Source organism: Cylindrospermum stagnale PCC 7417, assembly GCF_000317535.1.
GTDB classification, from domain to species: Bacteria; Cyanobacteriota; Cyanobacteriia; order Cyanobacteriales; family Nostocaceae; genus Cylindrospermum; species Cylindrospermum stagnale.
In genome coordinates this window covers 6166084-6223754 of the sequence record NC_019757.1, presented here as the reverse complement: position 1 = coordinate 6223754, position 57671 = coordinate 6166084, and the positions used below count along the sequence as shown (strand labels likewise).

47 protein-coding genes and 1 pseudogene (1 of these 48 running past the window's edge) are annotated in these 57671 nt (G+C 41.7%); 33 read left to right on the top strand and 15 right to left on the bottom strand.

The annotated features are described in order from the left end of the window. The 6 genes and pseudogenes from CYLST_RS26325 to CYLST_RS26305 all read left to right on the top strand — a co-directional run. Nucleotides 1–1427: the end of an efflux RND transporter permease subunit gene (locus CYLST_RS26325; protein WP_015210780.1), read on the top strand. The gene continues 1744 nt to the left of window position 1, outside the view; the window shows 1427 of its 3171 coding nt (coding positions 1745–3171); its start codon lies beyond the left edge, outside the window; it ends in the stop codon at nucleotides 1425–1427. 46 nt (nucleotides 1428–1473) lie between these two features. Further along, nucleotides 1474–1653 (top strand): annotated as a pseudogene (locus CYLST_RS36145) (SDR family NAD(P)-dependent oxidoreductase); the annotation flags it as partial. After that, on the top strand, nucleotides 1625–2956 hold the full coding sequence (locus CYLST_RS32530) for a WD40 repeat domain-containing protein (protein WP_245587437.1): 1332 nt from the start codon (nucleotides 1625–1627) through the stop codon (nucleotides 2954–2956). The pseudogene CYLST_RS36145 and the gene CYLST_RS32530, both read left to right, overlap by 29 nt. Nucleotides 2957–2981: 25 nt before the next feature. Next, nucleotides 2982–3314 (top strand): oxidoreductase, encoded by a 333-nt coding sequence (locus tag CYLST_RS32525; protein WP_281172835.1) that lies wholly within the window; start codon nucleotides 2982–2984, stop codon nucleotides 3312–3314. 479 nt (nucleotides 3315–3793) lie between these two features. Further along, nucleotides 3794–4507 carry a rubrerythrin family protein gene (locus CYLST_RS26310; RefSeq protein ID WP_015210778.1) on the top strand — a complete coding sequence of 238 codons (714 nt, stop codon included), beginning with the start codon at nucleotides 3794–3796 and terminating at the stop codon, nucleotides 4505–4507. A 241-nt stretch (nucleotides 4508–4748) separates the two neighbouring features. Next, entirely contained in the window at nucleotides 4749–5942 is a 1194-nt protein-coding gene (locus CYLST_RS26305) for an MFS transporter (RefSeq protein ID WP_041233923.1), read from the top strand. Between the two features lie 9 nt (nucleotides 5943–5951). Here the strand turns inward: CYLST_RS26305 and CYLST_RS26300 are convergent, their stop codons facing one another. Both CYLST_RS26300 and CYLST_RS26295 read right to left on the bottom strand, forming a co-directional pair. Beyond that, nucleotides 5952–7706 (bottom strand): KAP family P-loop domain protein, encoded by a 1755-nt coding sequence (locus CYLST_RS26300; RefSeq protein ID WP_015210776.1) that lies wholly within the window; start codon nucleotides 7704–7706, stop codon nucleotides 5952–5954. 2159 nt (nucleotides 7707–9865) lie between these two features. After that, nucleotides 9866–10504, bottom strand: coding sequence for a transaldolase family protein (locus tag CYLST_RS26295; protein WP_015210774.1), 639 nt, complete (start codon nucleotides 10502–10504; stop codon nucleotides 9866–9868). A gap of 114 nt (nucleotides 10505–10618) precedes the next feature. On the opposite strand from CYLST_RS26295, the gene CYLST_RS26290 reads away from it, so the two are divergent. From CYLST_RS26290 to CYLST_RS26265, 6 genes are all read left to right on the top strand, one after another. Beyond that, nucleotides 10619–13189, top strand: coding sequence for a sigma 54-interacting transcriptional regulator (locus CYLST_RS26290; protein ID WP_015210773.1), 2571 nt, complete (start codon nucleotides 10619–10621; stop codon nucleotides 13187–13189). Nucleotides 13190–13642: 453 nt separating this feature from the next. Continuing rightward, complete coding sequence (locus CYLST_RS32835) at nucleotides 13643–15553, top strand: C1 family peptidase (RefSeq protein WP_015210772.1); 1911 nt, start codon at nucleotides 13643–13645, stop codon at nucleotides 15551–15553. A 123-nt stretch (nucleotides 15554–15676) separates the two neighbouring features. Continuing rightward, nucleotides 15677–17260, top strand: coding sequence for a hypothetical protein (locus CYLST_RS26280; protein ID WP_015210771.1), 1584 nt, complete (start codon nucleotides 15677–15679; stop codon nucleotides 17258–17260). A gap of 225 nt (nucleotides 17261–17485) precedes the next feature. Next, entirely contained in the window at nucleotides 17486–18589 is a 1104-nt protein-coding gene (locus tag CYLST_RS26275; protein ID WP_015210770.1) for a phosphotransferase family protein, read from the top strand. Between the two features lie 4 nt (nucleotides 18590–18593). Beyond that, nucleotides 18594–19640 (top strand): T3SS effector HopA1 family protein, encoded by a 1047-nt coding sequence (locus CYLST_RS26270; protein ID WP_041233280.1) that lies wholly within the window; start codon nucleotides 18594–18596, stop codon nucleotides 19638–19640. Between the two features lie 6 nt (nucleotides 19641–19646). Then, nucleotides 19647–20912 carry a lanthionine synthetase LanC family protein gene (locus tag CYLST_RS26265; protein WP_041233279.1) on the top strand — a complete coding sequence of 422 codons (1266 nt, stop codon included), beginning with the start codon at nucleotides 19647–19649 and terminating at the stop codon, nucleotides 20910–20912. A 189-nt stretch (nucleotides 20913–21101) separates the two neighbouring features. On the opposite strand, the gene CYLST_RS26260 is transcribed toward CYLST_RS26265, so the two are convergent. The 6 genes from CYLST_RS26260 to CYLST_RS26235 all read right to left on the bottom strand — a co-directional run bounded on the left by CYLST_RS26260 (nucleotide 21102) and on the right by CYLST_RS26235 (nucleotide 27231). After that, the gene (locus CYLST_RS26260; RefSeq protein ID WP_216595224.1) at nucleotides 21102–22472 is read right to left on the bottom strand and encodes a cytochrome-c peroxidase; all 1371 of its coding nucleotides are present in this window, start codon (nucleotides 22470–22472) and stop codon (nucleotides 21102–21104) included. Between the two features lie 27 nt (nucleotides 22473–22499). Continuing rightward, nucleotides 22500–23063 (bottom strand): hypothetical protein, encoded by a 564-nt coding sequence (locus CYLST_RS26255; protein ID WP_015210768.1) that lies wholly within the window; start codon nucleotides 23061–23063, stop codon nucleotides 22500–22502. Nucleotides 23064–23150: 87 nt separating this feature from the next. Beyond that, a complete protein-coding gene (locus tag CYLST_RS26250; RefSeq protein ID WP_015210767.1) occupies nucleotides 23151–23813 on the bottom strand; it encodes a hypothetical protein in 663 nt (220 codons plus the stop codon). A gap of 192 nt (nucleotides 23814–24005) precedes the next feature. Further along, complete coding sequence (locus CYLST_RS26245; RefSeq protein ID WP_015210766.1) at nucleotides 24006–24401, bottom strand: hypothetical protein; 396 nt, start codon at nucleotides 24399–24401, stop codon at nucleotides 24006–24008. A 538-nt stretch (nucleotides 24402–24939) separates the two neighbouring features. Next, nucleotides 24940–26499, bottom strand: coding sequence for an NB-ARC domain-containing protein (locus CYLST_RS26240; RefSeq protein ID WP_245587436.1), 1560 nt, complete (start codon nucleotides 26497–26499; stop codon nucleotides 24940–24942). Between the two features lie 243 nt (nucleotides 26500–26742). Next, nucleotides 26743–27231 (bottom strand): hypothetical protein, encoded by a 489-nt coding sequence (locus CYLST_RS26235; RefSeq protein WP_015210764.1) that lies wholly within the window; start codon nucleotides 27229–27231, stop codon nucleotides 26743–26745. Nucleotides 27232–27533: 302 nt separating this feature from the next. On the opposite strand from CYLST_RS26235, the gene CYLST_RS26230 reads away from it, so the two are divergent. Next, complete coding sequence (locus tag CYLST_RS26230; RefSeq protein WP_015210763.1) at nucleotides 27534–29222, top strand: potassium channel family protein; 1689 nt, start codon at nucleotides 27534–27536, stop codon at nucleotides 29220–29222. Nucleotides 29223–29382: 160 nt separating this feature from the next. On the opposite strand, the gene CYLST_RS26225 is transcribed toward CYLST_RS26230, so the two are convergent. From CYLST_RS26225 to CYLST_RS26205, 5 genes are all read right to left on the bottom strand, one after another. Continuing rightward, the gene (locus CYLST_RS26225; RefSeq protein WP_015210762.1) at nucleotides 29383–30993 is read right to left on the bottom strand and encodes a histidine kinase N-terminal 7TM domain-containing diguanylate cyclase; all 1611 of its coding nucleotides are present in this window, start codon (nucleotides 30991–30993) and stop codon (nucleotides 29383–29385) included. 223 nt (nucleotides 30994–31216) lie between these two features. After that, nucleotides 31217–32044, bottom strand: a complete 828-nt coding sequence (locus CYLST_RS26220) for a nuclease-related domain-containing protein (RefSeq protein WP_015210761.1) — start codon at nucleotides 32042–32044, stop codon at nucleotides 31217–31219. A gap of 6 nt (nucleotides 32045–32050) precedes the next feature. Next, a complete protein-coding gene (locus tag CYLST_RS26215) occupies nucleotides 32051–33013 on the bottom strand; it encodes a hypothetical protein (protein WP_015210760.1) in 963 nt (320 codons plus the stop codon). A 483-nt stretch (nucleotides 33014–33496) separates the two neighbouring features. After that, the gene (locus CYLST_RS26210) at nucleotides 33497–34465 is read right to left on the bottom strand and encodes an ROK family protein (protein ID WP_041233918.1); all 969 of its coding nucleotides are present in this window, start codon (nucleotides 34463–34465) and stop codon (nucleotides 33497–33499) included. A gap of 86 nt (nucleotides 34466–34551) precedes the next feature. Next, a complete protein-coding gene (locus CYLST_RS26205) occupies nucleotides 34552–35298 on the bottom strand; it encodes a Mut7-C RNAse domain-containing protein (RefSeq protein WP_041233917.1) in 747 nt (248 codons plus the stop codon). A 1016-nt stretch (nucleotides 35299–36314) separates the two neighbouring features. On the opposite strand from CYLST_RS26205, the gene CYLST_RS26195 reads away from it, so the two are divergent. Further along, on the top strand, nucleotides 36315–37292 hold the full coding sequence (locus tag CYLST_RS26195; RefSeq protein WP_015210757.1) for a ferredoxin family protein: 978 nt from the start codon (nucleotides 36315–36317) through the stop codon (nucleotides 37290–37292). 208 nt (nucleotides 37293–37500) lie between these two features. Here the strand turns inward: CYLST_RS26195 and CYLST_RS26190 are convergent, their stop codons facing one another. Beyond that, entirely contained in the window at nucleotides 37501–39096 is a 1596-nt protein-coding gene (locus CYLST_RS26190) for a helix-turn-helix domain-containing protein (RefSeq protein WP_015210756.1), read from the bottom strand. Between the two features lie 661 nt (nucleotides 39097–39757). On the opposite strand from CYLST_RS26190, the gene fdxB reads away from it, so the two are divergent. The 13 genes from fdxB to CYLST_RS26125 all read left to right on the top strand — a co-directional run bounded on the left by fdxB (nucleotide 39758) and on the right by CYLST_RS26125 (nucleotide 51854). After that, nucleotides 39758–40051, top strand: a complete 294-nt coding sequence (gene fdxB, locus CYLST_RS26185) for a ferredoxin III, nif-specific (RefSeq protein ID WP_015210755.1) — start codon at nucleotides 39758–39760, stop codon at nucleotides 40049–40051. A 736-nt stretch (nucleotides 40052–40787) separates the two neighbouring features. Continuing rightward, nucleotides 40788–41765 carry a cytochrome c oxidase subunit II gene (gene coxB / locus CYLST_RS26180; RefSeq protein ID WP_015210754.1) on the top strand — a complete coding sequence of 326 codons (978 nt, stop codon included), beginning with the start codon at nucleotides 40788–40790 and terminating at the stop codon, nucleotides 41763–41765. Nucleotides 41766–41839: 74 nt separating this feature from the next. Beyond that, nucleotides 41840–43507: a cytochrome c oxidase subunit I gene (gene ctaD / locus CYLST_RS26175; RefSeq protein WP_015210753.1), complete on the top strand. Its 1668-nt coding sequence runs from the start codon at nucleotides 41840–41842 to the stop codon at nucleotides 43505–43507. Between the two features lie 212 nt (nucleotides 43508–43719). Beyond that, nucleotides 43720–44307 carry a cytochrome c oxidase subunit 3 gene (locus tag CYLST_RS26170; RefSeq protein WP_015210752.1) on the top strand — a complete coding sequence of 196 codons (588 nt, stop codon included), beginning with the start codon at nucleotides 43720–43722 and terminating at the stop codon, nucleotides 44305–44307. 74 nt (nucleotides 44308–44381) lie between these two features. After that, nucleotides 44382–44867 (top strand): hypothetical protein, encoded by a 486-nt coding sequence (locus CYLST_RS26165; protein WP_015210751.1) that lies wholly within the window; start codon nucleotides 44382–44384, stop codon nucleotides 44865–44867. Nucleotides 44868–45046: 179 nt separating this feature from the next. Beyond that, a complete protein-coding gene (locus CYLST_RS26160) occupies nucleotides 45047–45658 on the top strand; it encodes a cysteine dioxygenase family protein (protein ID WP_015210750.1) in 612 nt (203 codons plus the stop codon). 185 nt (nucleotides 45659–45843) lie between these two features. Then, complete coding sequence (locus CYLST_RS26155) at nucleotides 45844–46305, top strand: ArsC/Spx/MgsR family protein (RefSeq protein ID WP_015210749.1); 462 nt, start codon at nucleotides 45844–45846, stop codon at nucleotides 46303–46305. A 342-nt stretch (nucleotides 46306–46647) separates the two neighbouring features. Next, the gene (locus CYLST_RS26150) at nucleotides 46648–47067 is read left to right on the top strand and encodes a hypothetical protein (RefSeq protein ID WP_015210748.1); all 420 of its coding nucleotides are present in this window, start codon (nucleotides 46648–46650) and stop codon (nucleotides 47065–47067) included. A gap of 3 nt (nucleotides 47068–47070) precedes the next feature. After that, nucleotides 47071–47256: a type II toxin-antitoxin system HicA family toxin gene (locus CYLST_RS26145; protein ID WP_015210747.1), complete on the top strand. Its 186-nt coding sequence runs from the start codon at nucleotides 47071–47073 to the stop codon at nucleotides 47254–47256. Next, nucleotides 47253–47513 (top strand): type II toxin-antitoxin system HicB family antitoxin, encoded by a 261-nt coding sequence (locus CYLST_RS26140; protein WP_041233275.1) that lies wholly within the window; start codon nucleotides 47253–47255, stop codon nucleotides 47511–47513. The genes CYLST_RS26145 and CYLST_RS26140 overlap by 4 nt, the downstream gene beginning before the upstream one ends. A 148-nt stretch (nucleotides 47514–47661) precedes the next feature. Then, the gene (locus CYLST_RS26135) at nucleotides 47662–50313 is read left to right on the top strand and encodes a tetratricopeptide repeat protein (RefSeq protein WP_015210745.1); all 2652 of its coding nucleotides are present in this window, start codon (nucleotides 47662–47664) and stop codon (nucleotides 50311–50313) included. Between the two features lie 359 nt (nucleotides 50314–50672). After that, nucleotides 50673–51038, top strand: coding sequence for a hypothetical protein (locus tag CYLST_RS26130; RefSeq protein WP_015210744.1), 366 nt, complete (start codon nucleotides 50673–50675; stop codon nucleotides 51036–51038). A gap of 411 nt (nucleotides 51039–51449) precedes the next feature. Beyond that, nucleotides 51450–51854 (top strand): endonuclease domain-containing protein, encoded by a 405-nt coding sequence (locus tag CYLST_RS26125; protein ID WP_015210743.1) that lies wholly within the window; start codon nucleotides 51450–51452, stop codon nucleotides 51852–51854. Nucleotides 51855–52047: 193 nt separating this feature from the next. On the opposite strand, the gene cysK is transcribed toward CYLST_RS26125, so the two are convergent. Then, nucleotides 52048–53007 (bottom strand): cysteine synthase A, encoded by a 960-nt coding sequence (cysK, locus tag CYLST_RS26120; protein WP_015210742.1) that lies wholly within the window; start codon nucleotides 53005–53007, stop codon nucleotides 52048–52050. Nucleotides 53008–54075: 1068 nt separating this feature from the next. Between cysK and CYLST_RS26115 the strand changes: the two genes are divergently transcribed. The 6 genes from CYLST_RS26115 to CYLST_RS26085 all read left to right on the top strand — a co-directional run bounded on the left by CYLST_RS26115 (nucleotide 54076) and on the right by CYLST_RS26085 (nucleotide 57201). Next, complete coding sequence (locus CYLST_RS26115) at nucleotides 54076–54504, top strand: hypothetical protein (RefSeq protein WP_015210740.1); 429 nt, start codon at nucleotides 54076–54078, stop codon at nucleotides 54502–54504. Nucleotides 54505–54544: 40 nt separating this feature from the next. Beyond that, on the top strand, nucleotides 54545–54808 hold the full coding sequence (locus tag CYLST_RS26110) for a hypothetical protein (protein ID WP_015210739.1): 264 nt from the start codon (nucleotides 54545–54547) through the stop codon (nucleotides 54806–54808). Between the two features lie 2 nt (nucleotides 54809–54810). After that, the gene (locus tag CYLST_RS26105; protein ID WP_015210738.1) at nucleotides 54811–55122 is read left to right on the top strand and encodes a hypothetical protein; all 312 of its coding nucleotides are present in this window, start codon (nucleotides 54811–54813) and stop codon (nucleotides 55120–55122) included. A gap of 329 nt (nucleotides 55123–55451) precedes the next feature. Then, nucleotides 55452–55814: a hypothetical protein gene (locus CYLST_RS26095; RefSeq protein ID WP_015210737.1), complete on the top strand. Its 363-nt coding sequence runs from the start codon at nucleotides 55452–55454 to the stop codon at nucleotides 55812–55814. An 18-nt stretch (nucleotides 55815–55832) separates the two neighbouring features. Continuing rightward, entirely contained in the window at nucleotides 55833–56837 is a 1005-nt protein-coding gene (locus CYLST_RS26090; RefSeq protein WP_015210736.1) for an LLM class flavin-dependent oxidoreductase, read from the top strand. Beyond that, nucleotides 56827–57201, top strand: coding sequence for a hypothetical protein (locus CYLST_RS26085; RefSeq protein ID WP_015210735.1), 375 nt, complete (start codon nucleotides 56827–56829; stop codon nucleotides 57199–57201). Before CYLST_RS26090 ends, CYLST_RS26085 begins: the two co-directional genes overlap by 11 nt. The last annotated feature ends 470 nt before the right edge of the window (nucleotides 57202–57671 follow it).

The following is a 57671-nucleotide window of genomic DNA, read 5'->3' as shown; positions in this document are numbered from 1 at the left end:
TTTCCCTCAACTACACCAGCAAAGTCATGGCTCAGGTAGAAAAAGAAATCCTGAAATTACCAGAAGTCACAGGTACTTTCGCCATTGGTGGCTTTAGTTTTAGTGGCAATACCGCCAATAGTGGCGTAATTTTTACCACCCTCAAGGGCTGGGACGACCGTCAAGCACCAGGTCAGTCAGCACAAGCAATCATTGGCAAATTGAGAGGATCGCTATCGACAATTACAGAAGCCAGAGTTTTCCCGGTAAATCCGCCAGCAATTCGCGGCTTAGGCAGTTTTAGCGGCTTCCAATTTCAGTTGCAAGACAGATCCGGTACCAGTGGCTTAAACGCCATGCTGGAAGTGATGGGGCAGATTATGCAGCGTGGAAATCAAACACCAGGATTGCAAGCTGTATTTAGCACCTTTACCGCTAATACACCCCAGATGTTGATTGAAGTAGATCGCAATAAAGCCAAAGCACTGCAAGTCCCAATAGATAATATCTTTAGAACCCTACAAAATAATTTGGGTTCGCGATATGTCAACGACTTTAATTTCCTCACTCGGACTTATCGCGTATATGTGCAAGCAGATGCTAAGTTTCGCTCTAACCCTGAAGATATCGGTCAGTTGTATGTCCGTTCTCAGACTAATCAGATGATTCCTCTGAGCAGTCTAGTTAAAGTTACGCCAACGACTGGAGCGCAAACCATCAATCACTACAACTTATTACGCTCGATTGAAGTTAACGGTTCTCCTGCTCCTGGCTTTAGTTCTGGACAAGCAACCGCCGCAATGGAGAAATTGGCAAAAGAGATTTTACCAGTAAGTATGGGTTATGAATGGTCGGGTTTGACTGCTGAAGAACAACAGTCTGGTGGTCAAGCACCGGTGATTTTTGGCTTGGGACTGATTTTCGTTTTTCTGGTGCTGGCTGCACAGTATGAAAACTATGTTGATCCCTTGATTATTATGCTGTCAGTTCCCCTAGCTATTATGGGGGCGCTGTTATCGCAGTCATTGCGGGGACTGACTAATGATGTGTTTTGTCAGGTCGGTCTGGTGATGCTGATTGGTTTAGCGAGCAAAAATGCGATTTTGATTGTCGAATTTGCTAACCAATTGCGAGAACAGCAGGGTTTACCAATTACTAAAGCAGTAGTGCAAGCATCGCAAGAGCGGTTACGACCAATTCTGATGACTGCTTTTGCTACTTTGTTGGGTAGTTTTCCTTTAGTATTTGCCTCAGGTGCTGGGGCTGCAAGTCGCCAATCCCTTGGTACTCCTGTGTTTGGCGGACTGTTGATCGCTACTTTCTTGAGTTTGTTTGTGGTGCCAATTTTGTATATCGTCATTGGCACAATTCGCGATCGCTTGAATCCATCCAAAAAGCCTCACTATTTAGATCATGATGACAAGGTGCCTTACAGCAGCAAACTGTAAATTTAACCTTCGTGTATAGTTCACCCAGACAAAACCAGATCAATCTATGGCAGCTTTAGACCCAAAAGTGGCGATCGTGACTGGTGCCTCCCGTGGTATCGGCCGCGCGATCGCTCTTAAATAAGCCGGTAATGGTGCTTCTGTTGTCGTTAACTATGCAAATAACGCCAACAAAGCACAGGAAGTAGTGGCGGAAATTGCCAATATCGGAGGAAATGCGATCGCCTAAAATCTTAGGTTTGCTCTATGTCAATACCCGTAAATTGGCAAAGGTATTGATCTACTTAGAAAGTAGAAATAATTACTTTTCTTTAAACATAATGACTATGGATTTACGAAGATTTTTTCAGGCAACTAACCCTTGTAAAACTATTGCTGCGGGAGTTGGGTTGGTTGTGCTGGCTGTGACAGCAAATTGTCAAGCACAAGGACTTGCGAAACCAAAACAACTAACAGATGCGATTCCTGCGGATAGCTTCTATACGAAAGGCTCCGCCAACGCTAACGCGGTGTCAGCACAAATAAGTCTCTCCCCAACGCAGAGCACCAGTGATGCTGATCATTCTGCATTCAAAGTAGCAGGAAAACTCAAACCAGGTGAAGGATTAAGAACAAATCATCAAATTATGACGACAGCAGATGCACAGCAACCAGAGCAGAGAACCTTGACAGGACACAGCGATTTAGTTATTAGTGTAGCTGTGAGTGCAGATGGCAAAACTCTCGCTTCTAGTAGTGCAGACGGTACTATCAAACTCTGGGATATAACGACGGGTAAATTAATCAAAACCCTAAATCATCGCTATCAGGTATATGGTGTAGCTTGGAATCGTGATAGCAAAACTCTCGCTTCTGTGAGTGGGAACGAAATAATTATCTGGAATGTAACTACTGGAAAACGACTCAAAACCCTGACTGGTAGCGACGGGTTCTGGAGTGTAACTTGGAGTCCGAACGGCAAAAAACTCGCTTCTGGGAGTTGGGACAAAACCATCAGACTCTGGGATGCAAACACAGGTAAAATAATCAAAACCCTGACTGGGCATACATCAGAGGTTTACAATGTGGTTTGGAGTCCGGACAGCAAAACCCTTGCATCTGGGAGTGGGGATAGCACTATCAAACTATGGAATGGAACCACGGGTAAATTTATCACAACCCTCAATGGACATAGAGGAACCGTTTATGGTTTGGCTTGGAGTCCGGACAGCAAAACCCTCGCTTCTGCAAGTACAGACCGAACCATCAAACTTTGGAATATAACCACAGGTGAATTAATCACAACCCTGACTGGGCATAGCGATGCGGTTGGTAGTGTGGATTGGAGTGCAGATGGTAAAACCCTTGCTTCTAGTAGTGCAGACAATACCATCAAACTCTGGGATGCAAGCACAGGTAAATTTATCAAAACCTTGAATGGACATAAGGATATTGTCTTGAGCGTGGCTTGGAGTGCAGATGGTAAAACTCTCGCTTCTGCAAGTAGAGACAAAACTGTCAAACTCTGGAATGTCGATTTTGATAATTAATTCAAAAGTGGTTGTAGCGTAACCTATCGCATCCCTCAACTCATTTGAACTTGCCTATCTCCACCTGATGGAACCGAATGAAATCGATTTGGCAACCCGCGAGGTCATCAACCCCACCACACCCTTATTCCGCCAAATATTCACAGGTATTTTGATTACTAATGGTGGCTATGATCGCTCAAAAGCAGATAATATCCTCACCAGCAATGATGCAGATTTAGTATCTTTTGGCAAGCTGTTTATTGCTAATCCTGATTTACCAAAACCTCTGCAACTTGACAAGCAATTCAATACCCCAGACCCCAAAGCATTCTACGCTCCAGATACCACAGGATACACCGATTACCCATTTTTATAACTTCAGACAGCTTGAAGCAACTCCGGAAAATAAATTATAGCGATTCTCGTTTCTATGCAATATACTTTGACCTCGCTTCCATTCCTCTCCCCACCTCTCCAAACCTCTCCTGAAAGGAGAGGCTCAGTTGTTGTCCCCCCTGTAGGGGGGACTTTAGGGGGGTGGGGAGAGGCTTTGAGCTTTGCTCCCCTTAAGAGCAACAAAAGTTTTTCCTTTCCCCTCTCCTAAGAGGAGAGGGCTAGGGAGAGGTTGTTGGGGTTGGGGGTTAGGTCTGTATTGGACTTAACTGCAAACCGCTATAGTAACCTTTTAAAGGTTTTAAGTTTTATAATTGTCCCAGACTAGCTGACAAACCAGGCGAATAACTTAGAGCTTAGACACGTTTAATACAGCGTGTCTAAATTATTGAGAAATAAGCTCATTAACCTGGTTGTAAAACCTGTTTCGATCCACCAAATAACAGTTCAAAAACACGAATTATGGATTTGTCCAACTTTACTACACTCCAAAACTTAGAATCAGCCTTCGGTGGTGAATCGATGGCAAATCGCAAATATTTATTTTTTGCAGAAGTAGCGCGTAAACTAGGTTTTAAAGACTTGGCGAAACTTTTTAAAGAAACAGCCGACCAAGAAACCGAACACGCTTTTGCACATTTCAAATTGCTACATCCAGAATTAGCTGTTGAAAATCCAGAAGCTTTAACAGAAGAGCAAAAAAAGGAAATCGTTTCTCGCTGCTTATCTTTAGCAATTGAAGGCGAAACCTACGAATACACTACCATGTATCCAGAGTTTGCCGCCGCTGCTCAAAGCGATCGCGACAATCCCGCAGCCGAAGAATTTCTCAAGCAAGTTCAAGAATCTACCGATCACGCCAACACATTCCGCGAAGCAGCACACCGTTTTGGCTTGCTCAAATTCATCGAAAATTACCACGCAGATCGCTACAGCGAAGCCTTAGAAGAATTAAACGGTAAAGAAGCAGCAACAAGAGTCGCAGGTGTTGATCCCGCAACTCGTAAATGGATTTGCAGACAATGCAGCATGATTTATGATCCTATTGCTGGCGATCCTGATTCCGGAATCGCACCCGGTACAGCTTTTGAAGATATTCCCGAAGATTGGAATTGCCCAATTTGCGGTGCTAGCAAAAAGACTTTTAAACTGCTTGAAGAAAAAGTTGCTGCTTAAAACAGCCATCAATTGACTTCTGGCAATATTCCTGGTTAGTCATTAGACATAGCAGTGGAAAATAATGTAGAGACGTTACATGAAACGTCTCTACAATGGTTTAGTTCTGGATAATGCATACATATTTAAAACCACAGATGAGCACAGATAATTTATCTGTGTATATCTATATTTATCTGTACTGATATGTGGTTTAATGAAATTTTCAGATTATCAGCAATTTATCCAGATAAAAAAACTCATGAATTCAGCAGAAGATAAAAATCAGCTAGAGCGCCGCAAACCAGTTTACCAAGAACTTAATTTTCAAATTATTTGTGTAGTTACACTAATTGCTGTTATGGGAGTCTCTAGTGTAACTCCAGCTTTTCCTAACTTAGCTAAAGCCTTGAATATCAACCCCAAAAATTTGGGTTTATTGATTACAGCCTTTACATTGCCATCTCTGGTTTTAGGGCCTGTTATTGGTGTCTTTGCCGACAGATGGGGAAGAAAAAAAATTATCGTTCCTTCACTATTTTTATTTGGCATTGCGGGGACAGCTTGCGCCTTTGCTCGTGATTTTAACTTATTATTATTTTTGCGCTTGCTGCAAGGAATCGGCGCAGCTTCATTATTGTCGCTAAGTATTACCTTAATTGGCGACTTATATACAGGAGATAGACGCACTACCGCAATGGGTTACAGTTCCAGCGTTAGTAGTGTTGGTACAGCAACTTATCCGTTAATTGGCGGCGCATTGGCTACACTCGGCTGGAATTATCCCTTTATGATGCCTCTAGTAGCGATTCCTGTAGGCTTGCTGGTGTTGTTTGCGCTCAAAAATGAGGAACCAAAAGGCGATCGCAATCTTCAACTATATTTGAGCAACGCGGCAAAAGTTCTCAAAAATCGGCAATTATTTGGGCTGTTTATTGCCAGTACGGCTAACTTCGCTTTGCTGTATGGTGCCCACGTCACATATTTACCACAACTAATTGACGATATCTTCAAAGCGCCACCAGCCACAATTGGCATCATCCTTTCTAGTGTTTCTGTAGCAATTACAATTACATCTTCTCAGTTAGGCAGATTAGCCAGAAGATATCACCCTACAACTTTAATTAGTGCGTCTTATATTTTGTATGCTGTAGCATTATTAATTGTTCCCTTGATGCCAAGTCTCTGGTTTCTATTAATCCCCACAACAATTTTTGGTATAGGTTTAGGAATTGGGTTTCCGAGTATTCAAACACTGTTAGCAGACATAGCCCCCAGAGAATATTTAGCCACGGTAATATCAGTTAATGGCACATTTTTTGGATTAGGGCAAACTTTAGGTCCGTTGTTGATGGGTATTGTCTTCGGTTTTGGCGGCATCAGCGGCGTATTTTATGCAGCAGCCGGTTTTTCAATTTTGACCTTTTTCGTCTTTAGATATTGCACTTGTGGGTGATTTTAATAATCAGCTTTCATCATTAGTATCTTTTATATCTGGATAATCTTCTATATTAATATTGTAGAGGAACTTAGCTCTCATTTTATTGAGATCACTTTTTCTACCAAGTTTAACAATAGCTTCTGTTAACCGTTGAGAGGCAACATTATTTATGTTAAGACACCATCTAACCATCGTATATAAATCAGGATGATCTTCTTGAAGCCATTTAGAATATTCATCAACAGTACAATTATTCAAAAGTTGAATATCTTCAGACGAAGACCAATATTTATTTTCAATAATCTTACACAAGACTGTAGTAATGTCTTGTTCTCCATCAATTTCTGCTATTCTTTTTTCTAACTCATCTGCTAATTCAGGGTAATTTATAATAACTATCTCTCTAAGATTCTTCAACTCCAACAAATTTGGCTCTTCTCTACTTATCAAATTTTTAAGTGATAACTTCTGGTAGTGATAAATATCGACTTCAACAGCTAATGCTAAATTCTCCAGTGATTTAAACTTGTCGATAGGCAAATCAAGGTGATATTGTTCCAGAAATTTAATCATTCTCTCAGAAATTTCTTTCTCAGAAGCCCCAAATGAACTAGAGTATGGTTCAAAAATCTTATCAAATTTTTTAATAATCTGGTTATGTTTTTCTGTTTTATTAAGATTATTACCTTTTTGAATAAAATCCTGTTCACTAAACAATGAGGTTTCAACTACCTGAATTAATTGCTCATTAATCTCCAGTTTATTATAGCCAAACTTTGAATAAATTTGTATTAGCTCTTCATATGTTACATTATCTGTAGATAAAGAGTTTTCTAAATTCTTGATTTTATCAATAGTTACAGGAAATTTAGTATCAAGTTTAGACAAAGAAATAACAATGATATTTTTTATAATTTGCTCACGTAAACTAGGCTCCCAATTTGACATGAAGGGAATAAGTTCATCGATAAACCATTTAGTTTTGCGTAGAACGCGAATATTATTTGTTTCAGCTTTTTTAAATACTGATTTGATGACCTCTATATCAGGATTATCCTTAAATATAAAATCTAAGTTTTCTTCTACTGTTGGATTGAGTTCAACTTCAATATCAATAACTTTTTCTCGATATTGGTTTAAAGCTTTTTTCGATGTACAGTCTAGAGTTTTTTCATTATAAATTATAATAAGTCTGCATTTCATTTCCTGAACTAAATACTCAACAAATCCGAGTATTTCATCTAGTGAAAGGTTAGATTTTCTCTCAAGGTCATCAATGCATATAATTGAATTTTTGACTCCATTAAATAATAGATTTAGTCCCAAGTCTCCAGCTACAGAAATTAATGAGCCTGCTACTTGGATGGAAGTTTGTCCTGGTAGTGCTAAATCTAATCTTGGCGTTCGTTCGATTCTTCCAGAGTTACCATTGAACCATTCAAAAAGATTAGCTATAGGCTTTTTTACATAATTCATAATCCCTTCGGCTCTTATTTGAGAATCTTGATGATTAGTTTTTAGATCATTCTTATAATTTGCTAATATTCGTGATTTCAGTTGTTCAATAGAAGAAATACCAAAAACAGAAGCATAATAATGGAATTCTTTTTCGTATTTAGCTAAAATATTCTGTACTAGATGGGTTTTACCAACACCCCAAGCTCCTTTCAGAGCTAAAACCCTATAGTTTCCATTGTTATTATCCAAGAATTTTTTGAGAATTATTTCTACTTGCTCTCGGCTAACTTGTGAACCTGTTCTGATTGTAGTTTCAGACATAACCGCTGCCAATATCTAATGATGAAGGTGGACGTTTTACTAATACGTCAATTCTCCTATCTTGGAAGTATTAATGTCAAGTATCCTTAATTACACTGATGACACAGTAAAACCGCATCCTAAACCACTTACAAACATCTCGCTTCGTTGTCATCCCACCTAGAAATGAATTTCTAGGCTAATAGCAAAAGTCCACTCAAGTGGACTGAAGAAAACATTTCTCAAATTCTTTAGGTTTTTATATAAACTTATACTCATAAAAAATTGCAGTCTACTTTAGTAGACTTTAACTATTAGCCCTGAACTTCAGTTCTGGGCAAAATAACAACGAAGCTAGGACTTAACGGACAGAAAATAGTAAATATGGGGTATGGTTTGTGTGATTTAAAATTATGATTTGTGCGTTAGGGAACGCAGCATACAGGTAGTTTTCTAATTAAAAAGAGGGTGAATTTCTCCGGTGCATAAGTCTTAGCAAAGTTGAAAGGAAGAAAAACTTTTAGTCTACTTTAGTAGACTTTAACTATTAGCCCTGAACTTCATTTCTGGGCGGAATAACAACGAAGCGCGAAAATTTTCTCCGCTGAAAAAAATAGAGCGGGAGTAGGCATTATCAATCGCCATTTATCTCCCACTCTACCATTTGCTACTGGAGCGCTCAGGAATATGTATAGACACTGCCCGTTACTTAGGGGGGGCTACATCACCAACAAAGTCTATACATAATTATTATTCCTATTGCAGCAAATGTTAAGCCTTATTATTAATAGTTGTTTGCTGAATTAATCTTCCGCAGTTTTAAAAAAAGTGCCTTTCTGTCTTTAATGCTCGCTTGCCAGACAATCTGTACAAGAGATGGTTGCTAATTTGGTAAACCGCTTAAAAACTCTCTTGAATTTGCTTGTCTAATTTAATTTAACTGACTTAATCTGATTGTGGTTGCCAATTTGGCATTTTTTATTAGGCGAAAAATTCACCCTACAAAAAATAGAGTGGGAGTAGGCATTACCAATCGCCTTTAATCTCCCACTCTATGATTTGCTGCTGTAGCGCTCAGGAATATGTATAGACATTGCCTGTTACTTAGGGGGGCTACGTCACTAACAAAGTCTATACATAATTATTCCTATTGCAGCAAATGTGATAGCCTAATTGTTAAGATTTTTTACCGAATAGATAGCTGGTGAACTATTAAAAAAAGTGCTTGACTATCTTTAATGAGAACTTGGAGAACTTGCTAGACAATCTGTACTAGAGACGTTTGCTAATTTGGTAACCCGCTTAACAACTTCCTTTAGTTTGCTTGTCTAATTTAATTTAGCTGAATTAATTTGATCGTGGTTGCCAATTTGGCATTTTTCTAAAATTTTCTCGTTTTTTTTCCTATTCACAGTCTTTTTGAGGATTAGGAACCTGAGAAGATCCCCCCAACCCCCCTTAAAAAGGGGGGCTTTTAAGGGTCTTTTAAGGCTCTTTTACCCCCGGAAGACGGAGGGATCTTATCCGAACCGTGTTGGAAGATACCCAACCCCCTTTTTTTAGGGGGCTGATCCTTCAGGTATTGAAACCACTCCATAAAAAGAGAGTGGGAGTAGGCATTACCAATCGCCATTTCTCTCCCACTCTCTATTTGCTGCTGAAGCGCTCAGGAATATGTACAGACGCTGCCTGTTATTTAGGGGGGGGTTATGTGTAGATTAACGACATTGCCCGTACACCGTTAGTATTCCTATCGCAGCAAATACCAAATTTTATGATTAATATTTGTTTGCTGAACTAATAATCTACAATTTATTAGTAGCTTTGCTTTTTCTCCTGGGTAATCATTTGTTAGACATTGGCAACAAGAGTAAGTTGGTAATTTAGTAACTTTATTCACAACCTGTATTTGCTTGTCTCAATACAATTTAGCTTGCTTAATTAAATGGTGGTTGCCAAATTGGCATTTTTCTAAAATATTTAAATGTTCAACACTAACTTATTAAACCCACTGCATCTGCTATTAGATGATGTGAAAAGCTGCCTTATTTGATTTGTCAAGGACTACGACTGAAAAAGACAGCAGCCAGAACAATCAACCCTAAAAGAGCTAAGGGTACCCACAGATTAGGTAAATCAGCAAAAGCCATCTTTCTGTTCCCTATGCTAGAGTGCATTTCTCAAATATCTAAACCTATCCCACCGACGGCGAAATCTTCGACTGTCTTCTGTGAAAATTCATGAGTGGCGATCGCATATAACATTGCTAAAGGTAAAGTGAGATGATTGGCCCCGGCTTGGAGAGATTCGGCGGCTTCTTGGGCAGATTTGATGCTAGCTGCCAAAATTTCCACATCACTGCCTTTGAGCACACTAGCCATATCCCGCACTAAAGCAATACCATCACCTAAGAGCCGAGAAGCCCGATTTACATAGGCTATGGCAATTTTCGCCCCCGCTTCCCGTGCTACTGCTGCTTGGGCTGCGCTGTAAATCCCTGTCACTGAACAAGTAATTTCTGGTGACAAACTCGCCACCACTTCAAACCCTAGGGGTGTGGCGGGAATCTTTAAAATTGTTTGCGAACCAATCAGCTTAAAAGCTTTTCTGGCTTCCGCCAGCATTCCTTGTTTATCAGTCGCTAGGAGTTGGTAATATACCGGGCCAGAAGTTAAGGAAACCAATTTTTTCAGGATGATTTCGGGTGGAGTGTCGCTTTGAGCTAAAAGCGTGGGATTGGTTGTAATTCCCTTTACCCAACCCCAATGCTTGACAACTTCAGCTTCTGATGCGATCGCTGAATCTAGATAAATTGCCATAAATTCCCCCTGATAAATGCCCCGATATTAATGTACAACAATTGCATACAGTTCTTTTGGCGCGACTTTCAGCGATAATGCCTTTTATCAACCAGGTTGCACGGAGAACTCACAATGACATCTCCAGAAACGGTTATATGGCTACAAGAACGCACGACTTTAGGAATTCTCTCACCTGAGGTGTTGTTGGCGATCGCGCAAATCATAGAATCACAAGTTGTCAGCGCCGAAAAAACCCTAGTTAGCGAAGGTACTTCCCCAGAAGCCCTGTATCTGCTTGTAAAAGGTCAACTCGAAAGCGAAACCACCAATAAAAACAACCCAGCTTTAGCTTGTGGGTTCCTTCCCGGTGCAGTGATTCACCTCCAAGAAATACTGTTAGATGAGTTAACCCCATGCTCAATTACTACAGTTACAGAATGTCACTTATGGGTTGTCCCCGCTGCTAAATTTCGCGCTTTAGTCAGCGAATACCCAGAAATTTCTCAGGCTTTTTCCCGCCGTTTGGCTCAAGAATTAGCGCAAGTCACATCTGCCTTAACCTACGAACAAGAACGTTCTGTAGCCTTGCGTCCTTATGTAGTCACCAAGGCCCAACGGGGAATTGTCGGTACAAGTCGCTATGCTGTGCGTCTGCGGGAGCAAATCCGCGAAGCCGCCAGTGACCGGGAATCTGTGGAGATTTTCGGGGAACCAGGTTTAGAAAAAGACAATATAGCCGCCTTAATCCACTATGGTTCTCCCCGACGGCGAGAACCGATTATTAAAATCAATTGTGGCATTCTCCAAACTAGCGGTGCCGACTTATTTGGTCGTGACGGCGGTAAACCAGGACTGTTGGAATGGCTAGGGGAAGGTACTCTAGTGCTGAACAATATCCAAGAATTACCCTCAGATTTATTACCACTATTGGCGCAGTTGTTACGAAAAAACACTTACACCCCCGTCACTCGTCCAGGAGAACCAGCAGCAGAACCCCGCATCAGTAGAGCACGCATTCTCATGGTTGCAGAGAAAGCGCTGCCAAGTATCGAACGCTGTGTTGGTCATAGTATTAAAGTGCCACCGCTACGGGTGCGGAAAGCTGATATTCAAGCACAGGTGCAATACTATATCAGTCTCTACGTCCGGGCTAGAGGTATTGCTAAACCGCAAGTTACCCCAGAATCCTTGCGCCGCTTACAGTCTTATGATTTCCCCGGCAATTTGAAGGAGTTGAAAAATCTCGTAGAAAGGGCGATTGTCCAAGCGGGAAAAGCGCGTCAACTGACAGAAGAAATTTTCTGGCCAGCCCAATCGAAGAAAAAGCAATTTCGGGTGAATCTGTTAAATGTCTATCCTGATTTGCGGCGGTTTTTGCGGAGTCCTTGGTGGCCTGACCGTTTGAACTATGGTTTTACCGTTGTAGTTTTTGCTTTGATGATTGGGGTGTTGTTTCTCGGACCGCAAACGCGCGATCGCAATTTCGCCTTAAATCTATTTTGGGCTTGGTGGTGGCCTTTCTTCCTGTTCCTCTTTCCCTTTTTGGGTCGGATTTGGTGTTCTGTCTGCCCTTTCATGATTTACGGAGAAATTACCCAAAAGCTTTCTCTGATGCTGTTTCCTCGACAACTCCAGCGCTGGCCAAGGGAACAGGCAGAAAAATGGGGCGGATGGTTTGTATTTGGACTATTTACCTTAATTTTCCTCTGGGAAGAACTTTGGCATTTAGAAAACACGGCTTACCTTTCTGCTTGTTTGCTGCTGTTAATTACCGCTGGGGCGATGATTTTCTCTACCATTTTTGAGCGGCGGTTTTGGTGTCGCTATCTTTGCCCAATTGGTGGCATGAATGGTTTATTTGCCAAACTCTCCATGACTGAACTCCGGGCACAGCAAGGCATTTGTTCTGCCAGTTGCACCACTTACCAATGTTACAAAGGTGGGACGCCAAAGGGTGAGGGAATGGAAACTAACGGCTGTCCATTGTATTCTCACCCAGCACAGTTGGAAGATAATCGAGATTGTGTGCTGTGCATGACTTGTCTTAAAGCCTGTCCCCATCGTTCCGTTGAGTTTAACTTGCGTCCCCCAGGAATTGAATTGTGGACAACTCATGTACCCCGCAGCTATGAAGTGGCTTTGTTATTCTTGCTGTTGGGTGGGGTATATCTGCATCGGTTGCCAGAATTGCAAACTTGGCTAGGTTTAGAAATTGATTTAACTCAGTTTTGGCCGCATTTGGGTTTATCATTGCTGGCGTTAATTATCCCTGTGGCTATTCCTTTTTTAGGATACGGATTAATCCAAGTTTCTTACAGGTTGACTAATTACATTCAAAGTTCCCAAGGGAAAATTCAAAATCGTGTGAAGCCTCGATTATTTGTTGAACTTGCTTATGGCTATTTACCATTAGTGTTAGGCGGGAACTTGGCTCATTATCTGCGTTTGGGTTTGGGGGAAGCTGGGCGAATTATGCCAATTACTTTGGCGACTTTTGGGTTAAATGGGGAGCAGTTACCGATATTAGTGGCGCATCCTGCGGTGATTGCCTTCTTGCAAGGGTTTACGCTGATTTTCTCTGTGCTATTAAGCATAGTTTTAACCCAAAAAATTGCCCGTCAACCGATGCAATCGCTTTTTTGGCAACACTTGGGGGTTATTGGCTTGGGGGCTAGTATGTGGGTGCTGATAATCTCGCGGTAAACAGCCGTTGCGGTTGGCAAATAACAATAATCACTCTAGTACTCTGTCAACATCATCTTGATGGACTTCTCAAATCAATCCCTCTTAATCCATCACCTAAAGCTTGACAAAGTACTATTGATATGATAATTTTACCCTCCAGGTAAATAACTGAAATTTTGGTTAAATTCGATTGCCGAAGATTAAAAAATTATATCTATATATTGTAAAATCTCCAGAGCAAGTTGCTCAATTTTCAAGCGCCTGAAACCCACATTTGATGGTGTTGATGAATTAGGCAATAAATTGAATCAATGTAAATTTATTTGCGAATTAGCATAAATCTCTAATCAACCCTGATAACTATGCAGAATGTACTACTTACATTTCTTTAGCATAGGCAAATTAATCTGCGGTCAGACTCTATTTTTTCACACCCGTAATTAGTCATGCCCACACAAGAGGTAAAAATTAATGCTTAAAAGCGGAACGGGATGGATACCAGACTTCCCTGATGCAAAAGACTACACACCGGATAGTGAAAAAGTTAAGCCACTCCTCACACAAGTAGGTGCGGCACAACCAGACTTAGTATACCTACCAACTAGTGTTGATTTACGGGAATGGTTCCCGCCAATTTATAATCAAGGTCGTTTGCAGTCCTGTACAGCAAATACTACGGTAGCTTTATTAGAGTATTTTCAAAAGCGGTCTTTTGGCACAAGTATAGGAGCTTCCAGACTCTTTCTCTACAAGGTGGCGCGAAACATATTACTCCAAACAGGAGACCGTGGAGCTTTTTTGCGAACAGCAATGGGGACATTAAAAATATTTGGTGTACCACCAGAAGAATACTGGCCCTATGACGAGAGTCGTGTTGATGTAGAACCGCCTGCTTTCTGCTACTCCTTTGCTGAAAACTACAAAGCGGTGAACTACTACCGTTACGATCCGCCAGGAACTTCCAAAGATGAACTGCTGAAGCGAATTAAAACCCATCTTGCCGCCAATCTCCCGTCGATGTTCGGGTTTTATATATATGAATCTATTTCCCAGGCTGATAAAACTGGCAGAATTCCCTACCCAGCCCCCGGCGAAAAACCTACTGGTCTTCATGCCATGACAGCTGTGGGTTACGACGATACGATGCAGATTCAAAATGCCAACTCAAGAGGACAACGAACCCAAGGAGCTTTGTTAATTAGAAACTCTTGGGGACCAGGATGGGGAGACAGCGGTTATGGTTGGCTTCCCTACGATTACGTATTAAACGGATTGGCTGAGGATTGGTGGTCATTAATCCAAGCAGATTGGATTAATACAAAAGAGTTTGCTGTTGGTGACGAAAAAAGCAAGGGAAGTACTCTACCTTTCTTGAGTCAGGTGGGGGTTCCCATAACTGACTCCCTAAAAAACCTCGACACGCAAGTCGGAGATGGGATTCCTCTTTTAGCAGACTTAGGTGAGTATGCAGGCAGTTATAGCATTGGTCCGTTGACGATCCAATACCGCATATCTCTGGCTGCGACCGAAATCAATATTTCGGTGGATCTGTTGGACTACAAAGTGGGTGAGGCTAACTTGAGTCCCTCAAACGCATCCACGACGATATCGCAGAATATTGGTATTGCCAAAGCCGAAGTGACTCTGACAGCAGATTTTGATAATCAAACGCTGAAGTATGACGCCAAAGCCTGCTTTCGTTCAGGTTTTATGGACTGGAAATGCAAACAATATACTGGTGTGTTTGATTCCTGGAAACTGACAAAACAGGCAAAACCAGGTTTAGATTCTTCACCCAGTAGGCCATCGATCAGGCCTATATCCAGAGATGATCTAGGTCAGGCTGTTGACGAAGCTTTTGCTAACACGGCAGCCTTGGCAGAAATCAGCGCCCAAGCTATCCAAGCTACCGTAGCTAAATCCCGTGCTGCTCTTGAAATCACCAAAGAAACTCTTCAAGTGGCTACCGACGCCACCCGCCAGGCTGCGGATGAAGCCTTGAAAGCCAGCGTTGTTGTTAATCAAGACATCTACAACGCGGAACAGCAAATCAACCAAACCCGGGCCTATGCCCAAAAAGCTGTCCGGAACATCAGCCTTAAAGCTGCCGATGTCGTTGTTGAGTCTGCCCAAGCTGCCCTCAAGCTCGCTGCTGAAGCCACCGTTTCAATGGCTGCCGCCTCTCGTGCTAGTTTTGATGCCGAAAAAGCTATGAGATTTGCCAGTGACAACAAAAACAGCGAAATTGCCACCAAGGCTAGGGAGTCTATAACCACAACTCTGGAAAGCCTTCAAGCCGCTCGTGACGCGACTATCCCCGTTGTTGATGCTGCCAAAGCTGCTGCCGAAGCTGTTAGGAAGTCGTTGGAGACTACAACCTAATTTCAAGACATTTTTCACCTAGATAAGCCAAAAGGGAAATCCTTCAGGGAGACGACAAATCCCTGCTATCGACCTTTTGCTAAATACGAAAAATCACAATAATTTAAATAGGAGAAACCTATTATGTCAACCAACGAAATTGCCGCTGCCAATTTTCTCAAAGGTAAAATTCAGCAAGACTTTTTGAACAACGTCGGTGCAGTCTCTAATACACCAGTGAATCCCACATCCCAACAACAAATAGGCAGTTGTATTGGTGTGTTTAGCTGCATTGCTGTCTCTGGAGTAGGAACACCAAATAATCCAGCGAATCAAGAAGAGCAGATTGTCCAAAACATTGTTGCCAATACACAACCACAGGACTTGATTAATGCGATCGCGCAATTGCCAGAAGCATTGCAAGTCCGAGTCGTTACTGACTACCCACGGCAGAGTTTGGCTCAAGCATTAGAACTCTCACAAGCAAATTTTGGCAACCTACCAGAATCAACCCAGTTAGTAATCGTTGGACTGGTGAAAGCTGAGGCGGCGCAAGTGGGTAGCTGTATTGGTGTGTTTAGTTGCATTGCAGTGACAGGGGCAGGACAGGCTTCACCACCGCCTCCAGAACCATCACAGCAGGTAGGTAGCTGTATCGGCATATTCAGCTGTATTGCTGTCTCTGGGGTCGGAACTGGGGTACTGCCGTCACTTCAGGATCTAACCTTAAAGACTATTGTCGATTACTTACCACAACACCCAGAACAGACCGCAGAACTTTTGCATGGTGTTCCAGAGCATCTCCAGATCATGATAGTAAAGAAATTGCCAGTAACATTCTGGCAAAATGTGATTGCAGGCTCCAATCAGCAGGGGTTTGCATCTCTTCCAGAGGCTACAAAAGCAGCTATTCGCCAACATGCGTACATTGGCTCAACACCACCACAGGTAGGTAGCTGTATAGGAATATTCAGCTGCATTGCTGCCTCTGGGGTAGGAACAGGGAACAATATAGCACCCACAGAGGAGCAGACTATCGAAAATATAGTTGCTAATACGCAACCGCAAAACTTTATTAATGCGATCGCTCAATTGCCTGAACATCTACAAGTAGAAGTTGTCAAGGAATATCCACCACAAAGTTTGGCTCAGGCGTTGGAATTTTCACAAGCTGAGTTTGGACAACTGCCAGAAGCCACGCAGTTGGTGATTGCTGGATTGGTTCAAGCTTCGTTGAAGCAAGTTGGTAGTTGCATTGGTCTATTTAGTTGCATTGCGGTGACAGGGGCAGGACAGGCTCCAACACCTCCTCCAGAAACACTACAGCAGGTGGGTAGCTGTTATGGAGTTTTCAGCTGCATTGCTGTCTCTGGAGTCGGGACACCAGTAGCTCCAGTACCTCTGACAACAAATCAAGCACAGCAAGTACTATCTCAAAATAGAGATCTGTGGGAAATGGCTAGTCCTCCAATAAACCATAGTAACGCTCCCCACGCCGCTAGTGTGATCAGCCAAAATACGGCAAACACGCTACGGAATCAGTGGGCACCTAACGCCGGAAACTCATGGTCGCAGTCAGCGAGTACTGGGTTCAAGACTGCGAAGGGTATTACTCGATGGGTAACTCGCAGTCTTAGCGGGGGTAGCGACGTTGTTGATTTCCATGCTCTTTGGTTCGATAGAGACCAAAGAGCATGGAAATTCTTGTGGCATTTTCGGATTGTTTAGTAGTGGCGTGTCAAGCCTAAATTAATGCCTTAGTTAAACTGGCAAATGCTTTTGATAATGCTTGTGTTAAGGCTATTATCATGTGTATCAATTTAGCATAGATATGCTAGTATGGTGCGCTACGCTGCCGCTAACGCACCACACCCCTGGAGGACGAAGCTTCTTTAATTCGGGACTGACAATTCCAGTAAAACCGCCAATCCTTCCAAGATTAGAATCTGTCCTATGGTCAACACCCCCAGCACCATCGTCCATTACCTGCTGGAGCGCGGTTTCTTAACCTTTGATTCTGTTGTCGATGGGGATGTCATCGTCGCCGAAGCTACTAGCCGTCACCGCAATTGTGTCGTCATCCGCCAGCACAACCCTAGCTATTTTGTCAAGCAAATTCAAGATTGGCAGCCAGAAGCCGCTAGCACATTGCGACGAGAGGCGCTAGTTTACCAAATGGCACAACGGGAGCTAACCTTAGCTCCCTTAGTTCCCCTAATGCCCAAGTATCACGCCTTTGATGCCAAACGCGGGATTTTAATTCTGGAACTGTTGCCAGAAGCTGAGAATCTGTCTGTTTATCATCGACGCTTGGGACAATTCCCCACGGAGGTGGCGGCTAAACTGGGCAAAGCTCTTGGCACTTATCACAGTATAGACCGCACATCTTTGCAAGACAGCCCCCACTATTCAGTATTTCCCCAGCAGGTTCCCTGGATTTTCTCGTTCCATCAAGGCGTTTCTCCATTCAGTTCTCTGAGTGGGGCAAATTCCCAATTACTGGCGATTTTGCGGCAATACCCTGAACTTCCCCAAGCACTAGATATTCTCCGTAGTCAGTGGCAAACCGACACCCTGATTCATGGAGATATGAAATGGGACAATTGTATTGTTTATCCCCAAGAAGACGGGAACGGTGAGCTAAATCTCAAGGTGGTGGATTGGGAAATTGCTGACTTGGGTGATGCCTGCTGGGATGTGGGAGCCATCTTTGGGACTTATATCTCCTTCTGGGTGATGTCGATGCCAATAAATGCGGCAGCCCAACCCGCACAAATGGTGGAGGAAGCACCGTATCAGTTGGTAGATATGCAGCCAGCCATGCAAACATTTTGGAAAACCTATGTTGAGACAAGGTTTCTCAAGGATGAAGACGCGGCTCTATTGCTGGAAAGATGCGTAAAGTACAGTGCGGCGAGAATGCTGCAAACAGTGTACGAACAGATGCTTTTTTCTCCCCAAATCACTCCCAATGCTGTTAGCCTGCTTCAGGTGAGTTTGAATATTTTACAAAATCCCCAAGAGGCGATCGCGATCTTACTCTTAATTGGAGCATGAAAACATGGAAGCACAATTGATTTGGGAGTTAACAAAAATTTGCCAAGCAGTCAGCATCGAGTCTCCGAGTGAGTTTTCTTTTGCTGGAAGACCTGCACCTGAGTTGGAACCTGCAATCCAACAACTACAGATGCTGGCCCCTACACAAAACTTATCGATTCCGCGATTGCAATACCTGTTCTATCTCTATTGCTATTGTCAAAGATTTACTGGCACACTTGCCGATGAACCAATTCCTCGCAATTGGTCAGATAGCCTGCTTTCACAAGAATCTCAACGCCTGATCCAAAACCTGTCTGAGTCTAATACTAGTCGAGAACGTTGGGATAGCGGCTGGCAGATATCTCGCATGGAATCCTCTGGTCAAATTCTCGCCCATAAGTACAGTACTAACCGATTGTTCTGGCCTGGTCAGTTTCTCATAGAAGACGGACATGGTATTGCACCACGGGTAGGGGCAAACATCAGGGTTTTCTTGCCAAAAGAATCCCGGACTCTACAACCAGGTTTTTATTATGTCTTTGGTGAAACAGTCACCAGCCAAGAAGATGATGACAACCTAGTGCGATTCTATTGGAATATCAAAGAGGCAGGTATAACCACCTTAATTCGATGCCTCACAAAAGCTCTGAATCGCTTCCAGGTGCCTTTTCGCTTCAAGTGTTTGACTAATTGGGATTTTTTCTCTCGTGCCGATGCCGCAGTCTTATACGTGAACAAGCGGTTCTATCAGATTACGGCCACACTGATGGCAGATATCTATCCACAGATACAGGAATACTTAAAACCGGATACACCCTTGTTTAGCAAGCCTCTAGCCCCTGGACTGGGACTGGCGGAAGATCCTGAGAATGGCGAAAGTTTTGGGTTGAACCGTTGCCGCATTTTGGCTGAAGGAATCTGGAATGCTGATACCCAAGGGTTGCAAACACAGCAGGCTCGATTGTCTGAGGTAATTAAGAATTTTAGCCACTATGAAATTACCTTGGCCCATCCTTATTTGTCTCCGGGGTCAATCGATCAATACGTATTTCCTCAAGTGTGCGGGTAGGAAAAGATGAATACTCAACAAGACAGCTTTCTCGAAACAGCAGACGCCATTGGGGCTAGATTATGTCGGGATGCCATTTGGGATGGTACTCGATGTAACTGGTTGGGGGCGTCGATGGAGCTGATCTTCAAAAATTGGACTTTGACACAGTGCACATTTGGCCCAGACTTATATGGTGGCACTAGTGGCATCGCCTTATTTCTAGCACAGTTGTATCAGGCGACGAACGAGAAACTTTATCGGATGACTGCGGTAGGGGCAATGAATCAGGCACTGTCGCGGTTACAGGATATTAAACCAGCGTTTAGCAGCGGGTTTTACTCAGGTTTTACTGGTGTTGCCTATGTTTTAATCCGTCTTGGAGAAATCTTTGGCAACCAGGATTGGATTGACCAAGGGCTGCAAATGCTTGAAGAACGAATAATTGACGATTTGAGCCTGCAAAAATTGGATGTGGCTACGGGGATAGCTGGTGCTATTCCAGTTTTACTGTCTACTTATCAGCGGTATCGACGAGATTCGCTCAAAAGTCTGATGCTCGTTTTTGGCAAGCATTTACTGGAGACAGCGATTAAAAGTGATATTGGTTGGTCTTGGCCTACTCTAAATGAGCTTGAAAATCAACAACAACCCAATCTCACCGGTTTTTCTCATGGGGTTGCGGGGATTGCCTGGGCGCTTCTAGAATTGCATCGAGAAACGAGTCTTGAGGCGTTTCGGATCGCTGCTGAGGAAGGTTTCCGGTATGAGCAACATTGGTTTAGCCCAGAGCAGGAAAATTGGCCGGATCTGCGGAATTATCAAGCCAAGATAACTGGTACAAAGCAAGCTCTGGGCTATTCGACTGCTTGGTGTCACGGCGCACCGGGAATTGGTTTGTCGCGGTTGCGTGCCTATGAAATCTCTGGCAAAGATAACTACCGCTTGGAAGCAGAAGCTGCTTTGCGGACGACGGTGAAGATGCTACAGCAGTCTGTGATTAGTCAGGAAAATTTTTCGTTGTGTCATGGTATCGCTGGTAATGCAGAATTGCTGATCTATGCCAGTCGGGTGCTGAAAAATGCCGATTACAAATCGATGGCAGCGCAGGTTGGGTTGCGAGGTGATGAACGGTATGAAAAAAATCAGAGTCCCTGGCCTTGTGGTGTGTTGGGAGGAGGAGAAACGCCAAATTTAATGCTGGGATTGGCGGGAATTGGATATTTTTATCTACGTCTATACGACTCTGTGGCCAACCCACCTGTGGTAATTATTTTACCAACAGAAAATTAATTAGCGATCGCCAACCTCACATAAGGACGGGAATCTAGGATTGTGCTAGCGCTAAATCCAGAAGGATTGGAGGGCGTGTCTTTTGGTAGCTGTACTCGGAAATTAACATTCTGAAGATTTTCCGCAAAAACCACTGATGTGGTGACTTGCGAAGCTTTGCGAGTCAGACTAAATTCAGCTTAATCCTTATTAGTGGGATAGGTTCATGTCGCAATTAAGTTGTTTTCGTGATTCCGGGTCGTTGTTGGGGAAACACAGACCACTGGGAATAATTTTTGGTAAGTAACGTGTCAAATTGGGGTCGCGCAGTCCAACTTCTAAAAAACTTGTTATGTCATCAACTTGGTCTACCGTTAGATGCAGAGGTTTAAACCAAACGCTGAGACTACCTGAGTATTTTGCTTCCTGTTTTTGCGGTTCAGCTTGGTTGAAATATTCGACTATTTCACGAATTGTCTTAAATGATGCTCCATGACCATAAGGTGAGCTATCAGCCAAGTTATAAAGTTGGGGTACTTTAAACTTAAAGTCATCACTAGTACGTTTGGTAATTGCTCCGCGACCGAGATTAAGTCCGCCAAAGTCGGCTGGATGGTCTGCAAATCCTACAGCACGAAAATCTGAAACCGCAAGAGATGGTCCAACATGACACTGAACGCAAGTTGAGCTAAAAAATACTTTAGCTCCTCGCACTTCCTTAGCTGACATTGCATTTTCGTCTCCCTTGAGCCATTTTTGGAACGGTGCTTTATTTGCTAGTAGGGTGCGTTCGTAAGCTGCGATCGCAAAAGCTGTCCGTTTGTTGTCTTCCTGTTCAGCACTCACATAGGGTCGGTCGGGAAAGGCTGCTGCAAACATTTTTTGGTATTCGGGAATTTGCGCGATCGCAGCTGTTCCCAGACGGTGGAAAGCAATTCCGTCTATTGGTTGTGTCTCTAACCCTTGCAATTGATGTCGGTTGACATCATTATTTTTGATAATTGCTTCTTTAATGTTTGGGCCTGCAACACCGATACGACCATCCCACATTTGCACAGTTTGATAAGCGCTGTTAAGTACAGAGGGAACGAGAACATTTTGCTTATCGATTTGTACGGGTGATATTTCTGGGTCGCGGTGTCTAAATTGATTCCATCCTAAACCCCCAGTTCCCAAGCCCTGTGCAATGTTGGCTCGAAATCCTGCTTGTGCGATGTGACAAGTTGCACAACTGGATTGTTGCCAATGTTTAGGATTAAGTGGATTAATACTTAAAGCTGTTTCGTGAAATAAGGCTTTTCCTAGCTCAACTTTTGCAGAAGTAATCGGATTTTGTGGTTCACTAGGAATTTTGTCTAACTCTGATGATTCGGGCAGAATAAAATAATCAAGCCCTTTATTTCCCGGTGCAGCAGCCTTGATGATTTGTTTGACTTGATAGTTTAAAAAGCTATTTATTCCGGAAGATTTATCGAAATTTTGTATCTCTAACGCATAGCTGTTACTTCCCAGATTTATTACTATAAATAAAGTAATAATGCTGAGTTTAATTAGATTCAATGCCACCTTGTTAATCATCATAATGCCTAGATCTTTTTATTAGGAAAATTACTCAATTACCAACCGCTTTAATATTTCAGAACATACATCGTTTAATCGAACGCCAATTAAAGGATGATAAACATGATTTTTGGCATCTTTAGCTAAGAGGTCAATTACTGGTTGTTGCTGCTGATTTTGAATTACCGCTATTTCTTCTGTAACCAGCCGTAATGCATGACCGACAGTGAAGGTATTCCAATTACCATCAGGTTTTTTGACATCTGTAATTTGATATAATTCTTTTTGAGAATTACTCTTTGCTGATATATCTACATCAATTGAATAAACAGAGATATTAATAGGTGAATTTGAACTCAGATATCGAGCCATATCTCGTAGATATATGCTAGCTTGCATTAATTGATTTTTCTTAGGGGGATTTTTCTGAATATTATTAATATGTCCAAATTTTACTGCCTCTAAATTAATTGATACTCCAATATTTCGTATAAGCTCGGCTGATTCAACCATCTTGGTATTTTGTGAGGATAAGGCAGAATTAGGACTACTGATAAATATCCATAATATTAAAACAATTGTTCCGAATAATCTTATTCTTTGGATTAACATATCTCTTTTCTCATTGCCAATATTGTATTTTTCCTAGCTATAGCCCCAGGCTAAAAGCCTGAGAGCTATCTATCAAATAAGATACTTTTAAATGCGTCTATAAGTTCGATTTAAAAAAGCATTCAGAACATCTCTACAAAAAGCGTTTGCATTCACTTTTTTTATTACTGACCTTTGACCTGTTCTCCGATCACGTACAATCAAATTAAAAACTGGTAATCTCCTTGCTTGATAAAATCTTCCACTAGCATCGGCTAATCGAATATTTTGTGCTTCAGCAGTAGAAGGTAAATTACCTCCATTTTGAACTTCAGTTTTAGTCATATCTGCTACATCATTTGGTGTGATATTCTTAGCTTGACCTTGTGGATTAATAAATCCAGTTGCTTCATAATTACCAGTTTTAGGTGTGCCAGAATCATTCGGTAACTGTCCATTACCAATAGGGCTGTTAGTACCTAAAGGTATAGCTAAACTTATATCTTCAGGCATTCGGGATGCAGCTTTACATACATTTATAATACTATTCATTAATTGACTAATAGCAATTAATTCAGTTGGCTGATGTGCGAGGTAATCTAAGCCAATTTTTTGCGGTGTTGTAATTTCATCAACTAAACCAAGTGCAAGCATATGTCGGTAAGTAGTAGTGCTTGCTTTTGAAGGTTGAGTAAAAAAAATGCAAGCCATGCATGTTACAAAACCTATGATTACAAGTCCAATTCTTTGAGCAGTCTTGAGATTTATCATTTGATTATTCTCCGGAATTTGAATTGACGATTTTTCCTAATTTATAGTTAAAAATTAGGATATAACCTGCTTATTGTTTACATGGCTAATCTGATGAATTAGCCATGTAGGTAGGTGAAATTATCTAGCGTAAATAGTTAACACTTTGTTATTGAAATAATTTTGTCAGCAAATCGGGTAGTCCGCCCCGACTTATTGATCGGATAGCTGCATATCGGTGATTACAGTTATCTTATTCTCACAGGGTCCGGCGTCTAAGCAATCGGGAGCATCTTCTTCTTCATACATTAAGCTCACTTTGTGGTTCAAAAAAGTTTCTACTTGGGCACAAACGTTTGAATTCGCATCCACAGTGTACTGATTTTGATATTCATCTACTAACGTGACGGAACACCGGCCGCCGCCGATATCTGTCATGCTTGCGACTGTAGCAATTGTTGGGTTTTCTGAATTCTGTGCTTGGGCAGCAGTGGTGCTAGTAAAAAAGCTAACAGGAAAGGCAGCAAAGACTGACATAGACAAGCCTAATAGTGAAAAGTAAAGGGATGTTTTTTTGGCTTTTGTCACTTTTTGTTGTTGAATTAACATGGTTAGACCCTCTTGTAATTGTTTTGGATGTAATCGAGAAATTTAGCTTGACGCTTGCAGAAGGTAGTAAACCAAAAAGTTCTGCAATAGATTGTTGGCATTAGGAACCCGGAAGAAGGAACCTTGATTAAGGTTTACCATTAAAGCAAATATGAGTTCAAACTCAGTTTTGGCTCAGAGAATAATTGAATGGTTCAAAGAAAAGTTCATTTAACGCTCACGCTTTTGTGCTGGACTTTAGACTAGTTCGCGCACAGCTAGAAGGATTGCTAGACAGGTTGCTACAGATAAGTTGAGTCAAGCTACCACTGCACTATTTCGTCAGGCAGACCTTGAAACTTTACCTAACTCCGTGATTCGTCTCCCGCCATAATCTCTGATTTGGCGGCGAGACGGCAGTCGCTACAAGTCGGCAGAGCCGCCCAACGAGCTGCCTCATGAATCACGGGCGAAAAAAGAGGCATCCCCCGACCATAGCTGAGGTCAAGTCAGCAAGTGGGAGGATGTCAAGAATTCGCCAACAGTGTCCTCGCTGATTTCACTCCAAATTGACGCACTGAATCAGGTGTGAGATATTTTGGGATGCGTACCCATCGGACAATCCTTGATTTTGCAATAGGGGCAGAACTTTCTGTAGTTCATCTTCAACTCGCTTCTGACTACGGAATTCAGCTAAGAGCATTTTTTGAATAGGTTTAACAATCCGCCTCATTTGCTCCTGATTGAGTTCTTCATCTTTTGGGTATTCTGTGATGAAACTATGAGTAATAAACAGTTCAGATCCATTAAGATTTTTATTTCTAATTACTTGATTAATATCTTGGTAATTTTCTCTAATAAATCGCTCAGTAGTATACTTTAAAATTACTGGATCTAGTATATAGATTACTGGCGTATCTTCGGTCTTTTTAGCAACTAAAGAATGCCTTACTATTAAATCATTTGATGTTTGAAATAATTGATTATAAGTTAAAAAACTATTACTATCCTGTACTAATTGATTCCATGAGGCTGTATTCCGTCTGAGAGCTACCCAATAAATTAGGTTGGTTTCTACTCTGGAAAGTTTTTCAAATTGCCGATCTAAAAAGTCAGTAGTGACTTTATCAACAAAAATTGATGTACTCATATCCATAAATGGTGATATATCACCATCAAAGACATTATGAATGCTCTGGGCAATTCTTTTAAGTATCCACGGGTTGCTATAACGCCTGCTCAATTTTTCTAGTTCACTATCTGTGCCAGACATACCTTCTGCTATTAAAATTTCTTTTGCTTCTTCAAAAGTTAAAGCTCCTAATCTTTTTGAGCGAACTAATTGTCCTTCTAATATTTCAATATCTGGATATTTTTTTCTACTAAGTAATAATAAACAGCTTTTGTGGGCTTCTTTAGCTACTCTCTCTACAAATACACGATAGTTTCTACTATCTTCTTGATTATTACCGATTATTTCTTCCCAAGCATCCATCACTATTAAACATCTTTGATGATGTAAATACTGCATTATTTGACAAATATCGCCTTCTTGTTTTTCACCTTTAGATAGAAATTGCACCAGTTTAATTAGGATTTGTTGAAATGGAGGTGCTGATTCTAGAGAAAGCCAGATTAAGCAATCGTATTTGTCAGTAATTTTGTCTACTAAAAGGCGAGCTAAGGCGCTTTTTCCAATTCCGCCTATTCCATGAATAAGAACTAACCGACAACGTTCTTGAATCAGCCATTGCTGAAGTTGTGCTAACTCTTGGGTACGACCATAAAAGTTACCAATAGAAGGTGCTTCACTGAAATTTATGCGGCACTCTACATCATTTTCTGCTATTTTTTCCCAGGGTAAGTTTAACACTTGGCAAAAAGCCTGGAAAGTCCACGCATCGATGGGTTGTCTTGCTTCTCGAAATCGTCTCCAAGTCGCTAACGATACATAATAAGATTCTTGAGCGTTATCCCAGTTCTCATCTGGTTCTAGAATCTTACTTACTTCCCTAAGAAATATTTCATCCATATCCCAAGCCTTTTCTATTCTTCCTTGTGTCTTAATTATTTCTTGTCTGGCTTGTTCAATTTTTTTAATCCTGGCTTCCTTGATCAACTGTTTTCCGCTTTCAGAAACTTTGAGAGTTAAGCGTTGTCTTTTTGGCATAAATTTAAAGTTTTTAAATGAATCCTCAACATTTAAAAAACTGGTTTGCTAATTGCTGCTATTGTACCTGATAACACCGAGAACTGCTGTATGCATTATGCATAACCCTTGTAGAGACGTTGCATGCAAAGTCTCTACATTCTTTCCCGCCAGATGTCTAATAATCACTCTAGTACAGCATGGCAGAAAAAATTAATCAGCGATCGCCCACCTCACATAAGGACGGGAAGCTAGGATAGTGCTGGCGCTAATTTCGGAAGGATTAGAGGGTGTGTCTTTTGGTAGCTGGACTCGGAAATAAACATTGCCTTTTTGAAACCTAACGCGATAAGTATTTTCTTCGCTACTAGCGCTACCAACGCAGGTAGCATAAGCTTTTTTCAAGGTTGCTCGGTACTCCGCGAACTTTTTGCTCGATGATACCAACTTGGCTGGAAGGGCGATCGCTAATGTGTCGGCAATTACAGTATGTTCTCCACCACCTTCGTAGTAACGAAAGGTATTCCAAATACCGAATGTTTTGGGACAATTGCCGCTTTGACGTTGTACCTTTAACTGTTCATTAGGTGGAGTTTTTGGGAGTTGTGGCTTTGGTGTGACAGCCAAGGTGCTAGCTGCTGTCGTGGTTAACAATGTTGATAACAAACCAAAGGAGAGGGTAATTTTTGCTAAAGTTTTCATGAGCTGATATGTTGTTAAGTTTCGTTTCAGAAATTTGCCAAAAAACTTCTACTATCTCAATACATTGACTCCGAGAATCTTGTCAAAGTGCCATCGCATTTAAACTCATCAGGATATGAGGATCACGCTACCCATTCGTCTATAGGTAAAAAAGTGTTTCAGTCTTCTATTTTTAATTTTTAATTGTTAATTTTTAATTGTTTAACGTGTTTTCAGCTACAGTTATCTCTCAGGCAAGTAAGCCACAATCTTGATGTAGAACTAATAAATGCAGCCATTCCTGTAAATCATGCTGCTGTTTCATGAAACCTCGAATCATTGTTTGTGGCTTAGGACGTACCGGTTATAAAATTTTTCGTTTGCTGAGACAACAGGGAGCCTATGTCGTTGGCATTCATCACAAACCTATCCCTGTAGAAACCGCAGGAAATGTGATTATTGGCGATTTACAAACGGCTGCAACCTTGATGGCAGCGGGAATTGAGATGGCGCACACCTTGGTGATTGCTAGCTCTGATGATGCGTTAAATTTGTCAATTATGATGCAGGCGCGGGTACTGAATCCCCAGATTCGGGTAATCAACCGCTTTTATAATACAAGTTTAGGCGATCGCTTAGATCAGACTTTGCCAGACCACTGGAGTATGAGTGTGGTGGGTTTAGCAGCCACAGTCTTTACTTTTGCGGCCCTGGGAAACCAAGCAATCGGACAAATCAAGTTATTGCAGCAAACTTGGCCCATCCAGGAAGAAAAAATTGATGAAAACCATCCGTGGAGAGGTCGAAAACTCAGTGAGTTGTGGGAAGACCGTTCGCGGATGCTGATTTATTACTTGCCGGTGGAAGGTAAAATGAACTTGGTGTCTGCGGTGTTGTCTGAACAAAAGCTGAAATTAGGCGATCGCTTAATTGTCAGTACTCAACCCCGCATCCGTTCCCCGCGCAAGTCTTTAATTATCAAGCTGCTGAAGGTCATCACCAATATTAAACAATTTCAGCAACACGCTAAAGCAGTTGTCGGAATGGCGATCGCTTTATTAGTAATAATTTTACTGGCTACCCTCACCTATGTTTCCGCCAAATTAAATATCTCCTTTATTGATGCCTTATATTTTGCCGTCGGTATGATTACTGGCGCTGGTGGTAACGACAAAGTATTAGAACAGGCACCCGATAGCATTAAAATATTTACCATTCTCATCATGCTAATTGGGGCAGCGGTGATTGGTATTTGGTACGCTATGCTTACCGATTTCGTTTTAGGCAGCCGCTTTAAGCAATTTTGGGATGCAGCCAGAATTCCCCAACGCTATCACTACATCGTCTGTGGCTTGAGTGGCATTGGCATCAAAATTGTCCAACAACTCCACGCCAACGGACATGAGGTGGTAGTAATTGAAACCGACAGCAATAACAGATTTGTCAATACCGCTAGAGGTTTAGGTATTCCCGTAATTCTCGGCGATGCTAGCTTCCAAGCTACCCTGAAAACCAGCAATATCCATTCTGCCGCCGCAGTGTTAGCTGTTACCAACAACGATGCCACTAATTTAGAAATTGCCCTCAAAGCTAAAAACTTAACTCCCAGCATTCCGGTGATTGTTCATTATGCCGATCCTGATTTTGCCGGGATGGCCCAACAGCTTTTTGATTTCGAGGCGGTATTGAGTCCCGCTGAATTAGCAGCACCAGCTTTTGCAGCCGCTGCACTGGGGGGAAAAATCATCGGTAATGGCATTACAGCAGATAGTCTTTGGGTGGCTTTTGCTTCTGTGATTACACCAACACACCCTTTTTGCCATCAGCCGGTCAAAGATGTCGCCATGTCTGCTGACTTTGTGCCTTTGTATATAGAAACTAATTTTCAAACCCTTCACTGTTGGGATTTGCTAGAAACTACCCTCAGTCCTGGGGATATTTTGTATTTGACGATGCCGGCAAATCGGTTATATCAATTGTGGCGCGATGAACAGCAAGCGCTGGCTGGTTGACCAAATTTTAGATTTTAGATTTAAAATTTTGGATTGAGATTTAAAATCTAAAATCCGGACATGATGTAATACAGCATTTTTCAGGTAAATGAGGTACGCGGGTAGATAATCTGTACCTCACCAAGTTGCAATCTGCTGTAGTTATTTCCGCCACGCCGCACTAGTTATTCTGCACATACTTGATACAATTGCGCCCATCTGATTTAGCGGCATACAAAGCTTGATCAACTACTTGCAAGAGATCGTTGCTGGTTTTTCCATGATCAGGAAACACGCCGACTCCGCCGGAAACCGTTGCAGATATTTCTTTACCGCCAAATTCCAGTGGCGTAGCTTCAAAGGATAACCGAATTTGTTCAGCGTGCTGAAGGGCATTCTCTAGGGTCATACCGGGTAAAACCAATACAAACTCCTCGCCACCATATCGGCAGACGATGCCCCCAGAGGAACTATAGCAGCGAAGAAGGTCTGCAAATAATTGGATGACGCGATCGCCAGCCGGGTGTCCGAAGCTATCATTAATATTCTTAAAATAATCGATATCCATGATCATCAAGGCTACAGGATAACAATCCTGCGCTGCCCGCATCAGTTCTTTTGGCAATATCTCGTCAAAATAACGCCGATTGAATAAACCTGTGAGTCCATCCCGTGTAGCCTGTTCCCGTAGCTGAACCTGTAGGGTTTCAATTTCGAGTACCTGTTTTTGTAACCGTTTATTAGCCTTTCGCAGTTCAGCCTCAGCCTGATAGCGTTGTGTAATGTCACGCAAAATCAGCAGACGCCCTGTTAACTGTTGGCGATAATCGTGTAATGGCGTAATCTGTAGCTCTAGATAACGATGTATTACCGAATCGATGAATATCTCTGTTTTGACACTTTCATCAGCGTGGTATAGCCCAAGGATTTCTGGCCATTTTGAAATAATTTGATCGGCCGATTGTCCAAAATGCAGTCCTTTTACTCCAATCAGATGTTTTGCTGCCGGATTAATGTCAATAATCCGGTTTTTTACATCCAACACCAGCACACCGTCACTCATTCTTTCAATCAGGGTGTCTCTAGCTATCGGCACGAGGTCAAACATTCGGAAGTGAAAAAGGCTAACGAAAACCAACAGTCCGGTTAGCATGAAGCTCATCGGGGCGATATTCAGACCGGGAGGAGTGAAGCCTAGCATATACATACTAGCTCCCAACAGTGGGAATGCTGCACCAGCTAATGTCATGCAAGACTGCTGGCGATGCAGAACTGATGGTAGTAAGGACTTCTGAATCAGCAGCACTGCACCTAGAATTGTATAAACGTAAACACAGGTCATAATCCAAAAAAAACCAAGACCGTGTTTATAAATCACAAAGGTACTACCATTTGGATCTGGCAAAAAGTCATACCAGACTAAACGATGGTATTCGTTGGTTGCTACCAAAGCGACATTCAAGCTAGGGATAACCCATAGCAACGCTGTATTTCGAGGCGTTAGCCAGCGATTTCTGTTTGTGAAGTGCATTGCAAACATCAGGAAGAGTGTAATTAGACTACCTGAGCCGACATACTCCAGTTTTGACCAAAATATTTTTTCGGAAATGGCGATCGCCGCAGCTTCCATCGCTGCTGCTGTAGCGTAAAGTGCGATCGCTAGCATCATCAATATAAAAGGCTTGCTAGCCAGGCAAATTGAGCGCCGTTGCCAAGCTGCAAAGGCAACGGTGACTGAAATGATGGCCGTAATACTCAGTAGAATAAAGTAGAGGTTGCACTGAAAAAGCATGGTGACGCAGCATTCAAAAGCTGATCTCAAGCTTACGAGATAACTTTGAGCTAGTCATTGTGCTAGATTTGCATCCGTAGTGATCGTGAACACCGTGCCCGATGCGATCTGCGCTTCGCGATCGCGTGCGGTCGGCATTCGCTTACAATTTACCTGTAGGTTGGGTTGTTCGCGTCAGCGTTGCGGAGCAATGGAACGAAACCCAACATTCATTTTTAAGAACTCAATCTTTCAAATTCTCACGCTTAATCAGTTTAGGCTTAGGAATCGGCTTAGTAATTTCAACACTTTTAGCAGGAATCGTCAAATCTTTAACTGCTTTAACATCAGTCAAATTCTCGCGTTTAGGCTTAGGAATCGGTTTAGTAATTTCAACACTTTTTGCAGGAGTCGTCAAATCTTCAACCGCTTCAGCAATTACCTGCACTTGCATTGGTGTTAAGCAATCAGCAGAACTTACTATCATTTGTAGTAGTGCGGGAATACCTTGCAAAACCGGAACTGAGCAATCAGTCACTCCTAACCATTTAGCTACAGGAAAAATTACAGGAGCCTTAACTACTCCATCAGGTAGATTAGGAATCAAACAATTAATCCACTGACTAAACATTTTTTGATGATAGATACTTTGAGAAGTTGGACTATTTGATATTACTTCCCAGTTATTTCCCTCTCGTCGTTTCCATTTATCTTTATAAGCAGTAAATGACCCTTTCCAAGTTTTTACCTCTACTAAAAAAATTCCACCTGCACCAATAATTAATAAATCTATTTCTGTTAAAGTATTTACGTTAGAGGTAGGTATTAAAGCATTATTAAATATTACCCAGCTATCAGGTAATGATTTCAGCAGCAGTGAAACACCAAATTCACCCAAATTGCCTTTAATTTGGTTTTGAAATTGCTTAATTTCAAATACTGCTGCACCCAATGAACCCAAAAAACCATTACCTAATGATTCTTGAACTTCTTGCCGTTTGACAGATTTTTTTACATCAACCTGTTGTTGGAATTTTTCCCTAAGCGCCGGTGATTGTTTAAGGGTTCGCATAAAATTTTAATTCTCTTCGTTTAATTCTTGTGCAGTAGAATAACTTAACCATAATGATTTTTGTCTATTATAATGATCCTCAAGTTCTGCAAGTAATCCATACTTTTTAAATAATTTTTCAGTTCTTCTAAGTAAATCGTACATTTTACCGTGAGTATGATTTTTTCTTCTGATTTTGCTATAGTCAGCTTTTAGTAATTCTTTGTACTTGTTGAATTTGTCTATATCCAGAAGTATTTCTTTACTTATACTCATAAGATATAGATTGATATCTAGGAAAAATATCTCTATTTTCTCTTGTATATCTTGTTGGTGATGGTAATTTTTAAATATTTTTATTTCCCTATATTTTTCACTGCTCAAACCTCTAGCTTTCTCGTTTTGCATTATATTACCAAGAAGAGAATTTAAAGTTGTGTAATATTTATAAAATTTATCTGTATCTTCAATTTTTAAAACCCCAATTTGTTTTATAGTAGACTCATATATATTATCTTCTCTGCTCTGAGTAACCTTGAACTCAATATTTTCCATGTCTGATTCATATACAAAATCTTGAATGGATCTATCAATTTCCTTTAAACACTCGCAGTGAAATTCCATACTTGCAATAAGTATCTTCGCTATTTTCTTCTGTTCCTGAGTTTTCCTGAAGCTTTCTAAAGCTCTGTTTCCAATATAGATGCTTATAACTGCCCCAAAAGTTATTAATAATTGTGCAATTATTTTATTATCAAGTATTTTATTAAAATCTGGTGATAAATTATGAAAAATATATGTAGACAAAAATGGGGAAATCAAAAAAAGTAAAGAAGGCAAAATAATAGGTCTATCTCTAAACCAGTTAACTGATAATTGCAATATATCAATATCAGAGTTTATCCTTACAGCCTGCCAAATTAGCCATAAACCTATCAAACTGGTTATGGCTAAACTCCAAATAACTTCTGAAGATAAATGTATATTCATCTTTGATTTAAAAGCAAAACTTAATTATGTATTCATGATAAAACAGTATTAAAAATTACACAACTCGAAGATCCCCCCAACCCCCCTTTTTAAGGGGGGCTAAAAACGGCTATAGAGGGTTAGAGTTGCATCCAAAACAAACCTAACCCCCAACCCCTTCCCAGCTCTCCCTAGCCCTCCCCTAAGAGGATGTTTGTAAAGTATCAAGTCGTATCGAGATCCCCCCTAGCCCACGCCACATGCTTCAAGTCGGCGGAGCCGCCCAACGCAGTGGCTCCCCTTAAAAAAGGGGGGAAAACTTCTTAAAGTCCCCCTTTTTAAGGGGGATTTAGGGGGATCTAAAACTTTTTGCTACCAACAAGAGAACTTTTAAAACATCCTCTAAGAGGAGAGGGGAAAGGAAAAGCTTTTATTGCGGGGAAGGGGAGCAAGATTCAAAGCCTCTCTCCTCTTAGGAGAGAGGTTTGGAGAGAGGTTCTTAAATCAATGCAAAACTTCTAAACCCAAAGCCACAGCACCCCACAACGGTGCATCATCACCCAGCACCGCACGGACAATTTCAAAATTAACTTCTGGTAACGCTGTCTCTCGCGCTACTCTTCGCACCACTTGCCAAAAAGCCTCTCCCGCTTTTGTCACACCACCACCCAAAACAAAGCGCTGGGGGTTCATCAAGTTTGCGACATTGCCAATACCCACACCTAGCGCCCAAGCTGCCTTTTGCAAAACTTCCTGAGCTAAATTATCTCCCTCTGCTGCCGCTTGACTGACTAATTGCCCCGTAAGTAGGCTTAAATTATCCCCTACTAAATTCCTCAATATCTCTCCCCTGACGATGCCTTTTCGACTCAGAGATTCAGCTGCTAAAATTTCTCTGGCATTTTGGGCCATGTAGGGGCCAGATGCTAAACGTTCCACACAACCGCGCTTACCACACAGACATACTGGCCCATGAGGATCGACAACCATATGTCCAATTTCCCCAGCCATCCCTGATGCACCCCGCCAAGGTTTGCCATTGAGTATCCAACCACCACCCACGCCGGTGCTGATGGTGATGTAAAACAGGCTTTCGTATCCCTGCCCAGCACCAAAGCGATGTTCGCCTAAAGCCGCTACATTGGCATCGTTGTCTACAGTCACAGGCACGCGATATTCTTCTTCTAGCAAGTCTTTCAGGGGTATGTTTTCCCAGCCGGGGACATGGTGAGAGAGTCGCACTAAACCTGTGGCTGCGTCTACTGGGCCGCCAAAACTAACACCAATGGCATCGGGTTTTGAGCCTTTGAGTAGAGAATCAATTAGCGATCGCATTATATCTAAATCACTCAGCACATCTGCATTCGCCGGTGAGAGACGACTTTCATAACGTAGCCACTCCCTAGAACCGACATTTACCGTCGCCGCCGCCAGTTTAGTTCCGCCAAAATCAAGAGCTAATATAAATGCCATAACTATTATAAAAATAGGGACTGGGGCCTTGGGCATTGGGCATTAGTAATTGACAATTTTAATTAATCTTTTATATTCCCCATTCCCTATTCCCCTTGCTTAATTATCGCCTCAATAAACTGTTGCAAGCGTTCATAATGTGACCCTTTCCAATAAATTTGAGCACAGTCTTGACAGCGATGAAATTCATGAGTCTGCAATTGTACAGTTTCAGGCAATTGGTCAATAACAGATTCTTTAGCTACAGCTTCTAATAACCCATTGCACCGTAAACATCTTTGAAAGGGCGATAATTTTTTAAATAAGTCGAAGCGTCGTAATACTTCCACTATTTGCTCTTGAGGTTGAGTGTTTCTTACATAATAACCATGCACCACCAAGCTCCGCATTAATAGACCTTTATCACGAGTCAAGAGTATCCGTTCTTCCCTAGAAGATATTTGTGCTAATTCTTCATCCTCATAATCATTACGGTATAAAGTATCAAAGCCTAACAATCTTAAAGATGTCGCTAGCTTACCTAAATGAATATCTAAAACAAAGCGAATTACACTGAGCGCTTTTGGTCGCACAGAAATAATTTGTGTAGTCACAGCTATAGCAGAAATTGGATAAACATGGATAGTATCTTTATCCTGCACAATGTAAGAAAAATTTACATATTCCCCATTAACTTTTATACAATCAACTTCTGGATGGGGCACACCTAAAGCCTCAATCATGTCTTTAATAGAGGCTCTCTCTGCAAAGGAGTGAGATATTCTGACCTGCTTTTTATGTCGTGGTAAAAAATCATTCAATTCTGCATAAAAGTAGAAAAAAGCAACAGCCATAGTATTCATCATTGGTCATTGGGCATTAGTCATTAGTTATTCTCCCAATTTCTCCAATTAGGAAGACTCATACCAGGGATATTTGCAATAGTTTGTAATATCTGATAAAGATGATTGATTATATTGAAAGTCTTAATGTTTGCGGGCTTGAGCATTCTCAACTATTCAATGTGAGTTAACTTTAATTTACAAAGCCTACAAAAAGTTAAGACTTGTAAGAAAATTAATAAAAATTGTCAACTACTTGATTTTCTTATTGACTTCAGTTACAGTCGAGGCATATACCCAGAGACCATACCTGATGTGATTTCCAGGAAGCTAGATAAGGTAAAAGGCTAAATCCTAGATTAGAGTGATGCTGATGGTAGTGCTATTCCCCAAGAATTAGCCACTAAGGGCGGATACTAGCTTACCAGGCATAAAATTCAGGCAATCGTTGCGTTTACCTGTAAACCAGACATGTCTATTTTTTTTCCTCAATTGAGAATTATTAGCAATATGGATATAATATTATCTTAAAAGTATGTAGGATTATGCAATTAAGTAAGGAAGACAGGGGCTATTGGTGATTATGTAGATAATTTAAGCAAGAGATTAAAAATCTACCTGGTTGCAAGTAATATTATCAGAAGTAATATATGCTACCTTCACTTCTTAGTCCAGCCTAGTACCGAAAACTCTCTATCCGATCTAGCAAGGTGGAATATATTTGATCATGGTAGAGAAAGCAAGATTCAGCTTGTGAAAATTTCTCAACTGCTAGACAAAAGTAGATACAAATTTAACGTTGTATATACGGAAATATCACTCCTTGGGTATTTGAGTTTGATGATGGAGGATTTATTAACCGGAAAGACGTTAAAAAACAAGGATGTTATAAAGTGGCTACCTGATTTTAAGAGAGGGAATCTATATACTTCCTGTTGATTTATCTTCAGCCAGGAATTTGTAGCCAACAACACGATCATATTTTTCCATTTCCTTTGTCCATAAAATCCATTCATGAGTAAATCTAGATGAATACTTTTTTTTGCTCTGACTATTCGCGGCAAATAGGAGAAGATGTTATTGGTAGCGCGACCAATTACCAAACTTATATTTTAGTCGAGTGTCCTCCTCCTTGGGTATCAGAACCGTTTAATTCCAAATGGGTACCAGAGAATTTGCGGTTTTTGGTAGAAGAAGTGAAGCGTGCTAGACTACCAATCAGCTTTCTGTTAATTGCTAATGATTCATCACACAAAGTAAATCAGACCACCCTATTGATTTATCAAAAACAACAGGGTTTAAGTAGTGGCTACCGCAAGCAAGAGTTTAAGCTAGAAAATATTGAGCAAGTAGCAACCGTTGTCCGAAAATGTTTGTGGAGTAAAAGTCCTGAATCTAAAGTAGAAACCGGTGTAACTAGAGATATTTTAGTCTGTACCCACGGTAGCCATGATAAGTGCTGCGCTAGATATGGCAATCCCTTTTACTTTCATGCTACAGATACTGTTGCTAATTTGTATTTGGATAATGTACGGGTTTGGAGATCAACCCATTTTGGCGGACATAGATTTGCCCCCACAGCCATAGACTTGCCAGAAGGAAGATATTACGGGGTTCTCGATCAAGATACATTCAGTTCGATTCTCACCCGTACTGGCGATATTCAATGTTTAAATAAAGTCTATCGCGGCTGGGGAATTCTGCCAACTGCACTACAGGTGTTGGAAAGAGAATTAATTTTGAACCACGGATGGGACTGGTTTAACTACAAAGTAGCCGGCAAAATTTTAGAGCAAAGTTTAGACAATAATACGATTCTCGCTGAACTAACTTTTGAAAAACCTTCTGGTTCTCTCTACACTTACCAAGCCAAACTTGTGAAAGATCAAGTCAAGAGTCAAGAACTGCGGACTTCTTGCAATGCTTTACAACAGTCAGTGGTTGTAAAATATGCTGTAGATAATCTTTATCTTACCTCTAGAAAGGTAGTAACTTATAGTGTGTAAAAATCTAGGTGATGCATCTACTAACAATCCTAGCTGTAACTGAAGATTTTACATAATTAATTAACTAGCCATCGTGAAGTGCATACACCATAACCCATGAAAAAACCTTAGTTAATCCTGCCTATTACCCATTACCAATTACCAATTACCAATTACCCATTACCAATTACCCATTACCAATTACCAATTACCCATTACCAATTACCAATTACCCATTACCAATATTTAGCAATTTCCGTAGTAGGGCTTGGTCTTCTAATTTGGGTTTTAAACGACCATTTTCGACATCGCGAATCCAGCTTTGGCTTTTACCTGTGAGCTTTGCTAAATCTCTCTGGGAGAGATTTAGATTTTTTCGTGCTTGCAAAATCTGTTCGCCGAGTAAATCGCCTGTGGGTTTGGGCTTTTTTTTGGTATTAGCAGCTTGCCGCTGCTTTTTGTCTGATTCCGAGTTTTGCTGATCCCATTCTGGGGGGAGTTCAAAGGACAAAATTCGGGCATTCATGAGCAGATTCCACTTACCACGGGGACCTGTGTCTGTGAGGCGAGTCTCACCACCACCGTCATTAATCCAAAATTCCAAGGCTTCATCTGGATCTTCGGGTAGATCGACTAATTTTGCCCATAGGGGTTGAATTTCTGGTGGGTAGGTAATTGGGTCAAAAAGTGGTTTGATTCCATAGTGATTGAGCATTTCCAAATCACTTTCAAAGGTTCGCAGTAGGCGCTTGCGTTCTTCCCGTTGTCTAGAGGCTAGGGCGACTTTTTCTTCACCATAAGCAACGCGCAGCAAGGTAGGAATGGTGATGCGTTGTTCTTTGCCCATTTTGGTTTTAAACAGCAACCACAACATGAGTCTGACGGCGCCTTCGTGTTGCTGCCAAATACTCATAACTGTAGTTAAGAGTGTTTTGGGTAGACTGCCATATTGATAGAATGCGGTTCGCTCTTTACAGGCTTGTTTGTTTAAGAAATGTTGTGTCCAGATGCCAGGTCTAATTTTAAAAGTCAGTCCGATGAGATATTTGCAGCCTAGATCATCTTCTTGAAAGTGGTGCTCAATTTTCGTCAAATGCCACAAGCAACTTTGTGTAACTGAGAATCCTCTAATTCGACCTTGTTGGGGCCAGTCTATGGAAATGATCAATGAGCAAGCTTGCTGAACGATGTTTTTCATTAAAGTCAGCTTGGCAATTTTGCTCAGGTCTTTGCGTTTCTCTAGCCCTAAATATTTCTCAATTTGGCGCTCGTCGATGGCAAATTCCTGCTCCCAAGGTTGATCTAAGGCTGTAGCATGGGCGGCGAAAATCAGATGTATGGCTGCGGCTCGGATATCTAGCCCTTCAATTGCTTGTAAGTCTGTGGCTCGATTACCGACTTGCAATGGATCTTGGATGTGAAAGGTAATCGCACCCCGGCCTTGATTAACTTGTCGGCTGTAACATAAGTATCCCTCTTCATCTGTTTCCCAATGTAGAGATGTGCGCTGGGACAATAGATTGCAAGCTTCCCAAATAGCGATCGCAGAAGCAAATGAATGATTTTTGCCATTAGAAAATAAATCTGGACTGGTAGCATCTCGCGGTTCAACTTTACATCTGCCCTTTTTTGCCCGCCAAGGCATAGGAGAATTTGTCGGACAGACGATTACACATTGGGGTTCAGGATAAAAACCTTCACAATTGTTACAAAGACAAGGATCGATCCAGTATTCACCGTTCTCTATTTTGATTGCACCCGTGGGACATAAGGGACGACAGTTGTCACATCCAACGCAACTGTTGTTAGGAATTGTATAAGGCATAATGCTACTCTTCCTACTCTAATCGTTGGGATGTTCGGCTCATGTCTCCCCTGGATGTGTCCTCTTTATTCATAACTGGCTACCAAATTATCTTTATTACAAAAAAAATATTTTTTGCCTCACTAATTACCACATCCAGATTGGGACTTCGCATTCAATTGGTAGCTATTTAACCCTTTCCAGCCACGCCTTTATTGCTTCTTCATTAACTATACATTTCATAAAGATTTCGATAAGATTGTTCAAGGTGAGCTTAGAAGTATTTCTTAAGGTTTGCCAGCATATTTACTCGCATAATTGTTCGTTTTTGACTAAAAAGACTTAGCTAAAGTGTTTTTTAGGAACATCTCTGATTCTGAGGTTTTAATCAAAAATGCATATTTCAAAATAACTGAGATAAATTAAGGCGTATTCTTTTCAAGGTTCAGATCCCCGACTTCTTAAAGAAGTCAGGGGTCTCGTTGTTCAATCAACACAATAACTATTGCCAAAAAATGTCATTTAATAAAGGTTAAGTAAACAGGATAATTACCTGGTAAATCAAGTCATTAAACTTTGATGCTAAAAAGTAAATTTCTAACATTAAAAGCTAAAAAACTTAAGCTAGTATGATGATTAAAGTACCAACTAATTTGTAGGCAAAATTGCCGGGGGTTTATTTATGGCACAACTCACAGGGTTGACATTTGGCGGTAAAACTTGGACACCTAAATTTGCTCAAGAGATTGACAAAGATAAATGTATCGGTTGTGGCAGATGTATTAAAGTGTGTGGTCACAATGTACTGGGTTTAAAGGCACTCAATGAAGAAGGGGAATTTGTGGAAGATGAAGATGATGAAGAAATTGAACGCAAAGTAATGGCTGTTACCTCCCCTGAAAACTGTATTGGTTGTGAAGCTTGTTCACGCATTTGTCCCAAGAACTGCTACAGCCATACCACAGTAAACAATTAAGTTTTTCTCAGTCTGTTCAAGGTTTTAATTTTTACAAGGAGGCACTATTTAAAGGGCGAATTGTCAAGCAAGGTAACCGGAGGGGAATCCTAAATATTTACCGGAATTGGGTAAAAAGTTCACTGTAAACAAAAACGTAAATCGCTAATTGTTATCTATTAACAAATTAATACTTGCTGCTAATTTAGCCTAATGAATGTGCAGTGCAACATTCTGAGTTGTTAAATTAATAATTAGAAGGAGGAATACAAGTTCTCTTGTTTCCTACTTCTAGCTGTAGCTATGAGGTTTTACTCAGTCACTATTAATGGTGTAGTCTTAAAAAAATTAGCTTTTCTGGAAACAGCATGGCTATCTTTGTCATAGGATATCAAATAAAATTTTTTTTAATTTTTTGGGGGAAAGATATGAAAAAATCTGGAAGTTTCCCCCATTTTGTCTGGCTACAAGTTAGAAAGTTAGTAAGTGGGATCAGGATTTAAGGATGACAGGATGAACAGGATAAAAGGATTTAATCAGGATTTAAGGATGACAGGATGAGCAGGATTAATCTTTAGATTTCTCAAGTTAATCATGTTAATTCTTTAATCTGAAAATCCTCAGGATGAGCAGGATTAGTCTTTATACCTAAAATCAATCTTGTTAATCTTGTTAATCCTAAAATCCTGATTCCGATTACTCATAGTTTCCCAGAAAATCGCAGATTGAATTACGGTTTACAGCGCAGGTAACATGTATGCAAAAAGTCCCTGTTTCACTGTGGACGCTGTTAGCTGGGTTGTTAATTTCAGCTATCAGCATCTTGATTGGTCAAAACCACACTCTAATGCCGGTGCAAGCATCGCTACAAGCGCCTTTGGTAGACGGATTCTTCAATATCATGTTTACCATCGCTATTGCCCTGTTTTTAGTAGTAGAAGGAACCATTGTAATTTTTTTGATTAAGTATCGTCGCCGTCGGGGTGATGATACTGATGGTGTGCCTGTGGAAGGGAACACTGCTTTAGAAATTTTTTGGACTGCTGTCCCTACAGTAATTGTGGTTGTTTTGGGCATCTACAGTGTGGATGTTTATAACAAAATGGGCGGGTTTGAGCCTGCGGGACATGTTCATTCTTCGGCTCATGTTGCTCATGTTTCAGGTAGTGCAATGGCTGCTACTTTGAATGATCAATCAGCATCAACAACTGAGGCGTCAATCGGTATTGGTGGGACGCCTAATGCTCAAGGTAAGCCAGCCGATTTGGTTGTGGATGTGAAGGGGATTCAGTACGCTTGGTTGTTTAATTATCCCGAAAGTGGCATTTCGGCAGGGGAGTTACACGTTCCTGTTGGTGCTGATGTGCAGTTGAATCTCTCAGCAGATGATGTGATTCATTCTTTTTGGGTGCCAAACTTCCGGTTGAAGCAAGATGCGCTTCCTGGTATCGCGACTGAATTGCGTTTCGTCGCTACTAAAGTAGGTACATATCCTGTAGTTTGTGCGGAATTGTGCGGTGGTTATCACGGTTCGATGCGATCGCAAGTTATTGTCCACACCCCAGAAGATTATCAAAGCTGGCTAACAGAAAACCAACTTGCACAACAGCAAGATATGCATCAAGCGGTTGCAGTTAACCCAGCTAATTTATCAACTTCGGAGTTTCTTGCACCTCATGTCCGCGATATGGGTATTAGTGCTGCAACTTTAAAGTCATTAGTCATTAGTCATTAGTCATTGGTCATTGCTAACTGACAACCGACAACTGACAACCGACAACTGACTCACAACTGACAACTGGCAAAACTATGACACAAGTAGAATTTCCCCGGAATACGCCATCCGCAGGAAATCACTCCTCTCATCCGACGGCGTGGAAATGGCAAGATTACTTTACATTTAATGTTGACCACAAGGTGATTGGTATCCAATACCTGGTGACAGCGTTTTTCTTTTATCTGATCGGTGGACTGATGGCGATCGCGATTCGTGCCGAATTAGCGACACCAGATTCCGACGTCCTCGACCCGAACCTGTATAACGCTTTTATGACCAATCACGGGACGATCATGATCTTTTTATGGATCGTTCCCAGTGCAATTGGCGGTTTTGGCAACTATCTAGTACCGCTGATGATTGGTGCTAGAGATATGGCTTTCCCCAAACTGAATGCGATCGCCTTTTGGTTAAACCCACCAGCCGGATTACTGCTGTTAGGTAGTTTCATTTTTGGCGGTTCTCAATCAGGCTGGACAGCTTACCCACCTTTGAGTTTGGTGACAGCACACGCTGCTCAAACTATGTGGATTTTAGCGATCGTCTTGGTGGGAACTTCCTCAATTTTGGGTTCACTGAACTTTGTGATCACCATCTTGATGATGAAGGTTCCCAGCATGAAATGGGATCAAGTGCCCTTGTTCTGTTGGGCCATGTTGGCAACTTCCATTTTGGCACTTCTCTCTACACCAGTGCTAGCAGCGGGTTTAGTGCTGCTGTTGTTTGACCTAAACTTTGGTACCTCCTTCTTTAAACCAGATGCCGGCGGTAACGTAGTTATTTACCAGCATTTATTCTGGTTTTATTCTCACCCGGCAGTTTATTTAATGATTCTGCCGATCTTCGGCATTATGTCCGAGGTAATTCCGGTACACGCGCGCAAACCAATTTTTGGTTATAAAGCGATCGCTTATTCCAGCGTCGCTATCTGCGTCGTCGGTTTGTTCGTCTGGGTTCACCACATGTTTACCAGCGGCACATCCGGGCCGATGCGGATCTTCTTCACCATCACTACCCTGATTGTCGCCGTACCCACTGGCGTTAAGATATTTGGCTGGGTAGCAACCCTTTGGGGTGGTAAAATCCGCTTCACCAGCGCCATGCTATTTGCGATCGGCTTACTATCCATGTTCGTCATGGGTGGTTTAAGCGGCGTCACAATGGGAACAGCCCCCTTTGACCTTCACGTCCACGACACCTATTATGTCGTCGGACACTTCCACTACGTCCTGTTTGGTGGTTCCGTGTTTGGCATCTACGCCGGCATCTACCACTGGTTCCCCAAAATGACAGGCCGGAAACTGGATGAAACCTGGGGTCGTGTTCACTTTGCCCTCACCTTCATCGGCACTAATCTCACCTTCTTACCCATGCATGAATTGGGTTTACAAGGAATGCCCCGACGAGTTGCCATGTATGACCCGCAATTTGTCAACCTCAATGTAATTTGCACCATCGGTTCATTTATCTTGGGGATATCGGTACTTCCTTTTGCTTACAACATCATTAAAAGTTGGCGCAAAGGTGCATTAGCCGGTGATAACCCTTGGCAAGCTTTAACCTTAGAATGGACAACCAGTTCTCCACCCATCATTGAAAACTGGGAAGTGCTGCCTGTTGTCACTCATGGCCCCTACGACTACGGTCATGGTCATAGTGCTGCTATACAACCACCTGGAACACCAGAAGTTAGTGTTTAATTAGATCCCCCCGCCCCGACCCCCTTAAAAAGGGGGTAAAGGAAGAATTAAAACATCTTTCTCAGGGCATAAGCATAAGCCGAAAATTAAGCCCCCCTTTCTAAGGGGGGTTGGGGGGATCTCCTGTTGATCAAAAAAGACTGCCATGTTTTGGATGAAGGCTTTCATCCTTTACCTAGCCCTTGTTGGGCATTTATTCAGAGGCTAAAGAGATGACCATCGCGACGACGACAAGTGAACATCACGAAGCACATCCAGATTTGCGAGTCTGGGGACTGTTAACTTTCCTCGCTTCTGAATCCCTAATGTTTGGGGGATTTTTTGCCACTTATTTGTTCTTTAAAGCCATCACACCAGTTTGGCCACCAGAAGGAATGGAAGTAGAGTTATTCGTGCCGACGATTAACACCGTTATTCTGGTTTCTAGTAGTTTCGTCATTCACTTGGGTGATGTGGCGATTAAAAAGAATAATGTTAAGGGAATGCGTTTGTGGTATGGAATTACTGCAATCATGGGCGCGATTTTCTTGGTTGGTCAAGTGTATGAATACACTAATTTAGGCTACGGTCTAACTACCAACGTTTTCTCCAACTGCTTTTACATCTTGACTGGGTTCCACGGCTTGCACGTATTTGTGGGACTTTTGTGGATGTTGAATGTATTGTGGCGATCGCGCGTTCCTGGTCATTATTCTGCCACCAATCACACTGGCATTGAAATGGCAGAAATTTATTGGCACTTTGTAGACATCATCTGGATTGTTCTCTTCACCTTGGTCTACGTTCTCAATATTTTCTAAATTGGTAATTCAACAAGATTCCCGACTTCTCTAAGAAGTCGGGAATCTGAAGCCAATTACCTTAGGAGGTTATGATGCAAGTTGATGCCCAAAAGTTATCATGGTTTCAGGTTCCAGAAGATATTAAAGAGTTATTAATCTTGGCGGCGAAGACCTGGGAAAATACCGCTGAATCTGAGCAGTATATGCAACAAGCTTTAGCTAAAGCTGGGGAAAATATCGACGTTTTAATTGCAGCATATAGATATTTTTACTACAAAAATAATTTTATTCTGGCGCTGCAAACAGTAGTCAAAGTCACAGATAAAATTAAAGCAGCCGAGAATTTTTCTGATGATTGGGAAAAGCTTAAACCTATATTGATTAGGCGCAAGGAAGAACCCCAAATTAGATTGTACTTAAATGCTTATGCTGCTTCTGGATTAGTCTTAGCTAAATTAGGAGAAATAGAGCCAGCTAAAGAAGTTAGTGCCAGAGTGAAAGAGATTGATGAAAAAAATGATTTTGGTGCGGGTATCCTCTTGGATATTTTGACACGTCCACCAGAAGAAGATGATTAGTCATTGGTCATTGGTCATTGGTCATTAGTCATTGGTCATTAGTCATTGGTCATTGGTCATTGGTCATTGGTCATTGGTCATTGGTCATTGGTCATTGGTCATTGGTCATTGGTCATTGGTCATTGGTCATTGGTCATTGGTCATTAGTCATTGGTCATTAGTCATTTAGTTTAAAGATTATGACAGGTAAGGATTGGCTTGTAACTGGAGATGGGCAGTATCAAGCCTGTAAATCGGCGAGAGCATGGGATTTGTTGCGGGATAATTATCGTCTTTATCGGTTTCTAACTGAGGTAGAGGATGTTATCAATGAGGCTGAAGATGAATCTGTTTTTTTACCTAAAATTCGGCTGTTGGTAAGGCGGTTGATTGTAAATTCCTATTGGGTACAGAGTCAATTTTTAGAACCTGATCCAAAAACGGGAACTTCTGTTTTACTTCTTTACCATGAGTTAGGTTTTCCGTTAACGGTGCAAATGGTCAGTTTTGCCCCAGGAATAATGTCTAATATCCATAATCATGGAACTTGGGGAGTAGTGGCGGTGTTAAAAGGTCAGGAAAAAAATACCTTTTGGCGGCGAAGTCAGAGCGTTGAGTTTCCAGATAAAATTGAAACTACGGGAGAAATTAGCTTATTACCTGGTGACATAATTAGCTTGACTCATGATGCAATTCACCGTGTAAAAGCGGTGGGTGATGAACCAACTGTTACTTTTAATATTTATGGCGAAACTGACTCACGAAAGAGATTTGAATTTGATGCGGTTAACCATATTGCTAAAAAGTTTTAAGCTGAGTGGCACAAGGTCAAATAATTATTTAAGCTAGAAAATAAGCGCTAAATGAAATAGCCCAGACGATTAAAATCGCGGCACTTTCCACGAAGTCCTCGTTGAGTGGGACTAAATGCCTAAATTTAAAGGGAACTAAATTTTCGGTGTTTCGCTTCAATTATTGTCACTAGGAGAAAATCTCAATGACGAGAGTAATTTTTTATGAAAAACCAGGCTGTCAAGGTGGTGCGAAGCAAAAGGCTTTGCTGACAGCGGCAGGTCATGAGGTAGTGGCATATAATCTGTTAGCAGAACCTTGGACTGTTGAAAAGCTGCGGTCATTTTTTGGCAAAAGCACTGTAGCCGAATGGTTTAACAAATCTGCACCCCGAATCAAGTCTGGTGAGGTAGTTCCCGAAAAAGTCGATGCTGATACCGCTTTAGCGCTGATGATTCAAGATCCGCTGTTGATTCGTCGTCCTTTACTTCAAGTTGGCGATCGCCGCGAAGTCGGTTTTGATGTCGCCAAAATTGATGCCTGGATTGGCTTACAGCCTGTTGACGAGTCCCAAAAGGCAATTATGGAAGAACTCCTAGCACAGAACTTACAAGGTTGTTCCCACAACCATGAACACCACCACGAAAAAGGAAAGTGCAAACATTAGCTATATTCCGTAGAATAGGCGTCCCGCCTGTTCACAGACACCCCTAGAATCAAGATAGTTATAGCGCCTAGAATGCTTGCCATTCTAGGCGTTCTCATTTTGATCAGGACTTACGCAAAAATGATGTAAGAGCAAGGATTTACCGTAGGGGCAATTCATGAATTGCCCCTACATTTCGTACTTGATGCGTAAGTCCTATGATTATAAATTTTTAACTGGTTTAGCGATCGCAACTATTTGATAGTTTGTAGTAAGCACGGAGAATGCTTATCACAATCAGGACTAAAGTCCTGACTACGAACTTGCGCTTAATTCTTGCTGGTTTGTGGTAACTGTGTTGCAATGAGTGTATTAGATTACTCAGCAAAACCTATGGAACCGACAACTTTAGCATTAGCGATCGCTACTATATTTCTCACCAAAGCACTAGAAAAATCCGGTGAGAACTTCAGCGACGGTTTTACGAAAAAGATTGGTGAAGTACTTGCAAAAATTCGCAAACATTCCCCAGAGACAGCCACAGCACTAGCAGCAGCTGATCCACAAGTTTTAAATCTAGATAAAACAGTCTTAGAACAAATTCCACCCGATCCGATTTTTGCCGAATTGGTCGATACTGCCGATGCAGAGAAAAATGCCACATTTCAGGATAAGTTTCAAGCAGTGAAAACAGGTGGCACAATTAACATTATTGGCAAACAGATTACCGTTACACAAGCTGGTACAGGTAACACCCAAACCAACACCTTCAGCAACTTCTAAAGTATGAAAGTGCGAGAAGTCATAAACTTGCTTGAATCAGATGGCTGGTATCTGGTGGGAACCGAAGGTAGTCATCGTCAGTTTAAGCATTCAATAAAGCCAGGCAAGGTAACGGTATCAGGCAAAATGAGTGATGATGTGAGGAAAGGAACTTTGTCAAGCATTCTCAGACAAGCAGGACTGAAATGATGGATAAGTATCTGATTGTTTTAGAAAAGAGCGAAACAGGATTTTCGGCATACTCACCTGATGTGTGGGGTTGCATTGCTACAGGTGAGACACTAGAAGAAACTTTAGAGAATATGCGTTCAGCGCTAGTTTTCCATCTGCAAAATAGCGAATCAGTTCCCCAACCTCGCGGCATTGATGCCTATTTGGATGCATTGCACGAGTCAGAGGGTGAGGAATTTTATTTAACACATATCGGTGTCAGAGTATTCAAATAAACCACAACACATCTAATTTGTATATCTAAATTAGATGAAACTCTTGTGGGGTGGGCATCTTGCCCGCCCTAATTATCACCATTTTCATCTTATATATTATGGCGAAAACACACCCCACCCTTAGATATTTTTTAATTGAAACTCTTTTATGAACCCCAACAATATTGATAAGCTGATAAACATCAACCAAGATGGCAAAGACAACACCCAAAACAACATCTTTTCCTTTCAGCCACCGCAAATAGAAGGGAACCCCTTTGCACCACCGCAACCGCGAGAGGGTGGGTTGTTTGGACGGGATGACGAATTAGCAGAACTCCATCAATTATTGCAAAGTGGTAAGAATGTCTGCGTAGTTTCCGGCATGGGTGGAGTTGGCAAAACCAGACTGGTGCGGGAATATGCCCATAGCCCAGAATGTAAAACACACTTTAGCGGGGGAGTGTATTATATTGATGTGCGCGATAGACAAAATCTTGCTGCTGAAATTGTCACACTGACCAGGTGGAAATTTAATAGAGATTTGCAAGACGATTTGTCACCAAAACAAAAGGTAACGCAGTGTTGGCAAGCATGGAAAATGCAGACAGAAAAAGTGTTGCTGATTCTTGATGATGTAGCTGATTTAGCTGAAAACCTCAAGCCTTATTTACCACCATCAGATTTAGTGACAGTGCGTTTGTTGATGACATCGCGGGAGATACCTGACAAACAAATTGCAGAAACATTATCTTTAGAAATATTATCACTGTCAGCAGCAGTGGATTTATTAGCTTCAATTATTGGTGCAAACCGAGTTGCAGCAGAACTAGAACAAGCCGAAAAGCTTTGCGAAGACTTAGGACGCTTGCCTTTAGCCTTAGAACTGGTGGGATATTATCTAAAGGATGAAGACTATCAGCAACTATCGCTGTTAGCAATGCGCCAAAAGTTAGAATATAAAGTCAAACATCCCGCATTGTCACCGGAAGAAGTACCGATGGGGATGCAAGCACAAAGAGGTCTGCAAGCTGCATTTGATTTGAGTTGGGAAAAATTAAAACCAGAGGCAAAATATCTCGCTTGTGTATTGGGTGCATTTGCATCGTCTCCCATCCATTGGGATTTTGTCACAGCAATTTATAATATTCTGCAAGAAGAATCATTTAGTCCCGATGACTTAAAAGACCGCTGGTTAAAATCTCTGCGAAAGTTGCATTTTGTTATTTTGGTTGAAGAAGATATTTATAACTTGCATCTTCTCGTCAGCGACTATTTCAGCGAACAACTTAAAAAGCATTCTGATTACAGCAAAATCAAACAAGCCTTTTGTGATGTGTTTGCAGATGTTGCTGGTAATGTTAATCAATCTAGGACTCTAGCAACATTTAATTTGATTGAACCGCATTTAAAAAAAATGATTGCTTGGTGTAAAAGCAATGAAAATACACAACTTGCTACCAGCTTAAATGGATTAGCAACACTCTATTATACTCAAGGACGCTACAGCAAAGCAGAACCCCTTTATCAGCAATCTTTAGAAATCAGAAAACGCCTACTGGGACTAAACCATCCCGCTGTGGCATCCAGTCTTAACAATTTAGCAGCACTCTACAAATCTCAAGGACATTACAGCAATGCTGAACTTCTTTATCAGCAATCTTTAGAAATCAAAAAATTCCAACTAGGACTAGACCATCCTGATGTAGCAACCAGTCTTAACAATTTAGCAACACTCTACTATTCTCAAGGACGCTACAGCGAAGCAGAAGCCCTTATTCAGCAATCTTTAGAAATCAGAAAATCCCAACTAGGACTAGACCATCTTGATGTAGCATCCACTCTTAACAATTTAGCATCACTGTACAATTCCCAAGGACGCTACAGCGAAGCAGAACCTCTTATTCAGCAATCTTTAGAAATCAGAAAATCCCAACTAGGACTAGAGCATCCTGATGTAGCATCGACTCTTAACAATTTAGCAACACTCTACTGTTTTCAAGGACGCTACAGCGAAGCAGAACCTCTTATTCAGCAATCTTTAGAAATCAGAAAATCCCAACTGGGACTAGACCATCTTTCTGTGGCAACAAGTCTCAACAATTTAGCAGCACTTTACAAATCTCAAAGACGTTACAGCAAAGCAGAACCTCTTCTTCAGCAATCTTTAAAAATCAGTCAACGTCAACTAGGACTAGACCATTCCGATGTAGCGTTCACTCTTAACCATTTAGCAGGACTCTACTGCTTTCAAGGACGCTACAGCGAAGCAGAACCCCTTTTTCAGCAATCTTTAGAAATTAGAAAACGTCAATTGGGACTAGACCATCCTGATGTAGCAGCAAGTCTTAACGATTTAGCATTACTCTACCATTTCCAAGGACGCTACAGCGATGCAGAATTTCTTTATCAGCAATCTTTAGAAATTAGAAAACGCCTACTAGGACAAGACCATCCCGATGTAGCAACGAGTTTTAACAATTTAGCTTTGTTGTATGAAGCGCAAAATAAATATGCAAAAGCTGAAAGTTTGTCTAAACAGGCGTTGGCAATATATCAAAAAAAGTTAGGTAACAAACACCCAAATACACAAAAAGTAGCATTTATTGTCAAAGCATTGCATATAATGAGCTTTCTGCATTGTAATAAGGAAACATTGTTTGACATTCTTCAAGCTCTTGCACAACAAGCAGAAATTCCCGCGTTTAATCCAGAAGTAGCGCTGGCAATGCTAGAAAAACTAGAAAGCAATCCTGAGCTATTGTCATATATTCGAGAAGCATTGCAGCAACAAACAGAAGCATCAGATGGCAATACATAAAGATATTAATGAGATGCGTTGCTTAAAACATTGCTCAATTATTAAATGCAATTAATGCTAATTTAACAAAATTTAGGCAAAATCACACCAGTGGGGTAGGGGCACAGCAATGCTGTGCCCCTACGATAGATGTGGTTTCAATAGATGAATACTGCTCTAATTAAAATTTGTGCGTTAGGGAACGCACACTACAAGCCAAGTAGCTTTTTTTAAAGTTTTAACAGCATTAACATTGCCACACAAACAACTAAAAATTAGTTGTAATCCAGAATTATTGCCCAAAAAACCCAAATAAAGGGTTGCTGTGCTTAATTATTGCTTGCTAAACTAAAAGCATTATTTGTTACAACAAAATTAAAATGCCAGCGCAAGACACTACCCGCCGCCTCATCCCTACCATCCTTCAGCAAGACATCGACTCTTACAACGGACTCAAAGCTGTTACAGGCTATACCACTGCTCGCGCGGAAGCCACCCCCGAAGCATTGCAAAAAGCACAAGCTGAGATGGTGGCTAAACAACAAGAAGAAACGGAAAAACAAGCATTATTCAAAGCCGCCGCAGACGCTGCCAAACAAGCAGAATGGGACTTCCACAACGCCGTTCTTGCCATGAAAGAAGCGATTAAGGGTCAATTTGGCTCTGATAGTGATGCAGCCCAAGCCGTTGGCTTCAAGAAAAAATCAGAACGCAAACGCCCCAGCAAAAAGAAAGCTTCAAACTAATATCCTATTCAAAGTACCTCTCTTCTCTCTCCACCAAATCCCTCACCACCAAACCCCTCTCCACCAAACCCCTCTCCACCAAATCCCTCTCCTTCAGAAGGAGAGGGACAGGTTTTGCACAGCAAAACCAGGGTGAGGTTTCTTCAGTCCCTAAATGGCTCAAGACAAACTCGCGTGGTAAGAATTTCTGTATACTTATTGCCAGCGGGTATTTATGTTACCCCACGCCTTTTAAGACCTCACCCCTAGCCCCTCTCCTTCTAAAGGAGAGGGGGACATGAGGGGAGAGGGGGACATGAGGGGGAGAGGGGGATATGAGGGGAGAGGGGGATATGAGGGGAGAGGGGGATATGAGAGGGGGACTTGAGGGGCACTTGAGGAGAATGTTGGATGAAGAGGGAGAGATGAGAAATGACTGAGCTTTTTAATCGGACTGAAGATATTGAAAAACGTCGTCGTCTGCGTCAGAATTCAACTGCGGCTGAGGGCATTCTGTGGGAACATCTGCGTAACCGAAAGCTTCAGGGCTACAAATTTCGCAGACAGTATGGGATAGATCGCTTTGTGGTTGACTTCTACTGTCCCGAAACACACCTGGCGATTGAGCTTGACGGTAGTATTCATGATATTCCTGAGATTGCTGAACGCGATCGCGATGGGCTACGCCCCGCTGGAAGCGATCGCCAAGCATTCATCACCGCTAAAGGTATTCACTTTCTCCGCTTTCGCAACGAAGAGATATCCGAAAACCTCCCCAATGTCCTACAAAGCATCACCAACACCCTTCAATCCCTCTCATGTCGCCCTCTTATTTAGCTACGGTGTACGCACAAGTCTTTCTGAATGCAATTTATGGTGGCGATTCAAAACCTCACCCTGGTTTTGCTGTGCAAAACCTGTCCCTCTCCTTCGTAAGGAGAGGGATTAGGAATGAAGGGAGGGATTTTGATTAATAAGTCCCCCTCATGTCCCCCTCTCCTTTAGAAGGAGAGGGGCTAGGGGTGAGGTTCTAACGAGTCCCAGCAGTTTCCAAAGTCAAATCTTGAAACATCACAGTGCTGAGATAGCGTTCACCAAAGGAAGGCTGAATCATCACGATTAACTTACCGGCATTTTCTGGGCGTTTACCTACCTGGATTGCAGCACACAAAGCAGCACCCGAAGATATACCTGATAATAAACCTTCCTCCTTCGCTAAACGTCGCCCAAATGCGATCGCTTGTTCATCGCTAACTCTAATCACCTCATCAATCAATTCCAAGCGGAGAACATCGGGAACAAATCCCGCACCGATACCTTGAATTTTGTGGGGGCCCGGTTCACCACCAGATAAAATAGGACTATTGCTCGGTTCAACTGCGATCGCTTGAAAACTCGGCTTACGTTGTTTCAAAACCTCAGCCACCCCCGTAATCGTCCCCCCAGTACCTACCCCAGCAATCACAAAATCAACGCACCCATCAGTATCTGACCAAATTTCTTCAGCAGTAGTTTCCCGGTGAACTTTCGGATTAGCTGGGTTGCGGAACTGTTGCAGCATCAAAGCATCAGGCGTATTAGCCACAATTTCCTCAGCCTTGCGAATTGCACCCCGCATCCCTTCAGCCCCCGGTGTCAACTCCAGAGACGCACCATAAGCCCGAAGCATCGCCCGTCGTTCTTGGCTCATAGTCTCCGGCATCGTCAAAATTAACCGATAACCACGAGCTGCTGCAACCATCGCCAGAGCAATTCCCGTATTACCCGAAGTCGGCTCAACTAAAATGGTTTTCCCCGGCGAAATCAACCCCTCAGCTTCTGCTGCATCTACCATACTCACCCCAATACGGTCTTTCACCGAAGCCGCTGGGTTCATCCCTTCTAACTTAACAACTATCCTGGCAACAACTCCCTCAGCTTGGGGAATTTTGTTCAGCTGAACTAACGGAGTTCTACCAATGAGTTCGGTTACGTCTTTAGCTATCCGCATAAATTAACTCCTAAAATCCTAAATCTTAGTGCAAAGTATTTACTTATAACAATCAGCTTCTGTATTTAACTTGTAATTGAGTACCAGCAAGTATATATACTCTGTACTCTAACTAAACCAGAAAATCTCAAAGCTAAATCGGAATTTCCATCAGGTTTTCCCAGTAATTGTAGCTGATAACTGGGGTTAGTTTGCCGTGCCTAGCTTTACCATTTTTTAAACCCTGATTATCGCCAATAGCTGCAAAATCCAGTAGCTGAAGCTATTGGTAGCTAACAGAAATCAACCTCAGTAAACAAACCCCGATGTAGGGGCACAGCATTGCTGTGCCCCTACGACAGGTGTGGTTAAAATAAATAAAAACTACTGTAGCATTAGCTTCCATATCTTCTAGTTTATCCAAAAAAAATTAACTTCTTGGGAAAGTTTTAATTTTCTTTTCTACTTCTCTATTTTATCTTTACTAAGAGGCATCGTTTTTTTTTGAGTACAAGATTTTACCGCCCAGATTTTGGGATAAAGACCGCCTCCAACCACCAATTCAGCAGGATTTTTTTGAGTACAAAAATCCCCGCCCCCCAGATCATAAATGCTAGCACCCCAGATCATAAATGCTAGTACCCATACCCCAAATAAATTTTAAAAGACTTATCAGACAAGGATTATCAGCCTTGAGTACTATGCTAATAACTTCAATAATCTTAACTCGGCTGATGTAAACGGCTGGGTAGAGAGGCGGCTGATATAAATCATTTAGGATTTACGCAGAGATTCCCCTCTACCCCCCGAAATTCCCAGACGAAAGTCTGACGAATTAGGGGGGACTTCTTATCCCCTCTCTGGAAAATTCAAAATTAAAAAAAAATAATTCATGGAGAAGCGTGAGGATTAATGTGTCCTTGTTTACAATCCCTAAATAAATTTAAGAAGTCTGATAATTGAATTCTTAATTTTAAATTCCCCCAAAAGGAATTGACTGTTGCAGAACAAGAAAAAGAAAGGTGCTGGGATAAACCGCCAAAAGCATTTTTTGACTGGCTGAATACGACCTAGCAAGGGAGAACCCAGATGAAAGTCAAACTTTTAAACGTTCTTACAGTTTGTGTAGTTACTTTAGCGGTGCTTTCTCCAGGTCTAGTAGTATTTGGTGTGATTTGGGGAAGACATATAGAGTTAGTTAAGACACAGAATTTATCCTGTGAAGTTAACCATAATAGTATAGGCACTCACGCCTTAGCTCCCCACCCAGATGGTACACATCCCTCTCAATACCAAGCTAGCACAAAATTATCTAATCGAACTTTTTTGAGACGATTACAAATGGCTACTGAACATTACCAAATCGCTACTATCTTGCAATGGTTATGTTTGTTTACACCTATTTGTATTGGGTTAGGAATTATTGGTTACGACAGGTATCTTGTGTATCGTGCTGCTGTTTTACAAGAACAGATTGAAATGTTGGAAAGGCTTTGGCAGCACAGTATCGAGCAATAAAGAATTCGATGTTCCCTTCAGCTAAATAAATCAATTTACCATGTCAGAAGAACGCCAAGCTCAGTATTTTAACTTGATCGATGAACTCCTCAGATGTCCCAATGGTCAAGAACCGGAAGTTTTAGAATCTCACCCCGAATTAATTGATGCTAATTTAGTACAGACAATGCTACAAGTGGCCACCATGTTTGCCCATGAAGGTAATCAAGACGGTGCCCAATTTTTATTTTTTATTGGACGAGAGTTAGCTAAACAGTTGGGATTATATCCTGAAGTTTCTAATGAGGTTGCAAATAAGGAGTAACAATGCTGTTGACTTCAACTGACGCGGGAAAAATAGCGTTAGAGTTCCTCATGGCAGATTGGAACATCTCAGAAGATCACAGAGAATGGTTCACCATCTTTGACTCTCGCTTGGTTGGTGAATGTTGGTACATTGTAGAACTGGGTGTAGAAGGCTTTCCTGATAGGTGGTTTATTCAAGTCTACGACACGGGAGCCTGTGACCCAAACTATACATTTATTTCACCAATCCGTGGTGCTGATGGATATGTAGACATCATAAATCTACCAGAGATACTCGCTGAGGTTTTGGTGTCAGAACGCAATTCTAGATAAGATAATGGGTAATTGGTAATGGGTAATGGGTAATTGGTAATGGGTAATTGGTAATTGGTAATTGGTAATGGGTAATTGGTAATTGGTAATTGGTAATTGGTAATGGGAATAAAATTTTATCAGTTCCCTGTTCCCTGTTCCCCATTCCCCATTCCCTATTGCCTATTCCTATCCCCTATTACCCATTACCCATTACCTATTCCCTATTAGGAGGTGATACTTAACCAGAGTACACCTCCTTTTTTAATGTACTATTTAAGATTTTTTTTAGAATAACCAGGAAAATTGTCAACTTTAAATGACAAAAATATGTTATATTAAATAGCGTGATGGACGCTACAGAATTATCAGTGCAAATGATTGCTGAAGATATCCTAGCCAAAGAATTCACAAAAGTCGTCAACCACTACTACCCAAAAACTGGGCAACTACTAGACGGGTGCTATGTGAAAGTCATCACCTGTTTCTGGGGACGACCTGCTAAACGCTTTCAATACATAGGGATTTATTGCTCTGCGGATATGATTCCCCATGTATTAGCCCATAAACACATCCTTCGGGAAGTTGCAGACAATATGGGACTGATTCAGGTAGTCTGCATGAATGCCAAGCGATTGCTCCGTGATCCTATGTCAAAGCTTAAGCAGTCCGAACCCCGCTTATGGTTGGAGTTGCAGTTGGTTGCAACCTAAAAATAGCGATTTCAAACAATGAAAACTGGACTTTTCTGCAATTACGAAAATCATCACGAAGATGCCCGTCGCGCCATCTTTGAACAAGTTGCCTTGGTGAAACAGGCGGAAACTTTAGGCTTTGAACAAGCCTGGGTGAGTGAGCATCATTTTAGTGAATCCAATCTCAGCCCCTCAATGTTGCTGTTAATGGCACATTTGGCGGGTGTTACCTCAACTATCCGTTTAGGTACTGCGGCAGTATTACTGCCATTTCATAACCCGATTCGGGTAGCTGAGGATATTGCCACCCTAGATAATTTGTGCAATGGAAGGCTGGAATTTGGGGTAGCCAAAGGAGGCCCCTTTCCCCAACAGAATAAGCATTTTGCCATACCCATGAGTGAATCCCGTGGCCAGATGCTTGAAGCGATCGCATTGATTCAAAAGCTTTTATATGAAACCAACGTATCATTTAACGGGCAACATTATCAATGCGAGAGCCTGACAATTTACCCCAAACCATTGCAGCAACCCATTCCCGTGTATGTCGCTAGTGGTGATGATAGTGCGATCGCATTTGCCGCCAAACATTCCTTCAGTTTAATGGGAGGGCCGCCCTTTTCCCTAGAAAGACTGAAAAAGACACTCAGCAAATATCGGGAATTAAATTCTAGCGGTGCAGAAAACTTGATGCTAGCACGCTTCTTTTTTGTCGGACAAACCGACAGTGAGGCAGTGAGTGAAGCGTTGCCATTTATCCGCCATTTCAGCCAAAAAATGACGGCAAACACCGCTCAAGTAATGCAGAACAGTGGCCAGAAGCAGAATCCATTCAATCGGACAAATATCTGTTTTGACGAAGACTACCTGATTGAGAACTCAATTATCGGTGATGTAAAAACCTGTCGCGACAAAATCAAGAAATTTCAAGACGAACTCAACCTAGGCACACTAGCGCTTAAACCCTCATCCTTGGCTCTGTCAAAGAACTTGGAGAGTTTACAGCGCTACAATCAAGAGGTGAGAAATTATGTCTTCTAAGCTATCCCTGCTTCCTCCCGACGACTTACCTCCCATTCAGGTAAGCAAACAGGATGGAATGCTGCATCTAGAGTTAGAACAGTCTATCGGCAGATGCTACTATCAAGCGTGCGATCGCATAACCCAAGTACTACTATCTAATTGTCAGTGGTATCTGACCACAAATACCACCACCCTAATGCTGATCATCGATTGCCCTGACCTAGTATCCTACTGGCATATAGTCAGCAATATACCCCAGTTAGGCAATCGGCTAGAACGCTTTACCAGCGACGCCAAAATCCGAGTTTATCCGCCATTTGGCAAAGGTAAACCCTTTGAAATCGCTGTCAACGAAATATCAGCTTATCGAGATTGGCTGTAAATCCTACTGTAAATCCTAAATTAATCCGCAAAAGAACAGGAAACAAATCAATTTTTGCCCCCTTTTTAAGGGGAGTTGGAGGGATCTTATCAAGATTGACTGTAAATCCGCAAAAAAACAGGAAACAAATCAATTTCTGCCCCACTTTTTAAGGGGGGTTGGGGGGATCTTATCAAGATTGACTGTAAATCCTTAAAAAAACAGGAAACAAATCAACTCTTGCCCCCCCTTGGAAAGGGGGGTTGGGGGGATCTTATCAAGATTGACTGTAAATCCTTAAAAAAACAGGAAACAAATCAACTCTTGCCCCCCTTGGAAAGGGGGGTTGGGGGGATCTTATCAAGATTGACTGTAAATCCTTAAAAAAACAGGAAACAAACCAACTCTTGCCCCCCTTGGAAAGGGGGGTTGGGGGGATCTTCACGTACAGCTTCCTAGAGAAATTATATTATCGGCTTAACGTAGTACTA

Bases quoted from the DNA above. Each gene is read 5' to 3' on its own strand.
- CYLST_RS26310 (WP_015210778.1), top strand. From the start codon at position 3,794: ATGGATTTGTCCAACTTTACTACACTCCAAAACTTAGAATCAGCCTTC.
- CYLST_RS26305 (WP_041233923.1), top strand. From the start codon at position 4,749: ATGAATTCAGCAGAAGATAAAAATCAGCTAGAGCGCCGCAAACCAGTT.
- CYLST_RS26300 (WP_015210776.1), bottom strand. From the start codon at position 7,706: ATGTCTGAAACTACAATCAGAACAGGTTCACAAGTTAGCCGAGAGCAA.
- CYLST_RS26295 (WP_015210774.1), bottom strand. From the start codon at position 10,504: ATGGCAATTTATCTAGATTCAGCGATCGCATCAGAAGCTGAAGTTGTC.
- CYLST_RS26290 (WP_015210773.1), top strand. From the start codon at position 10,619: ATGACATCTCCAGAAACGGTTATATGGCTACAAGAACGCACGACTTTA.
- CYLST_RS32835 (WP_015210772.1), top strand. From the start codon at position 13,643: ATGCTTAAAAGCGGAACGGGATGGATACCAGACTTCCCTGATGCAAAA.
- CYLST_RS26280 (WP_015210771.1), top strand. From the start codon at position 15,677: ATGTCAACCAACGAAATTGCCGCTGCCAATTTTCTCAAAGGTAAAATT.
- CYLST_RS26275 (WP_015210770.1), top strand. From the start codon at position 17,486: ATGGTCAACACCCCCAGCACCATCGTCCATTACCTGCTGGAGCGCGGT.
- CYLST_RS26270 (WP_041233280.1), top strand. From the start codon at position 18,594: ATGGAAGCACAATTGATTTGGGAGTTAACAAAAATTTGCCAAGCAGTC.
- CYLST_RS26265 (WP_041233279.1), top strand. From the start codon at position 19,647: ATGAATACTCAACAAGACAGCTTTCTCGAAACAGCAGACGCCATTGGG.
- CYLST_RS26260 (WP_216595224.1), bottom strand. From the start codon at position 22,472: ATGATGATTAACAAGGTGGCATTGAATCTAATTAAACTCAGCATTATT.
- CYLST_RS26255 (WP_015210768.1), bottom strand. From the start codon at position 23,063: ATGTTAATCCAAAGAATAAGATTATTCGGAACAATTGTTTTAATATTA.
- CYLST_RS26250 (WP_015210767.1), bottom strand. From the start codon at position 23,813: ATGATAAATCTCAAGACTGCTCAAAGAATTGGACTTGTAATCATAGGT.
- CYLST_RS26245 (WP_015210766.1), bottom strand. From the start codon at position 24,401: ATGTTAATTCAACAACAAAAAGTGACAAAAGCCAAAAAAACATCCCTT.
- CYLST_RS26235 (WP_015210764.1), bottom strand. From the start codon at position 27,231: ATGAAAACTTTAGCAAAAATTACCCTCTCCTTTGGTTTGTTATCAACA.
- CYLST_RS26230 (WP_015210763.1), top strand. From the start codon at position 27,534: ATGAAACCTCGAATCATTGTTTGTGGCTTAGGACGTACCGGTTATAAA.
- CYLST_RS26225 (WP_015210762.1), bottom strand. From the start codon at position 30,993: ATGCTTTTTCAGTGCAACCTCTACTTTATTCTACTGAGTATTACGGCC.
- CYLST_RS26220 (WP_015210761.1), bottom strand. From the start codon at position 32,044: ATGCGAACCCTTAAACAATCACCGGCGCTTAGGGAAAAATTCCAACAA.
- CYLST_RS26215 (WP_015210760.1), bottom strand. From the start codon at position 33,013: ATGAATATACATTTATCTTCAGAAGTTATTTGGAGTTTAGCCATAACC.
- CYLST_RS26210 (WP_041233918.1), bottom strand. From the start codon at position 34,465: ATGGCATTTATATTAGCTCTTGATTTTGGCGGAACTAAACTGGCGGCG.
- CYLST_RS26205 (WP_041233917.1), bottom strand. From the start codon at position 35,298: ATGGCTGTTGCTTTTTTCTACTTTTATGCAGAATTGAATGATTTTTTA.
- CYLST_RS26195 (WP_015210757.1), top strand. From the start codon at position 36,315: ATGAATACTTTTTTTTGCTCTGACTATTCGCGGCAAATAGGAGAAGAT.
- CYLST_RS26190 (WP_015210756.1), bottom strand. From the start codon at position 39,096: ATGCCTTATACAATTCCTAACAACAGTTGCGTTGGATGTGACAACTGT.
- fdxB (WP_015210755.1), top strand. From the start codon at position 39,758: ATGGCACAACTCACAGGGTTGACATTTGGCGGTAAAACTTGGACACCT.
- coxB (WP_015210754.1), top strand. From the start codon at position 40,788: ATGCAAAAAGTCCCTGTTTCACTGTGGACGCTGTTAGCTGGGTTGTTA.
- ctaD (WP_015210753.1), top strand. From the start codon at position 41,840: ATGACACAAGTAGAATTTCCCCGGAATACGCCATCCGCAGGAAATCAC.
- CYLST_RS26170 (WP_015210752.1), top strand. From the start codon at position 43,720: ATGACCATCGCGACGACGACAAGTGAACATCACGAAGCACATCCAGAT.
- CYLST_RS26165 (WP_015210751.1), top strand. From the start codon at position 44,382: ATGCAAGTTGATGCCCAAAAGTTATCATGGTTTCAGGTTCCAGAAGAT.
- CYLST_RS26160 (WP_015210750.1), top strand. From the start codon at position 45,047: ATGACAGGTAAGGATTGGCTTGTAACTGGAGATGGGCAGTATCAAGCC.
- CYLST_RS26155 (WP_015210749.1), top strand. From the start codon at position 45,844: ATGACGAGAGTAATTTTTTATGAAAAACCAGGCTGTCAAGGTGGTGCG.
- CYLST_RS26150 (WP_015210748.1), top strand. From the start codon at position 46,648: ATGAGTGTATTAGATTACTCAGCAAAACCTATGGAACCGACAACTTTA.
- CYLST_RS26145 (WP_015210747.1), top strand. From the start codon at position 47,071: ATGAAAGTGCGAGAAGTCATAAACTTGCTTGAATCAGATGGCTGGTAT.
- CYLST_RS26140 (WP_041233275.1), top strand. From the start codon at position 47,253: ATGATGGATAAGTATCTGATTGTTTTAGAAAAGAGCGAAACAGGATTT.
- CYLST_RS26135 (WP_015210745.1), top strand. From the start codon at position 47,662: ATGAACCCCAACAATATTGATAAGCTGATAAACATCAACCAAGATGGC.
- CYLST_RS26130 (WP_015210744.1), top strand. From the start codon at position 50,673: ATGCCAGCGCAAGACACTACCCGCCGCCTCATCCCTACCATCCTTCAG.
- CYLST_RS26125 (WP_015210743.1), top strand. From the start codon at position 51,450: ATGACTGAGCTTTTTAATCGGACTGAAGATATTGAAAAACGTCGTCGT.
- cysK (WP_015210742.1), bottom strand. From the start codon at position 53,007: ATGCGGATAGCTAAAGACGTAACCGAACTCATTGGTAGAACTCCGTTA.
- CYLST_RS26115 (WP_015210740.1), top strand. From the start codon at position 54,076: ATGAAAGTCAAACTTTTAAACGTTCTTACAGTTTGTGTAGTTACTTTA.
- CYLST_RS26110 (WP_015210739.1), top strand. From the start codon at position 54,545: ATGTCAGAAGAACGCCAAGCTCAGTATTTTAACTTGATCGATGAACTC.
- CYLST_RS26105 (WP_015210738.1), top strand. From the start codon at position 54,811: ATGCTGTTGACTTCAACTGACGCGGGAAAAATAGCGTTAGAGTTCCTC.
- CYLST_RS26095 (WP_015210737.1), top strand. From the start codon at position 55,452: ATGGACGCTACAGAATTATCAGTGCAAATGATTGCTGAAGATATCCTA.
- CYLST_RS26090 (WP_015210736.1), top strand. From the start codon at position 55,833: ATGAAAACTGGACTTTTCTGCAATTACGAAAATCATCACGAAGATGCC.
- CYLST_RS26085 (WP_015210735.1), top strand. From the start codon at position 56,827: ATGTCTTCTAAGCTATCCCTGCTTCCTCCCGACGACTTACCTCCCATT.